This is a genomic window from Streptomyces bambusae (assembly GCF_020532645.1).
Taxonomy (GTDB): Bacteria; Actinomycetota; Actinomycetes; order Streptomycetales; family Streptomycetaceae; genus Streptomyces; species Streptomyces bambusae.
Map to the genome: position 1 here is coordinate 1 of NZ_JAJAUZ010000032.1, position 56,125 is coordinate 56,125.

52 protein-coding genes and 1 tRNA gene (1 of these 53 cut by a window edge) are annotated in these 56,125 nt (G+C 75.2%); 27 read left to right on the top strand and 26 right to left on the bottom strand.

What is annotated here, in order from left to right:
- Positions 1-451: 451 nt before the first annotated feature.
- A complete protein-coding gene (locus LG634_RS21900; protein WP_226735611.1) occupies positions 452-919 on the top strand; it encodes a universal stress protein in 468 nt (155 codons plus the stop codon).
- A 93-nt stretch (positions 920-1,012) separates the two neighbouring features.
- On the opposite strand, the gene LG634_RS21905 is transcribed toward LG634_RS21900, so the two are convergent.
- Positions 1,013-3,130 carry an amidohydrolase family protein gene (locus LG634_RS21905; protein WP_226735612.1) on the bottom strand — a complete coding sequence of 706 codons (2,118 nt, stop codon included), beginning with the start codon at positions 3,128-3,130 and terminating at the stop codon, positions 1,013-1,015.
- Between the two features lie 197 nt (positions 3,131-3,327).
- Entirely contained in the window at positions 3,328-3,864 is a 537-nt protein-coding gene (locus LG634_RS21910; RefSeq protein WP_226735613.1) for an AAA family ATPase, read from the bottom strand.
- Between the two features lie 223 nt (positions 3,865-4,087).
- On the opposite strand from LG634_RS21910, the gene LG634_RS21915 reads away from it, so the two are divergent.
- Together LG634_RS21915 and LG634_RS21920 are read left to right on the top strand one after the other, a co-directional pair.
- The gene (locus LG634_RS21915) at positions 4,088-4,342 is read left to right on the top strand and encodes a hypothetical protein (protein ID WP_226735614.1); all 255 of its coding nucleotides are present in this window, start codon (positions 4,088-4,090) and stop codon (positions 4,340-4,342) included.
- Positions 4,343-4,622: 280 nt separating this feature from the next.
- Entirely contained in the window at positions 4,623-4,832 is a 210-nt protein-coding gene (locus LG634_RS21920) for a DUF5999 family protein (protein WP_226735615.1), read from the top strand.
- A 607-nt stretch (positions 4,833-5,439) separates the two neighbouring features.
- Here LG634_RS21920 and LG634_RS21925 read toward each other — a convergent pair.
- Complete coding sequence (locus LG634_RS21925; RefSeq protein WP_226735616.1) at positions 5,440-7,011, bottom strand: S1C family serine protease; 1,572 nt, start codon at positions 7,009-7,011, stop codon at positions 5,440-5,442.
- 365 nt (positions 7,012-7,376) lie between these two features.
- Here LG634_RS21925 and LG634_RS21930 point away from each other — a divergent pair.
- Positions 7,377-7,449: transfer RNA gene (locus LG634_RS21930), tRNA-Arg, on the top strand.
- A 205-nt stretch (positions 7,450-7,654) separates the two neighbouring features.
- On the top strand, positions 7,655-8,884 hold the full coding sequence (locus LG634_RS21935) for a L,D-transpeptidase (protein WP_226735617.1): 1,230 nt from the start codon (positions 7,655-7,657) through the stop codon (positions 8,882-8,884).
- 51 nt (positions 8,885-8,935) lie between these two features.
- Here the strand turns inward: LG634_RS21935 and LG634_RS21940 are convergent, their stop codons facing one another.
- From LG634_RS21940 to LG634_RS21965, 6 genes are all read right to left on the bottom strand, one after another.
- Positions 8,936-9,457, bottom strand: a complete 522-nt coding sequence (locus tag LG634_RS21940) for a hypothetical protein (RefSeq protein ID WP_226735618.1) — start codon at positions 9,455-9,457, stop codon at positions 8,936-8,938.
- 140 nt (positions 9,458-9,597) lie between these two features.
- Entirely contained in the window at positions 9,598-10,767 is a 1,170-nt protein-coding gene (locus tag LG634_RS21945; RefSeq protein WP_226735619.1) for a carboxylate-amine ligase, read from the bottom strand.
- A 260-nt stretch (positions 10,768-11,027) separates the two neighbouring features.
- Positions 11,028-11,786 carry a signal peptidase I gene (gene lepB, locus LG634_RS21950; protein ID WP_308072635.1) on the bottom strand — a complete coding sequence of 253 codons (759 nt, stop codon included), beginning with the start codon at positions 11,784-11,786 and terminating at the stop codon, positions 11,028-11,030.
- 7 nt (positions 11,787-11,793) lie between these two features.
- Complete coding sequence (locus LG634_RS21955; protein ID WP_226735620.1) at positions 11,794-13,149, bottom strand: sensor histidine kinase; 1,356 nt, start codon at positions 13,147-13,149, stop codon at positions 11,794-11,796.
- Between the two features lie 130 nt (positions 13,150-13,279).
- On the bottom strand, positions 13,280-13,930 hold the full coding sequence (locus LG634_RS21960) for a response regulator (protein ID WP_226735621.1): 651 nt from the start codon (positions 13,928-13,930) through the stop codon (positions 13,280-13,282).
- Positions 13,931-14,110: 180 nt separating this feature from the next.
- Positions 14,111-15,475 carry a D-alanyl-D-alanine carboxypeptidase family protein gene (locus LG634_RS21965; protein WP_226735622.1) on the bottom strand — a complete coding sequence of 455 codons (1,365 nt, stop codon included), beginning with the start codon at positions 15,473-15,475 and terminating at the stop codon, positions 14,111-14,113.
- A gap of 1,221 nt (positions 15,476-16,696) precedes the next feature.
- On the opposite strand from LG634_RS21965, the gene LG634_RS21970 reads away from it, so the two are divergent.
- Positions 16,697-17,611, top strand: a complete 915-nt coding sequence (locus tag LG634_RS21970) for a hypothetical protein (protein WP_226735623.1) — start codon at positions 16,697-16,699, stop codon at positions 17,609-17,611.
- Between the two features lie 72 nt (positions 17,612-17,683).
- Here the strand turns inward: LG634_RS21970 and LG634_RS21975 are convergent, their stop codons facing one another.
- The gene (locus LG634_RS21975) at positions 17,684-18,067 is read right to left on the bottom strand and encodes a hypothetical protein (RefSeq protein ID WP_226735624.1); all 384 of its coding nucleotides are present in this window, start codon (positions 18,065-18,067) and stop codon (positions 17,684-17,686) included.
- A 401-nt stretch (positions 18,068-18,468) separates the two neighbouring features.
- On the opposite strand from LG634_RS21975, the gene LG634_RS21980 reads away from it, so the two are divergent.
- The 3 genes from LG634_RS21980 (at position 18,469) to LG634_RS21990 (ending at position 20,814) form a co-directional block, all read left to right on the top strand.
- The gene (locus LG634_RS21980; RefSeq protein ID WP_226735625.1) at positions 18,469-19,041 is read left to right on the top strand and encodes a GNAT family N-acetyltransferase; all 573 of its coding nucleotides are present in this window, start codon (positions 18,469-18,471) and stop codon (positions 19,039-19,041) included.
- A gap of 166 nt (positions 19,042-19,207) precedes the next feature.
- Positions 19,208-19,369: a hypothetical protein gene (locus LG634_RS21985; RefSeq protein WP_226735626.1), complete on the top strand. Its 162-nt coding sequence runs from the start codon at positions 19,208-19,210 to the stop codon at positions 19,367-19,369.
- Positions 19,366-20,814: an LCP family protein gene (locus LG634_RS21990; protein ID WP_226735627.1), complete on the top strand. Its 1,449-nt coding sequence runs from the start codon at positions 19,366-19,368 to the stop codon at positions 20,812-20,814. Before LG634_RS21985 ends, LG634_RS21990 begins: the two co-directional genes overlap by 4 nt.
- A 115-nt stretch (positions 20,815-20,929) precedes the next feature.
- Here LG634_RS21990 and LG634_RS21995 read toward each other — a convergent pair whose 3' ends face one another.
- Both LG634_RS21995 and LG634_RS22000 read right to left on the bottom strand, forming a co-directional pair.
- Positions 20,930-21,163, bottom strand: a complete 234-nt coding sequence (locus LG634_RS21995) for a cold shock domain-containing protein (RefSeq protein ID WP_226735628.1) — start codon at positions 21,161-21,163, stop codon at positions 20,930-20,932.
- A gap of 141 nt (positions 21,164-21,304) precedes the next feature.
- Positions 21,305-22,264, bottom strand: a complete 960-nt coding sequence (locus LG634_RS22000) for a serine hydrolase (protein WP_226735629.1) — start codon at positions 22,262-22,264, stop codon at positions 21,305-21,307.
- A gap of 278 nt (positions 22,265-22,542) precedes the next feature.
- Between LG634_RS22000 and LG634_RS22005 the strand changes: the two genes are divergently transcribed.
- Positions 22,543-23,355 carry an alpha/beta fold hydrolase gene (locus LG634_RS22005; protein WP_308072639.1) on the top strand — a complete coding sequence of 271 codons (813 nt, stop codon included), beginning with the start codon at positions 22,543-22,545 and terminating at the stop codon, positions 23,353-23,355.
- 40 nt (positions 23,356-23,395) lie between these two features.
- On the opposite strand, the gene LG634_RS22010 is transcribed toward LG634_RS22005, so the two are convergent.
- From LG634_RS22010 to LG634_RS22025, 4 genes are all read right to left on the bottom strand, one after another.
- Complete coding sequence (locus LG634_RS22010; protein WP_226735630.1) at positions 23,396-24,337, bottom strand: EAL domain-containing protein; 942 nt, start codon at positions 24,335-24,337, stop codon at positions 23,396-23,398.
- A 202-nt stretch (positions 24,338-24,539) separates the two neighbouring features.
- A complete protein-coding gene (locus LG634_RS22015) occupies positions 24,540-25,277 on the bottom strand; it encodes a hypothetical protein (RefSeq protein WP_226735631.1) in 738 nt (245 codons plus the stop codon).
- Positions 25,261-25,455, bottom strand: a complete 195-nt coding sequence (locus LG634_RS22020) for a hypothetical protein (protein WP_226735632.1) — start codon at positions 25,453-25,455, stop codon at positions 25,261-25,263. The genes LG634_RS22015 and LG634_RS22020 overlap by 17 nt, the downstream gene beginning before the upstream one ends.
- A 176-nt stretch (positions 25,456-25,631) precedes the next feature.
- Complete coding sequence (locus LG634_RS22025; protein ID WP_226735633.1) at positions 25,632-26,897, bottom strand: DUF3533 domain-containing protein; 1,266 nt, start codon at positions 26,895-26,897, stop codon at positions 25,632-25,634.
- 223 nt (positions 26,898-27,120) lie between these two features.
- Here LG634_RS22025 and LG634_RS22030 point away from each other — a divergent pair, with 223 nt between their 5' ends.
- The 3 genes from LG634_RS22030 to LG634_RS22040 are packed head-to-tail and all read left to right on the top strand — an operon-like array spanning position 27,121 to position 28,774.
- Complete coding sequence (locus tag LG634_RS22030; protein WP_226735634.1) at positions 27,121-28,038, top strand: pirin family protein; 918 nt, start codon at positions 27,121-27,123, stop codon at positions 28,036-28,038.
- 41 nt (positions 28,039-28,079) lie between these two features.
- A complete protein-coding gene (locus LG634_RS22035) occupies positions 28,080-28,424 on the top strand; it encodes a GNAT family N-acetyltransferase (RefSeq protein ID WP_226735635.1) in 345 nt (114 codons plus the stop codon).
- 47 nt (positions 28,425-28,471) lie between these two features.
- Positions 28,472-28,774, top strand: coding sequence for a hypothetical protein (locus tag LG634_RS22040; RefSeq protein WP_226735636.1), 303 nt, complete (start codon positions 28,472-28,474; stop codon positions 28,772-28,774).
- Between the two features lie 36 nt (positions 28,775-28,810).
- Here the strand turns inward: LG634_RS22040 and LG634_RS22045 are convergent, their stop codons facing one another.
- Positions 28,811-29,728, bottom strand: a complete 918-nt coding sequence (locus LG634_RS22045; RefSeq protein WP_226735637.1) for a Vgb family protein — start codon at positions 29,726-29,728, stop codon at positions 28,811-28,813.
- Between the two features lie 84 nt (positions 29,729-29,812).
- Entirely contained in the window at positions 29,813-31,465 is a 1,653-nt protein-coding gene (abc-f, locus tag LG634_RS22050; RefSeq protein ID WP_226735638.1) for a ribosomal protection-like ABC-F family protein, read from the bottom strand.
- A 114-nt stretch (positions 31,466-31,579) separates the two neighbouring features.
- On the opposite strand from abc-f, the gene LG634_RS22055 reads away from it, so the two are divergent.
- Complete coding sequence (locus LG634_RS22055; RefSeq protein ID WP_226735639.1) at positions 31,580-32,248, top strand: TetR/AcrR family transcriptional regulator; 669 nt, start codon at positions 31,580-31,582, stop codon at positions 32,246-32,248.
- 71 nt (positions 32,249-32,319) lie between these two features.
- Here LG634_RS22055 and LG634_RS22060 read toward each other — a convergent pair whose 3' ends face one another.
- Positions 32,320-32,973: a CE1759 family FMN reductase gene (locus LG634_RS22060; RefSeq protein ID WP_226735640.1), complete on the bottom strand. Its 654-nt coding sequence runs from the start codon at positions 32,971-32,973 to the stop codon at positions 32,320-32,322.
- Positions 32,970-34,085, bottom strand: a complete 1,116-nt coding sequence (locus LG634_RS22065; protein ID WP_226735641.1) for an LLM class flavin-dependent oxidoreductase — start codon at positions 34,083-34,085, stop codon at positions 32,970-32,972. The genes LG634_RS22060 and LG634_RS22065 overlap by 4 nt, the downstream gene beginning before the upstream one ends.
- Positions 34,086-34,252: 167 nt before the next feature.
- Here LG634_RS22065 and LG634_RS22070 point away from each other — a divergent pair, with 167 nt between their 5' ends.
- On the top strand, positions 34,253-37,252 hold the full coding sequence (locus LG634_RS22070; protein ID WP_226735642.1) for a S1 family peptidase: 3,000 nt from the start codon (positions 34,253-34,255) through the stop codon (positions 37,250-37,252).
- A gap of 43 nt (positions 37,253-37,295) precedes the next feature.
- Positions 37,296-37,907, top strand: coding sequence for an NUDIX domain-containing protein (locus tag LG634_RS22075; RefSeq protein ID WP_226735643.1), 612 nt, complete (start codon positions 37,296-37,298; stop codon positions 37,905-37,907).
- A 21-nt stretch (positions 37,908-37,928) separates the two neighbouring features.
- On the opposite strand, the gene LG634_RS22080 is transcribed toward LG634_RS22075, so the two are convergent.
- The gene (locus LG634_RS22080; protein WP_226735644.1) at positions 37,929-39,143 is read right to left on the bottom strand and encodes a hypothetical protein; all 1,215 of its coding nucleotides are present in this window, start codon (positions 39,141-39,143) and stop codon (positions 37,929-37,931) included.
- Between the two features lie 44 nt (positions 39,144-39,187).
- Between LG634_RS22080 and LG634_RS22085 the strand changes: the two genes are divergently transcribed.
- Together LG634_RS22085 and LG634_RS22090 are read left to right on the top strand one after the other, a co-directional pair.
- Positions 39,188-39,586, top strand: coding sequence for a CU044_2847 family protein (locus LG634_RS22085; protein ID WP_226735645.1), 399 nt, complete (start codon positions 39,188-39,190; stop codon positions 39,584-39,586).
- 91 nt (positions 39,587-39,677) lie between these two features.
- On the top strand, positions 39,678-40,910 hold the full coding sequence (locus LG634_RS22090) for a hypothetical protein (protein ID WP_226735646.1): 1,233 nt from the start codon (positions 39,678-39,680) through the stop codon (positions 40,908-40,910).
- 9 nt (positions 40,911-40,919) lie between these two features.
- Here LG634_RS22090 and LG634_RS22095 read toward each other — a convergent pair whose 3' ends face one another.
- The 3 genes from LG634_RS22095 to LG634_RS22105 form a co-directional block, all read right to left on the bottom strand.
- Positions 40,920-41,426: a hypothetical protein gene (locus LG634_RS22095; RefSeq protein ID WP_226735647.1), complete on the bottom strand. Its 507-nt coding sequence runs from the start codon at positions 41,424-41,426 to the stop codon at positions 40,920-40,922.
- The gene (locus tag LG634_RS22100; RefSeq protein ID WP_226735648.1) at positions 41,378-42,547 is read right to left on the bottom strand and encodes a glycoside hydrolase family 26 protein; all 1,170 of its coding nucleotides are present in this window, start codon (positions 42,545-42,547) and stop codon (positions 41,378-41,380) included. The genes LG634_RS22095 and LG634_RS22100 overlap by 49 nt, the downstream gene beginning before the upstream one ends.
- A 234-nt stretch (positions 42,548-42,781) precedes the next feature.
- A complete protein-coding gene (locus LG634_RS22105; RefSeq protein ID WP_226735649.1) occupies positions 42,782-43,396 on the bottom strand; it encodes a hypothetical protein in 615 nt (204 codons plus the stop codon).
- Positions 43,397-43,705: 309 nt separating this feature from the next.
- On the opposite strand from LG634_RS22105, the gene LG634_RS22110 reads away from it, so the two are divergent.
- Genes LG634_RS22110 through LG634_RS22120 form a run of 3 tightly spaced genes read left to right on the top strand, consistent with a single transcriptional unit; the run spans position 43,706 to position 47,028 of the window.
- The gene (locus LG634_RS22110; protein ID WP_226735650.1) at positions 43,706-44,998 is read left to right on the top strand and encodes a flavin-dependent oxidoreductase; all 1,293 of its coding nucleotides are present in this window, start codon (positions 43,706-43,708) and stop codon (positions 44,996-44,998) included.
- On the top strand, positions 44,995-45,960 hold the full coding sequence (locus tag LG634_RS22115) for a hypothetical protein (RefSeq protein ID WP_226735651.1): 966 nt from the start codon (positions 44,995-44,997) through the stop codon (positions 45,958-45,960). The genes LG634_RS22110 and LG634_RS22115 overlap by 4 nt, the downstream gene beginning before the upstream one ends.
- A gap of 51 nt (positions 45,961-46,011) precedes the next feature.
- Positions 46,012-47,028 carry a quinone oxidoreductase family protein gene (locus tag LG634_RS22120; protein WP_226735652.1) on the top strand — a complete coding sequence of 339 codons (1,017 nt, stop codon included), beginning with the start codon at positions 46,012-46,014 and terminating at the stop codon, positions 47,026-47,028.
- A 99-nt stretch (positions 47,029-47,127) separates the two neighbouring features.
- Here LG634_RS22120 and LG634_RS22125 read toward each other — a convergent pair whose 3' ends face one another.
- On the bottom strand, positions 47,128-48,024 hold the full coding sequence (locus LG634_RS22125; protein WP_226735653.1) for a calcium-binding protein: 897 nt from the start codon (positions 48,022-48,024) through the stop codon (positions 47,128-47,130).
- Positions 48,025-48,233: 209 nt separating this feature from the next.
- Here LG634_RS22125 and LG634_RS22130 point away from each other — a divergent pair, with 209 nt between their 5' ends.
- Positions 48,234-49,631 carry a serine/threonine-protein kinase gene (locus LG634_RS22130; protein WP_226735654.1) on the top strand — a complete coding sequence of 466 codons (1,398 nt, stop codon included), beginning with the start codon at positions 48,234-48,236 and terminating at the stop codon, positions 49,629-49,631.
- Positions 49,628-52,303 (top strand): DUF6493 family protein, encoded by a 2,676-nt coding sequence (locus tag LG634_RS22135; protein ID WP_226735655.1) that lies wholly within the window; start codon positions 49,628-49,630, stop codon positions 52,301-52,303. Before LG634_RS22130 ends, LG634_RS22135 begins: the two co-directional genes overlap by 4 nt.
- A gap of 27 nt (positions 52,304-52,330) precedes the next feature.
- Here LG634_RS22135 and LG634_RS22140 read toward each other — a convergent pair whose 3' ends face one another.
- Entirely contained in the window at positions 52,331-52,900 is a 570-nt protein-coding gene (locus LG634_RS22140; protein WP_226735656.1) for a helix-turn-helix domain-containing protein, read from the bottom strand.
- Between the two features lie 149 nt (positions 52,901-53,049).
- Between LG634_RS22140 and LG634_RS22145 the strand changes: the two genes are divergently transcribed.
- From LG634_RS22145 to LG634_RS22160, 4 genes are all read left to right on the top strand, one after another.
- Positions 53,050-53,832 (top strand): ABC transporter permease, encoded by a 783-nt coding sequence (locus LG634_RS22145; protein WP_226735657.1) that lies wholly within the window; start codon positions 53,050-53,052, stop codon positions 53,830-53,832.
- Complete coding sequence (locus LG634_RS22150) at positions 53,829-54,563, top strand: ABC transporter ATP-binding protein (protein ID WP_226735658.1); 735 nt, start codon at positions 53,829-53,831, stop codon at positions 54,561-54,563. The genes LG634_RS22145 and LG634_RS22150 overlap by 4 nt, the downstream gene beginning before the upstream one ends.
- Before the next feature lie 95 nt (positions 54,564-54,658).
- Entirely contained in the window at positions 54,659-55,675 is a 1,017-nt protein-coding gene (locus tag LG634_RS22155; protein ID WP_226735659.1) for an ABC transporter substrate-binding protein, read from the top strand.
- A 54-nt stretch (positions 55,676-55,729) separates the two neighbouring features.
- Positions 55,730-56,125, top strand: partial view of an aryl-sulfate sulfotransferase gene (locus LG634_RS22160; protein WP_226735660.1) — the 5' end (the start) only. It continues 723 nt past the right edge of the window; the window shows 396 of its 1,119 coding nt (coding positions 1-396); the start codon lies at positions 55,730-55,732; the stop codon falls past the right edge of the window.

Consider the following 56,125-nt stretch of genomic DNA (forward strand, 5'->3'; position numbering starts at 1 on the left):
GTACGGGTGGAGGTCCTCCGAAAGGACCTCCGAAAGCAGGGGGCTGCGGCATGCGGGCTGCTGCCAGGGTGGAGCCGCGCCGGACGGAGACGCCGGCAGTGCACGGGCTGACCTGTTTCACCCTCCTCCCCGGGGTGGGTCCGCCCGAGGCCCCTGGTCCGGGGCGGGCAACGGCACATCCTCGCCCCGGGATGTGCCCGCCCCGGGCCGCCTTCCCCGCCGGGTGCGGCCGGCACGGGCCGCACCCGGCGGGGAAGGCCCGTCCGCGGGTGCCCGGCTGCGGCCGCCGGGCACCCGCGGACGGGCCGGGTGCGGTGCCGGCGGCAGCCACGGACGGACCGGCGAGAGGCCCTTCCCCCGGCGTACGGGGCTGATCGGGGGATCACCGGGCAGGGTGCGCCTCCGTAGCGTGCGAAGGGTCAGCCTGACGGACTAGCGGAAGGGTCTGGCCGTGACACAGGACCTCCCCCGACGGATCATCGTGGGTCTCAGCGGATCCCTGGAGAGCTTCACCGCCCTGCACCGCGCGGTGGCCGAGGCGCGGCGCTGCGGCGCCGAGGTGCTGGCCGTGCTGGCGGTCCCGCCGACCGCGCACACGCCCGAGCAGGTCGTGGCGGAGCGGCAACTGGGCGAGCGACTGCTCAGCAGCCTGCTGGAGGACGCGTTCGGCGCGGCGGCACCGCCGGGAGTGCGGTTCTCCGCCGTGTCCCTGCTCGGCGGGGCCGGCCCGGTCCTCACCGGCGTCGCCGACCGGGAGGGCGACCTCCTCGTCGTCGGCGCCCCGCGCCGGAGGCTGCGCTTCCCCGGCACGTCGACGGCCCGGCACTGCGCGGCGCGGGCGACCTGCCCGGTGCTCGTCGTGCCGCTGCCGTTCGCCGCGGCGGTGCCCGCCGGCCCGCAGACCACCGCCACCCTGTGATGCCGGGACGCCGGGACGGACCCGCACGGCCCGACCGGTGGGGCCCGCGGTCGCGGCCGCAGGCCCCGGGACGCCGGACGCAGACCGCCGGGCTCAGGCGGCCGGCGGCATGACGTAACCCAGTACGCCCTCCCTGGTGTACGGGCCCTCGCAGTCGGGCCTGCCGGTGACGAAGTGGTCGAAGACGGACGGGATGTAGCACCGGTGGAGCGGTACGGAACCCGGGACCTGCCGGGTGTACACGTAGCCGACCGGGCCGAGGTGCTGCTGTCCCTCGCATCCCGGGTCGCGCGTCAGCAGGGAGTGGCGTGCGACCTGGCATTCGTAGAGCCGTACCGTGTCGGGGGCCGGTTCGCGGAGCACCTTCCAGACCGCCTCGTGGCTGAAGCCGGCGGGGAGGGGGCGCGAGGACGCCAGGTGCCCGTGGTGCGGCCGGTAGCCGCGCACCAGCGGCGCGAACGGCGTCCGGTGGGCGTGGCTGCCGCCCCACGTGCGCAGGTACCCCTCGGCGCCCTGCATGAGTTCGTCGACCACGTCCTGGCCGCCGGAGACCCGGATGTCCTCGATCCAGTCCGGGACGAGGCCGTAATGGGTGCCGCCGCCGTCGGCGTTGACGTCCCACACGCGGTTGCCGGTCACCTGCCGGTCCAGGACGGAGCCTCCGTCGGGGCTGCGGAACGGGTAGCGGACCGGGTTGCCGTTGGCAGCCCGGGGGCCGGGGAGCCACGCGAAGCCGTTCATGTCCGTGCCGATGCCGAAGCCCGCACCGTACGCGGCGCGCAGGGCGGCGTGCTTGCGGGTTTCGGCGATGAACGCCGGGGCCTCGTACATGTGGCCGGTGATGAAGCCGCCGAGGCGGTAGACCCGCTCGGTCCAGCCCTCGTCCATCCAGCCGTGGGTGGAGAGCACCCCGGGGTAGTGCTCGGCTTCCAGGATGCGCAGGGCCCGGTCGGCCGCCTTGACGCTCATGTGGTCGATTTCGAGCATCATGGAGCGCTTCATCATGCCGAGGACGGCGTACTCGCCGAGTGCGGTCAGGCCGCGGCGGTTGCACTGGGCCTGGAGGGCGGCGCCGTAGTCCGGCATGTCCGTGCCTTCGGGCAGGGCGGCGAGGATCCGGGCGCGGGCGGCCGCGTCGGGGCCGGTGTCGGTGTCGGCGCCGCCGTCCCCCGTGGACCCGGATGCGGCATGCGCCCCGGCCGGGGCGAGCCCCCAGCCGATCGGATTGTCGTGCTGCGCGCCGGGGCAGGGTTCGGTCTTCCAGAAGGTTCCGGTGGACAGGAACTGGCCGACGTTGATGGCCATCCCCTGGGTTCCGGAGTCGAACCTGACGCCGCACAGGGCGTTGTCGAACTTGTGGCACAGGAACATGCTGCGCACGCCGAGGCGGTGCAGTTCGTCGAGGCCCCGGTCGATGTCCTCCATGGTGCAGCGCGGCGCGTCGAGGACCTGTTTGCAGCCGAACGGCTCGGAGGTCTCGACGCCGAGCACGACGGCGAGCTTGCCCTCCTCGATGACCCGGCGGGCCTGGGCGGGTTCGGTGACGACCCGGAACCAGCCCTTGCCGGGACCGCCGTACATGCGGTCCACGTGGTCCTGGAGTTCGTAGGTCTTCTTGATCTGGAGCCGGATGGCGGTCATCTCGTCGCAGCTGCGGTCCTTGAAGAAGTACAGCGAGCAGATGACGCCGTTGGTCACCATGTCGTTGACCAGGATCCGCTGGCCGCCGCGCCAGGCGCGCTCCACCCAGGCGTAGTACGTCTGCTGGTGGGTGGCGGAGTCGTGGGCGGGCCAGTCCCGGAAGCTGGGCCAGCCGTTCGGGTCGTGGCGGCCGTCGCCGCCCTTGGTGATCATGTCGAAGAGGGCGAGGACGCCGTCGGGGTAGTGCTCGGGGCAGTCCTTGAGGGCGTCCGCCGCGCCGCCGGGCGAGAAGGCCTTGCCGCAGACCAGGCGGCCGCCGAAGCCCTCGTCCGACATCAGGTGGACGTGTGCGTCGACGTATCCGCGGACCCGGCCGCGGGCGTCGGTGCCGGTGAACGGCTCGCCCGTGACGTTGACCTGCGAGTCCGGCGCCGGCCGGGCCACCGGCTCCCACCAGGCCGGTCCCGCCGAGGCTCCGGCGGTCGCGGGGCCGAGCAGCAGGGCCAGGAGTGCGATGACTGTGCCCGATAACAGGAGTCGGCTCCTGCCGGAGGCTCTTCGCCGTTTCATTTTCCCCTCCTTCACGTCGTGTGCATGACATCGAGGAATGTGGAGAGGCGTACTCCAGATGTCAACGGCGGCGGTTGCCGACGGACCGGCAGGGGACCGGTTCGCGCCACCCGGCGCCACTCCGAAGGTCTGCACCTACGGCCGGCGCGAGCGGGAACGGCACCGCTGACGCGCCGGGCCCGGGCCCGGGGCCCCGCCTACGGGAGCCCCGCGGCCACCCTCACCACGGCCTCGGCCCGGCCGGCGGGCGGACCGGCCAGCTCCAGAACGGGCAGGTCGGGCCACGCGTCCAGCGGGTCCTCGCGGACGATCTCCAGCAGCGCGGCGTCCACGGCGGCGCGCAGCCGGGGCAGGTCGGCCGCCGGCAGGTCCCGTTCGGTCGCCGCCGTCACCGGCAGCACCACCAGGAGGTCGAGGCCCGACATGGCCGGTTCCAGCGCCTCCGCTGTCACCACGTCCTCGACGTCACGGCCGTGCGCCGCCAGGTAGGCGAGGAAGTCCACCGGCGTGCGGTCGAAGACGACGTCGCCCGCCGAGGACCGCAGGAGGCGCAGCGAGGTCTCCAGCTGCACCCGGTAGTCCTCCACGGAGGGCGGGTCTGCGAAGTCGTATCCGTCCTCCGCCAGCAGCAGGTACGGCTCCTCCACGGCCTCGTGCCCCGGCAGCAGCGCGCACAGCTCGTGCACCAGCGTGGTCTTGCCGGTGCCGTGGGTCCCGGACACTCCGATGCGCATGCGGCTCCTTCGGCCCGGAAGCGTCCGCCGCCCCGGCGGGGCCGCCGGGCGGTCCCGCCCCCGCGGGGCGAGGGTAGCCGCTCGCGGGGCGCGGGCGGCGCCTCCCGGCCGGTGCCGGGCGCGCCCGCGGGACGTTCGTCCCCCCAACGGCCGGTACGGGGTCCCCTCGAAGAGCGGTCGATCGGCCGGGTCGGATGCCGGTCCCGCGTCGTAGGGTCCGGGTATGACGCACAGCTCCCTCGACGACGTGGCGGACCGGGCCGTGTTCGCCCTGCTCTGGTTCGACCACGCCCGCGGGGAGCGCGACTGCGACGCGATGCGGCGGGCGCTCGACAGCCTGGCCGGCTGCATGCAGGACATGGGGGACGCCGCCTCGGCCGATGAGCTGCGGGCCCTGGCCGAGCGGCACCGCCGGCACGGCGGCGGCCCGTCGGCCGGGCAGGCCCTGCACCCGCGGCGGCGCCCCCGGGCACGCTGACCGGCGGACCTTCCGGGCAGCCTACGGCCCTCCCCCGGCCGCCGCGACGGAACGACCGTCGCGGCGGCCGTACGCATGCCGGGACGGTCCACGCCCCCCTTACCGAGATTGTCCACACCCCCCTCGCCGGGCCTGCCCGAAGGCTTGCACCGCGCGCCGCTGCGCCCGTCCCGTGCGGTCGGGAGACTCCGTGACCGAAGACGGGCGGGACCCGCGTCCACGCGGCACCGCCGACGCGGACCTCCGGCGCCACGGCCTGCCCCTGCGAGAAGGAAGCACGATGTGCACACATGAACCGACCTGCCCGTCGGCGCTCTCCCCGGACCGGGAGGCCGCCGTGGTCGTGGTCCGCCATCCGGAACAGGGCTGGAGCCGGCTCTGCAACGGGGTGACGCTCTTCGAGGACACCGGAGAGCTGCTCCCCGACGGCTGCCAGGTCGCTCCGTGCCGCGGGGCGGACCGCAACGCGGAGTGCAGCCATGTCGGCTGAGGCGCAGGCGGCGTTCTGCCGGGAGCTCTTCCGGTTCGAGGAGGTCGCGCGCGAGTTCACGGCCGACAACCTCCACCTGGAGCGGATCGTCCTGCGCACGAAGGGGTCGGACGGCTCCGTCGAGAACACCTTCAGCGCCCCGGAGGCCACCTTGGGCCGCGGCGAGGTGTGGCGGGTGAAGTTCCTGCTCCTCGACATCGCCTACGGGGAGCCGACCTGCGCCGTCACCCGCATCAGCACCGACCTCACCGGTGAGCGGGGGCGGCTGCACCCGGCGTGGCGGCTGGCGCTCCACGCCCGTGAGTCCGGCTTCCGTGAGCCGCTGCCGCTCGGCGCCGTCGACGGGGCCCATGCGGCGGTCGTCGCGTACGGCCTGGAGTGCTTCCGGCCGAACCTGGCGAAGTGCCGCGCCCTGTGGGGCAGCCTCCCCGCGTCCGAACGCGCGCTGCTGTCCGCCGATGTCGCCGAGGTGATGACGGCGGTCTGCGAGCGGCTGAACGCACTGGAGGGGGCGTTCTCCGCCGTGGAGCACGCCTCGTGGGTGCTGCAGACCGCGGAGCACTCGGCCCGGATGCGTACGGCGATCGTGATCGTACGGGTGCCTGCGTCAGGCCTGCGTCATGCGCGCGCCCAGGACGACCATGACGGTGTGGGTGCGGCCCTCGCGCACGTACTGGACGACGGCCTTCTCGTGGGGGCGGTGCGACCAGACCGCACTCATCAGGGCGGGTGCGTTGGCGACCGTGCGGCCGTCGATCGCGGTGATCACGTCACCGGGGCGCAGGCCCGCCCGGTCGGCCGCGCCGCCCGCCACGACGTCCGGGCCGCCGTCCTTCGCGTCCGAGATCTGCACACCGGTGCCCGTGTAGTGCGGGTTCACCCGGAAGCCGAGCTGTGCGTATTCGGCCGCGCCGTGTTCGATGATGCCCTCGGCGACCCACTTGGCCTGGTTGATGGGAATGGCGAAGCCCAGCCCGACGCTGCCGGCGGGGCCGCCGTCGGGCGACGTCACGCCGGTGATCGCGGAGTTGACGCCGAGCACATGGCCGGCCTCGTCGATCAGCGGCCCGCCGGAGTTGCCGGGGTTGATCGGGGCATCGGTCTGGAGGGCGTTGAGGTACGCGGTCGCCGAGCCGTTCTGGGTGGTCACCGGCCGGTTGAGCGCACTGAGGATGCCGGAGGTGACGGTCCCCGGCAGGTCGAACGGGGCACCGGCCGCGACCACCGGCTCGCCGATGACCGCCCGGTCCGAATTGCCGAGGGTGAGCGGCGGCGGGGTGCGGTGCTTCCCGTCGAGCCTGATGACTGCGATGTCGTAGCCCTTGGCTGCTCCGACCACCGAGGCACGGCAGGTCCGGCCGTCGGAGAAGGTCACGGTGAGCTTGGTCGCCGGCCGGCCTTCGGGGTCGACCACGTGGGCGTTGGTGAGGATGTGACCGGAGTGGTCGAAGAAGAAGCCGGTGCCCACCGCCTGTACGCCCGGGCGGTCCGACTGGATCGTCACGGTGCTCCGCAGGGCCTCGGCTGCCACGTGCGGCACCGGTCCGGCGCCCTGGGGCCCCGCATCGCCCGCGAAGGCGGTGGAGCGCAGGCCGATGGTGGCCTCGACCCCGGAGGCCAGGGAGCCGGCCACGCCGCCGACGACACCGGCGAGCAGGGCGGCGCCCGCACAGGCGGCGACCAGGTGGCGGGTCCGGAACGTCCGGCCCGGCCGGGGTGCGGGCTCCGGAGCAGGAACGTTCCCCGTGCTCCCCGCGTACCAGGCGGCGGCCTGCGGGCTCGTGTACCAGACGGCACCGGGTCCGGCGGGGGGCTCCGACGGGGCCGCCGCCTCGGGGGCGGGCTGGTCCGTCGGCTGCCCCTCGGGGGCGGCCGGTTCCGATGCCCGGCTCTCGGCGGCGGGCCGCTGCGGTGCGGCCGGGGCCTGCTCGGGGGTGGGGGCCGGGGCAGATGCCTCCTCGGGGGCCGGGGCAGGGGTCTGGTCCGCGGCAGGGGCCGCGGACCCGTCCTTGGCCTCGGCCGCCTCCTCGGCGGCTGCCTCCACCGGGTGCCCTGCCTCGCCAGCCGGGGCGGGGCCGGCGGCCTGCGCCCGGTTTTCGGTGCCCGGGGCCGGCTCCGGCGTGGTCGGCGCCTGCGTCTCAGGGGACTGCGGCGCCTGCTTGTCTTCGGACGTGCTCACCGGGACCTGCCTTCCTCGGCCCGCGGGGCGGGCACGGCGGTGGGGATACGTCCTCAGCGTGCGGCGGAGGCGTTGCCCTTTCGTTCCCCCGGCCGGTGGACCGGACCGGTGGAGCGGGCACTCCCCCGGCGTCGGACGCAACGACGGTCCGGCGGCACTGAGGCGGGTACGCCCATGCCCGGGGAGACCGACGACGCACAGCGCCGCCGGGCCCGCGGAACCGCACGCCGCGCCGCCGCCCGGCCGTTCACCGCCGCCGGCGGCGGCCGCGGCAGCGGTCCACACCCGGACGGACGGGCGCCGCCCGGTCGGTAGCCTGGCGCGGTGCCGGGATCCGCCTCCGCAGCAGGGGCATCCGCCGGCCCGCCCCCGTAGCTCAGTGGACAGAGCAGGTGCCTTCTAAGCACTTGGCCGCAGGTTCGAGTCCTGCCGGGGGCACGGAGGTGCGGGCGCTCCCTTCCGGGGTGCCCGCACATCCTTGCGGGCGCGACGGCTTCGGGTGCCGGCACCGGTTCGGTCCTCCGATCGGGGGAGCCTGCGGAGACCGGCAGCGGGGCCGGCGGTACGAGGTTCCCGGCGTGCGGCGCGGACACGATGGCGGGGCAGCACGTGGACCCGTATCCCAGAGCCCCGGAGCCGATCGATGAAGAAGCCCTCACGCACCACGACGGTCTGCCTGGTGGCGGGGGTGTGCGCCGCGGCCGCGGCCGGTGCCCTTGCACTGCCGGACTCGGCCGGAGGGGAGGCCGCACCCGTCCCCGCCGTGGCGGCACCCCGGATCTCGTTCGGTCTTCCCGAGGGGACGACCGGGGTGCTGCCGTCGCAGAGCGCGTCCGTGTCCGTGGCCGGCGGAAGGCTCGATGCGGTGACCCTGCGGCCCGCGCCGGACGGTGCCGGGCAGGAGGGCACGCTCTCGCCCGACGGGAAGCACTGGACATCCGGGGGCACGCTCGCCCTGGACACCACGTACACGGTGCACGCCGTGGCCCGGGACGCCGCCGGGGACCGGGTCAGCGAGGACTCCTCGTTCACGACCCTGCCGGCGTCGGACGTCCTGCGGGTCACCACCGTGCCGGCCGCGGCCAAGGGCACGCCGACGGTGGGCGTGGGCATGCCGGTGTCCCTGACCTTCAACAAGCCCGTCCGCGACGAACGGGCCGTCCAGAAGGCGGTCACGGTCACCTCCAGCAGCGGGCAGCAGGCGGTCGGGCACTGGTTCGGCCGCACCCGGCTGGACTTCCGGCCCGAGACGTACTGGGAGCCCGGCGCGAAGGTCCGGGTCCGGCTGGCGCTCGACGGAGTCGAAGCGGCCCCGGACGCCGTCGGCATCCGGGACCGTACGTTCGGCTTCGACGTGGGCCGGTCCCAGATCTCGACCGTCGACGCCGCGGACTCGACGATGACCGTGGTGCGCTCCGGCCGGCTCCTGCGGGAACTGCCGGTGTCGGCCGGATCTCCCGACCACGCCACCTACAACGGCACGATGGTGATCTCGGCGAAGGAGCTCACGACCCGGATGAACGGTTCCACCGTCGGTCTGCTCGACGAGGACGGGAAGCCGGCGTACGACATACCGGACGTGCCGCACGCGATGCGGCTGAGCCGGTCGGGGACCTTCGTCCACGGCAACTACTGGGCCGCGGAGAAGGTGTTCGGCACGGTCAACACCAGTCACGGCTGCATCGGGCTCCAGGACGTGAAGGGCGGCGGGGACCCCGGCGCCCCGGCCGCGTGGTTCTACCGGAACTCGCTCCTCGGCGACGTGGTCGTGGTCAAGGACTCCGTGGGCGGCGGCACGATCAGGCCGGACAACGGGCTGAGCGACTGGAACCTGTCCTGGTCGCAGTGGAAGGAGGGCTCGGCGCTCGGCTGAGCGGTCCGGGGGACCGGCAGCGCCGGGCCTGACGGCCGTGGGACACGGCCGTCAGGCCCGGCGGCGTGCTGCGATCAGCAGGGCGGCTCCGATGCAGAGGGCGCCGGCCGCGCCCAGGGCCAGCCACGGAAGGTGGGCGCCCGAAGGGGGACGGTCCTGATCGGCGTCCGGCCGGTCAGGGGTATCGCCGCCGGGGCCGCTGCCCGGGGCGTCGGAAGCACCGGAAGCGGAGTCGTCGGCGCCGGCCTCCCGGGTGTCGCCGTCGGCGTCGGACCCCTCGCCGGCGCCGGATCCGTCATCGGGATCGTCCGGGGCCGGCCCCGCAGGGCGTCCGCCCGGCGACCCGAGTCCGGCGGGCCACGTGCCCTCAAGAGAGCCGGAGACGACGGTGGAACCGTGGAGGGCGGGCTGCGCCGCGGCCGCGGCATGAACGGTCCGCCCCGCGGCCGGGGGCATGGATCCGGCCTGCGCCGCGTTCGCGTGCTGGAGGGCGAAGGCAGACAGGAGTGCGGCCGTTGCGGCCGCGCCCACCATCGCCCGGTGCCGGGCGTCCTGCTGTCCCCGTCCCGTCATTCTGCTGCGCCCTTTCGCCCCGTACCTCACGGAACACCGCGTTCCGTGAGGTCACTCTGGCGGGGCCGGGCGCCGGTGCCACGAGGCCGGCGGACAGCCGTACGGGCAGTCCGCCGGCGGGGCCGGGAACCGTGCGGTCCTCAGCAGGCCTCGGTTTCGTCGGCGAGGTGGCGCAGGACGTCGGCGGAGGACCAGCGCCGGGCGAAGACGGCGCGCTGGCGGGCGGCGGACGAGCCGTCGCGTACCAGGCGCCTCAGGGTCCGGGCGACGTGGTCGTAGTCGCCCGCCGCCTCCAGTTCGGGGCCGACCAGGTCGACGAGCCGCCAGGCCAGAGTGGCGGAGGGGACGTCGGCGCCGGTGAACGGGTCGATCCCGCAGCCTTCGAGGCCCTCGCGGGCGGCCCGCCAGCGGGCGAGCCCGAGCAGCCGGTCGGAGACGGCGGGCCCGGCGTGCGGCTCCGGGTCCCCGGCGAGGGCGTGCAGCGCGAGCGCTCTGGCCAGGGCCGCCTGGAGGAGGGCGGAGTCGAGGTCGGGCGACATGTCGGGGGCCCGCAGTTCGAGGGTGGGCCAGTTGCTGCTCGGCCGCAGGTCCCAGTAGACCATTCCCCGGTCCAGAGCGGCCCCGGTGTCGAGCAGTTCGCGCACCGCGCGGTCGTACGCGGCCGTCGAGGGGAAGTGCGGCGGCAGTCCCGCCGAGGGCCAGGCGGACCAGTTGACCGTGCGCCAGCTCGCGTGGCCCGTGTCGCGTCCGTTCCAGAAGGGCGAGGCGGCGGCCAGCGCGATGAAGGCGGGGACGTACGGGCGGATCCGGTTGGAGAGCCGGACGGCGTCGTCCTTGGTCACGGCGCCGACGTGCACGTGCCGCCCGCATCCGACGAGGCTGTCGGTGAGGGTGCCGAACAGCGCCTTCCGGGTGCGCCTGCGCTCCTGGTCCAGGTTCAGGTCCATCGGGGACGGCGGGGCGAGCACCGGGGAGGCGGCGGCGACGAGGCGGCACCCGTGGGCGCGTGCGGCCTCCGACAGGAGCCGGCGGGCGCCGGCGAGGCTGCCGCGCAGCCCGGCGAGGGTGTGGTGGACCGGGGTGGCGGTCTCGACCTGGTAGCAGGTGCCCTCGCCGTGCACGGGGTGCCCGGCGGCCGCGACGTCGGCCAGGATCCGGGGCGCGGCCGGGACGAGCTGCCAGGTGCGGGCGTCGACGAGGAGGTACTCCTCCTCGACCCCCAGCGACAGCGTGGGCGGGGCGGGCTCGATGGCCGGGACCGGCAGCGGGGGTGCGAGGGACGCGGGGCGGGGCCGGGACAGGGGGGACACGGGCAGCGTGGTCGCGGTGCCGGTGGCCGGCAAAGACGACAGAGTTCTGGCGTTCAACGCATTCTCGCCAATCGAACGGGCCGGTACGGCACGGCTTGTGGCGTCCGGCCGGCCGATGGACCGGTCTCACGCCGCGACAGGGGGCTCCGGCAGACGGGGCTCCGGGGAGCGGCGTTGCTGCGGGAACACCCCTCCATGCTCCTGCGGGCCGGGGCGGTGGTCGTCCGCCGATCAGCGGACGCGTGCGGGGGACGGGCCGGTCACAGGGACCGCCAGTGCGCAGTGGGCCAGGCGACCGCGAGGGCCGTGCCGACGACGGAGTCCTGCGGAATCGTCCCGCCGTGGCCGTCGTCGAGGTGGACCCGCGAGTCCGCCGAGTTGCCCCGGTTGTCGCCGAGGACGAACAGCCGGCCGGCGGGCACCGTGACGCGGAACGGCCGGTGCGCCCCGGCGGGCCGCTCCGGCGCGCCCTGCGGCGGATCGACGGGCTCGCCACCGACCAGGATCCGCCCGGACGTGTCCCCCTCGACGGTGTCGCCGCCCACCGCGACCACGCGTTTGACCAGCGTCCGGCCGTCGTCCGCGGGGACGAGTCCCAGTGCGGTGAGCCAGCCCTTGCCGGGGAACCCGGACCGCTCGCCGGGCGCCGTCCTTGGCCCCCAGCCGCCGGGGTCGGTGAAGACGACCACGTCGCCACGGGCCGGGGCGTCTCCCGTCCACGGCGAGAAGGTGTCCACCAGGACCCGGTCGCCGATGCGCAGCGTCGGTTCCATGGACGCCGAGGGGATGACGAATGCCTGTACGGCGAAGGTCTTGACCAGCAGGGTGAGCAGAACGCTGCCGGCGAGGGCCCCGGCGATGCGGCGCGGAGCGCGGCCGGCCCGGCGGCGGCGGACGCGGCGGGCCAGCCGGCGCCGCTCGGCACGGCTGCGCGGTGCCGGCGGGTCCGGGCTTGCGGTGGCGGGACCGGGCCCGCCGCGGCGCCGGGTGCCCGTGCCGGACGAGGAGAAGACACGCACGGCGGCCCTACCCGCCGGTCGGGCGCCGGTCGGCGTCGTGGGCCCGGTCGGCCGCTGCGGGGAGTGCGGACGTGCCGGCGGGCCGCGACACGGGCGGGAGGGTGATCGTCACGGTGGTGCCCCCGGTGCCGGAGGTGATCGCCATGGCGCCGCGGACCGCCTCGATCCGCACGCGCTGGGAGGCCAGGCCGATGTGCCCGCTCAGCAGCTTGCTGCGGGGTTCGCCGGGGGCGATGCCGCGGCCGTCGTCCCGGACCTCCAGTCGCCACACGCCCGCGTCGTCGGCGAGCGAGACCCAAAACCGGGTGGCCTCGGCGTGCAGCACCACGTTGTTGAGGAGTTCCCGGGCCGCGGTGAACACGATGGCCTCCCGCGGGTCGGGCGGCCCGGCGACGTGGCCCACGGTGACGTGACATTCGCCTTCCAGTCCGGCGCGCTCGGCCGTGGTCCCCGCGAGCAGGTGCAGGACGTGGCCGATGCCCTTGGCCTCCAGCATCAGGGGGTGGAGTTCGGCGGTCAGGTCGCGCAGCTGCCGGGAGATGTCGAGCAGCCGCACGCGGGCGGTCGCCACGGCATCCGGCCCGGCGAGGCGCTGTGCCGTCCCCAGTTCCAGGCGTACGGCCAGCACCGACTGGAGCGGTCCGTCGTGCAGGAGTTCGGCCAGGGCGGCTCGCTCGCGTTCCTCGGCGCTCATGACCTCGGCGAGCAGCTGTGCGCGCTCGCGGGTGAGGCGGTGGATCCGGTCCAGGCGCTCCTGCTGCTGCCGCGCCACGACCAGGCAGGCGCCGCAGGTCAGCAGCAGGAAGGCCAGGACCGCGACGGCGCTCTCCTCGACGGTGCGCCCGCGGAGCCGGTCGTCCCAGGCGAGCAGGGCGGCGTATCCGGCGAGGCCGGTGGCGGCGAGCGCGGCGGTCTGCCGTACGGGCAGCTGGAAGCCCGCGGACATGGGAACGAGGAACACGGCCAGGGCGAGCGCCGGGGTGCCGTCCGACATCAGGGCGAGACCGACGACCAGGGCGAGGTCGGCCCACAGCATCACGGCCGCGAACCGGGCGGCCGGACGCAGCAGCGGCACGAGCCGGCGGCCGATCGTGGTGGCGGCCAGGGCCAGCAGTCCGTATCCGGCGAGCACGGCGGTCTCGGTGGCCGGGGGCAGGTCCCCGCCGGGGGGCTGCGCCGCGGCCACCGCGAGCACGACGAGGAAGCCGAGCCTCAACCAGGCCGCGATGCGGTGGAGGTCCGCCCGGTACGAGGTCTGGACGTCTGCGAGCTCGCCGACCGGACGGACGGTGCCCGCAGGCTCGGAGGGGGGCGCAGCGCGCGTGCGGGCCGCCGTCGCGGCTCCGTGGGGTGCGGGTTTCACCGGCGTGTCCATGATGTGGGGGACGTCGACGGTCCGTCGGCACACGCGCGCGCGTGCCGGCCGTACGACGCAGGCGGCGCGGGATGGTCGGAGGTGGCGGCCCGCGGTGGGGGGAGCGCCCGGGGCGGCACTAATCGAGGATCCCGCGGCGCATGGCCTCCGCCACCACGGCGGCCCGGCCGGACACCCCCAGCTTGTCGCAGATGTGCTGGATGTGGGTCTTGACCGTCGAGGGCGCCAGGAACACGGTGCGGGCGATGTCCGGGGTGGACATGCCGGAGGCCAGCATCCTGAGGATCTCCGTCTCCCGCTGCGTGAGGTGCGGGTCGCGGGCCTCGGTGCGGGTGCGGATCTCGGAGATCAGCCCGGCGGCCAGACGCGGCGGCAGGACGGGGTCGCCCCGGTGGCAGGCCTTGACCGCGTCGACGATCTCGTCGGGCTCGGCCTCTTTCGTCAGGTAGCCCCAGGCGCCGTCCCTGAGTGCCTGGTAGACGGTCGCGTTCTCGGTGAATGCGGAGAGGATCAGCATCTTGGTGGCCGAACCCGATTCCGTTGCGGTGCGGGCGACCTGGGCGCCGTCGAGGCCGGGGAGCCGGTGATCGAGCACGGCGACATCGGGTTCGACCTCCATGATGGCCGACAGGGCCTCCTTGCCGTCCTGGCAGACCCGGACGACGTCCAGGCCTTCGTCGGCTTCCAGCTCCCGGCACACGCCCTGGCGGTAGACGGGATGGTCGTCGGCGACGAGGACACGGATCGCCGTCCGTGGTGTGCTGGTCATGTGGGGGGCCTCTCTGGGGTGATGAGGTCCCATCCTGTACGCGGGCACCGGGGTCCGGAGGAGGCGGACGGGCACGGTTTGAGGTGATGTGAATGCGGCCTTTAGGGGGATTGACTTCCACCCCAGGGCGGTCTAAATGCGCAGGTCGAGGGCCGGACAGGTCGCGCGCCGCCCCGCCCGTCAGCGCAGCAGGAAGCGGGGCAGCAGGGCCGCCGGGCCGGGGAGGAACACGGGAGGGGTGGGCAGCCGGGGCAGCCGCTCGGCCGTGACGAGACCGACGCCCGCACCGGCTCCGCCCGCCGGACCCCCACCGGTGGCCGCGGTGCCCTCCGGGCCTGCGGGAGCGGGCGGCCCGGCGGCCGCGGCGGAGCCGCCCTCCTCCGGCGCCGGCACGAGCCCGGTGAGGAGGAGCCGGGCGGCCTCGCTGCCGGCGGGCGCCCCGTCGGCGGGGGCGGCCCCGGGCTCGACGGTCAGGTGCACCGTCGAGCCGGGCGGTCCGGTGACCGAGAGCGCGTCCGCGGCGCGCAGGGCGATCCGGTGGCCGGACGGGCCGCGCAGCCAGGCGAGCACCTCGCCCTTGCGGACGACCGGGGCGGTGACCAGTGCGTGGTCGGTCCCGGTGAGCAGCCGGCGGACGGGTGCCGTCAGCGTCGAGGTGCGCGGCTGGCCCAGGACTGCGCCCACCACGAGCCGGTCCCGCCCGGCGATGTCGCGGTGGGCGGCGAACACCAGGTTCCGCCCGGCGGCCCGGGTGGTGCCGGTCTTGCCGGCGAAGACTCCGTAGCGGCCCAGCACGGGATTGGTGTTGGCATGGGCCCGGCCGTGCACGTCCGTGTAAGAGGCCCCGGCGAGGGTGCCGAACTCCGGTGTCTTCAGGGCCGCCACCAGCAGCCTGACCTGGTCGGCCGCGGTGCTGACGGTGGTGGGGGCCAGGCCGCTCGGGTCGGTGTACCGGGTGTGCCGCATGCCCAGCCGATGGGCCGTGCTGTTCATGTCGGCCACGAAGGCGGCCCGGTCCGGGCCGTACCAGCGGGCCATTTCGTCCGCGACGTTGTTCGCCGAGGCCGCGAGCAGCGCGGACAGCGCCTGGCGCTCGGTCAGCCGCTGCCCCTTGAGCAGGGGTACGACCGATTCGGACCGGGCCGCACGGGCGCGGTGGCGGGCGGCCTCCTCGGCGGACACGGTGAACGACGGCCCGGGACGGCCGGGCCGCAGCGGGTACCGGTTCAGGAACACGTACGCCGTCATGAGTTTGGCGGTGCTGGCCGTCGGTACGGGTACCTGGCCCGGGGAGGCGGTCTCGCCGGCGCCGGCGATCCCGAGGGCCGCCTGGCCCGCCGCGGGCCAGGCGGGCTGCACCGGCGCTCCGGGCAGCGTCCGCGTCAGCGGGGCGGCGGCCGAGGGGCGCGCGAACAGCACCAGTGACAGGGCGACTGCGGCGGTGCAGAGCACGGCGATCACTGCGGGCCCGACGGCCAGGAGGCGGCGCCGTCCCGCCGACGGCCGGGGGCCGGGGCGAGGGGGACGGGCGGATTCACTGGGCATACGGGTCTCCTGGGTCGGTCCGCCCCGCCGGGGACACGGCGGGGTCGGGGCGTGCGCGAGTGGCACCGGACGCGCGGGCCGCGGGCGGGGCCGTCGGCGCGGGGTCCGGTGGCGGCGGATCCGCCCGGGCATCGGGCACTGCCACCGTCCGCCGCGTCCCCGGCCGGGCGGGCCCCCCGATCGGAGGACCGAGACGGTGGACCCGGCCCCCGCGCCCCGGGCCGGTGAGTTGCGGCAGACCGGTCTCCGCAGCCGCGCGACGCCCGGCCGACAGGGGGCACGGCCTTGCACCCGGCACCCGGAGCCGGCACCGGCCCGGCGACGCGGCAGGCGAGGCAGGGCCCCGCACGGAGGCCAGGCGGCTGCAGGACGGTGGGGACGAACAGCACGGGCCAGGGGCGTGGTGCCCCCGCCCGAGGCGCGGTCGGCGCGCGGGTGCGGCCGGCGCCACCTCGCCCTGCGCCCCTACGGCGGGCAACGGCCGCCGGACCAGGTTCCGGCACACCGGCCGTGCCGTGGCCGGGTCCCCGCGCGCGGGTGCGGGCGGCCCGGAGCCTGGCCATGAACACGCCGCCTGTCACCGGGTCCCGCGCGGGAACGGGCGTCGATGAAGGCGGCCGGCACCTTGGAGGGCGCAGGCCGGGTCCCCGCGCGGGAGCGGACGCTGCGGGCGTATTCCTCGGGGCCGCGTCCTCGCGGGAGGAGCGGGCGGTCGATGGCGCCGGGCTTCTTCAGCGCCCGGCCGCCGCGTCCCCCCGCACGGGTGCGGGCGGCGCGGCGACGAGAACGACCCCCTCGCCCGGAAGCCGGGTCCCCTGCGCGGGAGCGGGCACTGGAAGAGCCCATGGCCACGGCCGGCCGCGGGCGCTGCGTCGGGGGCCGCATCCCACGCCTCGGGGCATGCCGCGGCGCGCACCCCGGGGCCGGGCGCCGCGGGACCGGTGGCGGGCCTTCCGCGCGACGCCGGGCTGCGAGCGGCGGCTCGACGCACCGGGGGCCTGGCGTCGACCCCCGTCTCCCCTGCCCCACGGAGCGGGCCGGGCCGAGGGCCGCCGCACGCGTGTCCGCGCGGATCGGCCCCGGGCCCTCCACCGGTGGGGCCCGCCGATCGGTGGAGGAGCGGCCCACGGGCCCTGCCTACGGTGTGGAGCACCGGCGCACACGCTGCGCCCGAACCGTCTCCGACCGTCCCACCGGTCACGTTGTGGAAGGGTGAGCCCGTTGTCCAAGTACACGCCCCGGGCCGAGATGACCGCGGAACAGAGTGCGCTCGCGCGGCGCGACGCCAAGCGGCGCAGGTACCTGGCCGAGCGCGGCACGCCCTCCCGCAGCAAGGACATCGACGCCGTCCAGCGCCACGTCCGCCGCCTCTACTACGAGGGCGGGATGACCTCGCACGCCATGGCCGCCCAGAGCGGCGTCGGACGGGACACGATCATGCACCTGGTCAAGGGGTACCGGGTGGTGAACGGGCGGCGGGTCCGCATCGCGTGCCTGTTGCAGACCACGATCGACAAGCTCTGGACGCTCCGCCTCCAACTGCCCCCGGACCAGGGCCGCTCGGGCGCCCACCTCCCGCCGAGCGGCACCCGGCGCCGGCTGCAGGCCCTCAACGCCCTGGGCTACGACTGCGTGTGGATGGCGGACCGGCTGGGGATCTGCGCCGGCAACATCAGCGCGCTCATGCTGGGCCAGCGCGGCCGCAGCTACGTGTACGCGGCGACCGCACAGCGCATCGCCGCCCTCTACGACGAGTACCAGCACACGGACCCCGCCGCAGCGGGCCGCAGCTCGTGGCACATCAGCACGGCCAGAACCCGGGCCCGCAAGAACGGGTACGCCCCTCCCTGGTGCTGGGACGACGAAACCATCGACGACCCGCGGGCCGAGCCGGAGTGGACGGGGGCCTGCGGCACCGCGCAGGGCTACGCGATCCACCGGCGCGAGCAGATCCCGATCTGCCGCGCCTGCCGCGAGGCCCGGCACGGCGAGCCGGAGGCAGCGGCGCCCACTGTGGCTGCCGCGCTGCACCACGGCCGGCCCCACACGCCCGGGCACCCCGTCCTGCTGGGGCGGCCCCGGGTGATCCGGCAGCCGGCGGCGGAGGTGCGCAGCCGCTCGCAGGCGGCCGCCTGAGTCCCGGTGGTTCTCCGGTCCCTCCGGCCCGTCGGGTCCGCCCGACGGGCGGCCCGGCGCCCGGCCGCGCGGTCAGCGGACCGGGTCCGCGTCCTGCGGCTGCGGCCAGCGGGCCAGTTCGTACCGGTCGCCCAGGGTTTCCAGCGGCACCCTGCTGACGATGCCGCAGGGCTCGCGGCAGAAGGCGAAGTGCCCCAGCTCGCTGTTCTCCAGAGACAGGACCAGCAGTTCCGTGGGTTCGGAAGCCGCTTCGTGGCCGTCGTCGGCGCCGTCACGCACCCACACCTGGCCGGCCGCCGCCAGGAGGTGCACGCACCCCGAGGCATAGGCGTGGCAGGCGACTTCGAGTGCGGCCCGCTCGGGCAGGCAGTCCATCTCCGCCAGGCGGGCCCGGTACGCGTTGACCAGCTCCGCAGCCCGCTCTCCTCCGACGACCAGGTCGATCCGTGATGCCATGTGTCCCAACTCCGCAGTGCGTGAACGATTTCCGGTGCACGTCACCGGTGCCGCCGATCACGGCCGCCGGTTTCGTGGGCTGCACATGCTGCGCTGTCGGTCCGCTCCGCCCCCGGTCCTCCGGGGCACCCGTCCGGGCAGCCCTTCGGCCGGTCACCGGCCAGGCTGTTCCCCGCGCTCGCCGCCGTCTCCGCTGGTCCGCCCCTGGCCCCGCCGCTGCCCGAACGGGATTGCCCGCTCCTGCCCGGAGGTGGTCGGCTCGAACCGGGACCCCGCTCGCGGGAGGCCCGGCCGCCACGGGCCGGCGCCCGTGCGCCCGAGGGCGTCGGGCCCCGCCCCACCCCTCGCCGCCCAACGGCGGCCGCCGTCGTTCCACTGTCCCCTCCGCGAAGGTCCGTCTCATGAACGTCCGCACCCTCTCCCCCGCACCGGCCGTCCGGCACTTCGATGTCGCCGCGCTCGCCAGGGACACCCTCCGGGTCCAGGCGCAGGCGCTGGGGATGCCGCCGCGCGCGCTCGACCGCCGGGCCGCGGAGCGCCGGGCACGGGCGTCCCGCGGTCTGACCGCGCTCGGTGCGTTCGCCGGCAGCCGGCTCGTCGGCTTCGCGTACGGCATTCCGGCAGGGCGGTCCTATCCGTGGCGCGATCCGGTGACCGCGCGTCTGCACGCGGCGGGGCGGTCCGTCTGGGCCGAGGACTCCTTCTACCTCTGCGAGCTGCACGTACTGCCGGAGTTCCAGGGACGGGGTCTGGGCACCCGGTTGCTCACCTCGCTGTGCTCGCGCGCGACGGAGCCCCGGGTGATCCTGACGACGCCGCACCGGCCTTCGGCCGCCCGCCGCCTCTACGCCCGCCACGGCTACCACGACCTGGTGACGGCCGGCAGCGACCCCGGAGACGACGACCCGTACGTGGTCATGGGCGCGCAACTCCCCCTGCTGCCGGCCGCGTTCCGCGCCGCGCAGGCCGCCTGACCACCTGCCCCGCCGGGGCCCGGTCCACCACCCCACCGCGTGCGCCCCGGCGGCGCGGTCGGGTTCCGGCAACCGGGCGCTAAGGAACCGGCAAGCCGCGGGCTCCGAGGATGGACTTCCCCGCGGGGCGCCACTGCTCCCCCACCGACCCACCGAGAGGCCCGCCATGCCGCACGCACCCGTCGACCACGCCGCCGCGGCCGGATCCCGCCGGCAGCCCGGCCCGCAGACCGCACACCCGGCGCGGCGGACCTTCTACCGCGTGCGGCAGGGCCTGTGGCAGCTGGTGTCCCCCGGGCCCGCCCCACGCGAACGGTCCCGGCGATGAGGAAGGACCGTCACCGGGAGAGCGGCGGGCCGCCGGGGGCCCCCGCCCCGCCCGAGCGTCCGCTCTCCCGCCAGGAGACCCGCGCGCACACCCGCGCCCGCAGCCGGCGCCGGAACCTGGTCAAGGCCGGGATCGTCACCGCGCTGGTGGTGGCCGTGGGCGGCGGTTCGCTCGCGTACGCCTTCTACTCGAAGCTCGAAGGCAACATCACCACGGCCGACGTGACGTCGTCGCTGGGGAACGACCGCCCGGCACAGTCGCCGCAGGGGGCCGTGAACATCGCCCTGATCGGCTCGGACAGCCGGGCCGGGACGAACGGCGCGTACGGCAAGGGCTACACCGGCCAGCAGTCCGACACGCTGATGGTCCTCCACCTGTCCGCGGACCACGAGCGGGCCACGGTGGTCTCCCTGCCCCGTGACTCGTGGGTCGAGATCCCGAGCTGCGACCTGGGCAACGGCAGCAGTTCCCGCCCGACGACCGGGAAGATCAACAGCGCCTTCGCCACCGGCAGTTCGAGCGGAGGCGTCGCCGGTGGCGCCGCCTGCGCCATCAAGACGGTCGAGCACAACACCGGCCTGCACATCGACCATTTCATGGAGATCGACTTCTCCGGTTTCAAGCACATGGTGAACGCCCTGGGCGGGGTCCGGATGTGCCTGCCGAAGGCGATCAAGGACAAGAAGGCCTCGCTGTCGCTGCCCGCCGGCTGCCAGAAGCTGGGTGGCGAGCAGGCCCTGGGCTTCGCCCGGGCCCGGTACGCGCTCGGCGACGGCAGCGACATCGGCCGCATCGGCCGCCAGCAGGAGCTGCTGGACGCCCTCTTCGCCTCGGTCAAGGCGCGCAAGCTCGACGCACCGGCGATGTACCGGCTGGCGGACGCGGCGACCAAGTCGCTGACGATCGACTCCAAACTCGGCGGGCTCTCCGGACTGCTCGGACTCGCGAAGGACTTCCAGGCCATGCCCGAGGACAAGCTGACGTTCGTGACGGTCCCCAACCAGCCGCGTTCGGTCGTGGTTCCCTCCGACACGGCCAACGTCGTGTGGAAGCCCGCCGCGGACCGGTTGTTCGCCGCACTCCGGGAGGACAAGCCGGTCGACAAGAACGGCGTGCCCCTGGGCAGCACCCCCGTGCAGGAGCCCGCTCCGCTGCCGCGCGCAAAGGTCACGGTGACGGTCCTGAACGGCACCGAGGTGGCGGGGAAGGCGGCCGCCGTCTCCCGGAAGGCGGCCGCGGCCGGCTTCCGCACGGCAGGCACCGGTGACGCACCCGAGCCCCAGCGGGTCACAGTGATCCAGTACGGCCCCCAGGGGCGGGCCGCGGCGCTGGCCCTCGCCGCGGCGTTCGGACTGGACGAGTCTCGGCTGCGACCCCAGGGCGATGCCGGGCCGGCGGCGGTCACCCTGGTCATCGGGGCCGACTACCGGACGGCCGGATTCTGAGGACCCGGGCCCCACAGCGTTCGAAGGCCCGGCCTCCCGCAGCGGGAGACCGGGCCTTCGAGCGGGCGACGGGCGGGCGGCTCCGGCCGGAAGCCGGGTGTGCCCGCAGGCGGAGTCAGGTACGCCGGCGGACGTTGCGCGCCCACGGGCCCGAGGCCCCGGCGCCGAGCTCGTACACGACCGCCTCGCCCTCGACCGGACGGCCGCCCCCGCGGGCGTCCCCGGCCAGGTCCGAACAGTGCACGAACAGGTCGGGGCCGTCCCTGTCGTCCGGTGCGACGAAGGCGAAGCTGCCGCTCGGGGCACACCACAGCAGGGTGCCCGTCGCCTCGCTCGTCGTCTCCGCCATGTCGGCCTCCTGGTCCGTCGTACCGGTTTCTGGTGCCAGCCAACCACCGGCGGCGGTACGGACGGAATGACGGGAGAGACAGCACTTCGTGCAGCGGCGCAAGGCGCGGATGCGGGAGATGTCCGGGGGGCGGGACGGGCCCTACGCGGGCCGGGCGAGGCCGCGGTGCACGGCCACGGCGACGCCCTCGATGGTCGCGATGCCGTAGCGGTAGCCCTCCTCGGCGGGGTGGCCGGGGGTGACACGGTTGTTCTCGGTCAGCACCACCAGGCGGTAGCTGCCCGTGGCGCCGGTGAAGGCCGCCATGCTGTTGATCTTCCAGTCGCCCCGGTCGGCCGGGTTCTCGGCCCCGTCGCTGCGCTGGAGCCAGCCGTTCTTCACGTGCACGCCGGAGCCGGCGGGGGCTCCGGCCGGGGTGCCCCAGCGCTGCTCGCCGTCGACGCCCGCCATCAGCCGCATCGCGTACGCCCGGGAGGCGGGGGTGAGCAGGTCGCCCTTGCCGTCGAACACGCGCAGCAGCCTGATCAGGTCCGGGGCCGTGACACGGGTGAGGCCGAAGGTCGGGCCGGGGCTCGGCCGGGTCGCGTTCATGTGCGCCGCCGTGAGGAACTGCTGCACCTTCACGGGACGGGACGCTCCCCCGTCCGGCCCGGCGGACAGCTCACGCCACAGCGCGGACGCGGCGTCGTTGTCCGACCGGGTGATCATCTCGTCGGACAGCTGCCGCTCCTGGGGGGTGAGGTCACCGTGCCTGGTCCACAGCAGCGCCCCCAGGATGATCGGCTTGACCACACTGGCGGCATCGAACCGCCGGTGCGGTCCGAGGACGCACGAGGTCCCGGTGCGGCCGTCGTCGAGCGCGAGGGACACGGTGCTGCGGCGGTCCCGCAGGGCCTGTGCGATGTCCGATGCCAGCTCCCCGGCCCGGCCGCCGCTCGGAGCGGTACAGCTGACGGTCCCGTCGGCGGTCTCCGCGGTACGGGTCACCGCCGCGGCGGACGGCTTCCCGGCCGCGTGGGCGGGCGTGACCGCGCCCAGGCCGCACGCCAGTGCCAGGACGGCGACGGCCGCCACCGGCGACCTCTTCGGCTTGCTGCTCACGTCCGGGCCTTTCTCGGGATGCACGGACCGCTCCCGTCGGCGCCGGGCCGTGGTGGCGGTACGGGGGAACAGCCCCATGCTGAGCCCGGCGCGGCGCCCGGCCCTCCACCGATCGGGGGGAGGGCCGGGGGGGACCGTCGCCCGTCCGCCGCAAGGTGCCCGGCCGGATGGCGTAGGCCCGCGGCGCAGCTGACTCCGGCTCCGGGCCGCGCCGAGGGGCCGATGGCAGCCCGGCCCGCCCCGCAGAGGATCGAAAGGAACCCGAAAGGATCGGTTACGTGAAAATCAACCGCACCGCTGCCACCCTCACCGCCGCAGCCGTCATCGCGGCGGGAACGGCCGCCCTCGGCACCGGCGCCGCCGCCTCGCCCGCCCCCGCACCGAAACCCACCGTCGTCCTGGTGCACGGCGCCTTCGCGGACTCCTCCGGCTGGAACGACGTCATCCAGCGCCTCCAGGCCCGCGGTCACCGGGTCGTCGCCGCCGCCAATCCGCTGCGCGGACTGGCCTCGGACTCGGCCTACGTCGCAGGGCTCCTCAAGGGCATCACCGGACCGGTGGTGCTCGCGGGCCACTCGTACGGCGGCGAAGTGATCACCAACGCCGCCGCCGGCTCCCCGCAGGTCAAGGCACTCGTCTACATTGCTGCGATCGCCCCGGACAAGGACGAGAGCGCCAACGACGTGCTCGGCCGGTTCCCCGGCAGCCGGCTCCCCGAGTCCCTCGACGCCACGCCCTACAACCGCGCCGACGGCACGGCGGGCACCGAGCTGTCCATCAAGCCGGACAAGTTCCGCGAGTCGTTCGCCGGTGACCTGCCGGCCTGGAAGACGTCCGTCATGGCGGCCACCCAGCGGCCCATCGACGCGGGCGCACTGGGCGACCGGAGCGCCGCGGCCGCCTGGCGGGACCTGCCGTCCTGGTACCTCGTGGCCCGGCAGGACCAGGCCATCCCGGCCGCGGCGCAGCGCTTCATGGCCGAGCGCGCCGGCTCGCACACGGTGGAGGTGGACGCCTCGCACGCCGCCGCCGTCTCGCAGCCGAACGCGGTGAGCGACCTCATCCTGGACGCGGCGCGCAGCGTCCGCTGACCGGCCCGTCCCACCGCTCCGGTGGCGGCGAGCACTGCCGTCACCGGAGCGCTGCCGCCCGCCGCAGCCACGCGGTCGCCGCGGCCGCCGGCAGCGCCCGGGACACCCACCAGCCCTGCACCGCGCCCACCCCCCAGCCGGCGAGCAGGGCGAGCTGCGCCTCGGTCTCCACACCCTCGGCCACCACGTCCAGGCCCAGGCAGCGCGCCAGGTCCACCGAGCAGCGGACGATCGCCGCATCGCGCGGATCGTCGGCGATCCGCGCGACGAACGACCGGTCGATCTTGAGCTCGTCCACGGGCAGCTGCCGCAGCCGGGCGATCGACGAGTACCCCGTCCCGAAGTCGTCGAGGGACACCCGGACCCCTTCGGTACGGAGTTCGTCCAGGGCGGCGGCCAGCGCCGGCACGTCACGCGTGTCCGCGCCCTCCGTCAGCTCGACCGTCAGCATCCGGCCGGGCAGACCGTACCGCCGCAGGCCGTCGCGTACCGCCGCCGGAAACCCCGGCGCCGAGGCGGCGGTCGGCGGCACGTTGACCGCTACCGGCAGGGCGAGTCCCGTCCCGTACCAGGCGGCCGCCCGCGCGAGCGCCGCGTCGAGGACGTACTGCGTCAGGCGCGGCATCAGCCCGGTGCACTCGGCGCGTTCGACCACCGGAACCGGCGACTGCGTGCGGCCGTCCCGGCCGCGGGGGCGCAGCAGCGCTTCCGTGCCGACGGGCCTGCCGGAAGGGGATGCCTGGGGCTGGTAGTGCAGTTCCAGCGAGCCGACGTCCAGTGCAGCCGCCAGGCCCGCCCGATCGTGGGCAGCCGGGCCGTGGGCAGCCGGGTCGTGGTCCGCCCGCCCGCTCGTGCCTCTGCGCAGTCCGGGCGCCCGGCGTGACACCGGCTCCCCCGCCGGCCGGCGGGGGTGCTCCCGGGCCTGCCCGCAGCGCCCCTCGCCCGTGGCCGACGAGGTGGTCGGCCGGGTTGATTCCGGCATGGGCGGCCCTCCGCTGTCTCCCGCTCGCCGGGCCTTCCCGACACCCGGAACGGTAGGTGCCGCCGCGGCACGGCCCGGCGTCCCGCGGCCAGGAGTCCGGGCACGTTCACGCCCGGACGGGCACCGGCGGCCGGCCGTGGCGACCGCCGGCCCCGTGCCCGGTCGAAGCGGCCACACGAGACCCGTCCGGGCGCCGGCCTGCTCACCGCGCGGGTGCGGCGGACACCTCGGTCACCTCGACGCCCGAACGGGGCGCGACGACAAGTTCGCGGAGCCCCGCGGGCAGCTTCAGCCGCTGCCCCGGGGCCAGCGTGACGGGCGGCGCGGTCACCGAGTCCTCGTGCAAGACGGCGGGCCGGTCCCCGGTGGCCGTGACCGTCACGGACCGGCCGGCGAACACCCCGAGCTGCTGGGACGCGACGCACCAGGTGTCCTGGCCGGACGCCTCGCACATCTGACGGGGCCGCACCGCGTCGTCGACCCCCGCGACCTCCGCCACCGCGGGCCTGCCTGGGGCCGCCCCCTTCACGTGCACGGAGCCGCCGCGCGGTACGGCGAGCAGCACGCGCGCGCCCGGCTCCGCAGGGCCGTGCTTCCACCGGACCGGCCCGTGGGCGGACGCAGCGCCGAGCAGCAGTCCGGCCCCGTCGGGCGAGCGGTTCTCCACGGTGACGACCATGGTGCGCGGGACGGTGCCGAGTTCGGGGTGGGCGGGCGCCATGCAGTCGGCTGCCGCGCCGGCCGGCGCGGTGCACCGCTGGCCGGCGGCGATGCTCCCGTACGCGGCCGCTGCCGGGGCGCGGGAGACGTCCGGGGAGTCCGCTGCGTGCACCGCGGGTGCACCGCTCAGGAGGCCTACGTAGCCGGCCAGGCACAGCACGCCGACACCCGTGCAGAGGACGGGACGCAGCCGTCGTCGCAGCTCAGTGCGCCGGAGCACCGGACTGCCCCCGGTCGGTCTGCGCGGCCGGGATGCCGGCCGGCTCAGGCTGCACGGGGCGGGCGCCCGGTGCGCCGGTGGCGGCCGGGACGGCGCCGGCCGGGGTGCGGGAGAGGGCCAGGAGGACGGCGTCGGCTGCGCTGCAGGCGCAGCCGACGGGCAGCTCGTGTGCGTTCATGGGACGTCCTGGAGGGGAGACGGATGATCCCGTCGATCGTCCGCCGCCCCGGCGCCGCCGGTCCCTCCCCCGACCGGCGGATCGGGGGGATGAGCGCGGCCCGCGTCACGGACGGGACGCGGGCCTGGGGGCGGTCCGGCGGACGGGCCGCTCGCGCGTCCGCCGGACCGCCGTCTTCAGCGGGCGACCCGGTGGAGCCCCCGTCGGTCGTAGAACGTGGTCACGGCCAGCCCGAGCAGGAGTGCGGCGGCCAGGCCGGCGCCGGTCATCGCCCAGGCCCGGGAGAGCCCGGCACCGGCCTGGGCGTCGAAGTAGAGGATGGCCCGGACCCCGTCGGTGACCTGGCGCATCGGTTCGAACTCCGCCAGCAGCCGGTACGCGGACGGGACCGCCTGGAGGGGGACCGTGCCGCCCGAGGACGGCAGGGCCAGGGCGATGAAGAGCAGCATGGCGACCGGCTGTCCGAGCCCGCCCAGAGCGGAGGTGAGGGCCTGGGCGCCCACGCCGACCGCGGCGGTGGCGCAGACGGAGTAGAGCCACAGCAGCGGCAGGTGGCCGGCGTCCATGTCGAGGAAGCCGACGGTGACGGCCATCAGCAGGGAGGCGGTCACGGGGGCGAGGGCCACCGTGTAGCCGGTGTTGGCGAGGAAGACCTGGCGCCGGGTGACGGGCACGGCCGGCCGGTGCGTGCGCAGCGGCCCGACGTCGCTCGCGGCGTACCCGAGGCCGATGTCCGTGCCGTTGCTGACGATGCCGGCCGTCAGGAAGCCGATCAGCACCAGCAGCAGCGCGTAGTAGAAGGCGGACAGCCCCATGCCGGTGCGCTCGCCGATGGGGTGGCCCACGGAGACGGTGACCTGCACGGGGTCGGCGAGCAGCAGGCGCGCCGCCGGGCCGGTCGTGCCGGCCGCGGCGGGGCGTGCGAGGAGGTCGGCGCCGAGGGCCGCGGACGCCGTGTGCGCCGCCTGCTGCATGGCGGAGGCGGCCAGTGAGGAGCCCAGGCTTCCGGCGCCGGGGCTGGTCAGGACGTCGATGCGCGGCCGGGCAGCTGCGGGGGCATGCGGGGCGCCGGCGGTGGTGAGTGCCTGCACCCGGGCGGTGAACTCCGGCCGGATCACGAGGATCCCGTACAGCTTGTCGGCCGCCAGTTCGCGATGGGCCTCGGCACTGCCGAGGGGCTTCCACGCGACGTGCCGCTCCGGGTCGGCTGCGCGGATGGAGTCCGCGATGCGCGGGCCGAGCGGGTCCGTGCCCGGCGCGCCCCGGTCTTCGTCGACGAGTCCGATGGGCAGGTTCTTCATGTCCCCGCGCGGGTCGAGGATCCCTCCCATGTAGATCAGCGACAGCAGCAGGGCCAGGACGGCGACCAGCCCGGCGGGTACGGCCCAGAGGGCGGGGCTGAGCAGTGTTCGGCGCAGGGTGCGGTCCGCTTCGCGGGGCATGGGCGGCGGGGGTCCTTCCGGGGTGTCGGCTGGTGGGCCCGCACATCGTGGTCGCACGCCTCGGGCGCCCGCCTCCCCCGGTCGAAGTGCCGGGAGTCCTACGTCCCGCAGTGCTCGGGGACCTCTTTCCGTACCGGTCGACCGGGAACCGGCCGTTCCGGCACCCGTACGGCGTATGATCATTTGAAAGTGCAACCATCCGGGTGGAAAGAGGGGCCGACGCATGGGCGACCAGGAGATCGAGGTCCTCACGGCCCGGGACGTACCCCTGGGCGGAGTCCGGGCGATGACCGTGCGGCGGACGCTGCCGCAGCGGGCGCGGACGCTCATCGGGGCCTGGTGCTTCGCCGACCACTACGGGCCGGACCGGGTCGCGGAGACCGGCGGGATGGACGTGGCACCGCACCCGCACACCGGGCTCCAGACGGTGAGCTGGCTGTTCAGCGGCGAGATCGAGCACCGTGACAGCCTCGGGAGCCATGCGTTCGTCCGGCCGGGCGAGCTGAACCTCATGACGGGCGGCCTCGGCATCAGCCACACGGAGGTCTCCACCCCCGGCACCACCGTGCTGCACGGCGTCCAGCTCTGGGTCGCCCTCCCCGCCGAACACCGGCACGCGCCGCGCGACTTCCAGCACCACGCGCCCGGCAGGCTCCGGATCGACGGGGCCGAGCTGCGCGTGTTCCTCGGCAGCCTCGCCGGGGAGACCTCGCCCGTGCGCACCTTCACGCCGCTGCTCGGCGCCGAGGTCGTCCTCGACGCGGGTGCCGAGGTCACCCTCGACGTCGCGGCGGAGTTCGAGCACGGTCTGCTCGTCGACGAGGGCACCGTCCGCTTCGGCGGCACGTCCCTGCGCCCCGCCGAGCTCGGCTACGCCTCCCCGGGCCGCAGCACGCTCACCCTCGTCAACGAGTCCGGCCGCCCGGCCCGTGCGGTCCTCCTGGGCGGCCCGCCGTTCGACGAGGAGATCGTGATGTGGTGGAACTTCATCGGCCGCAGCCACGAGGACATCGTGGCGGCCCGGGCGGACTGGGAGCGGGCCTCCGACCGCTTCGGCACCGTCGACGGCTACCCCGGCCCCAGGCTGCCGGCCCCCGCCCTGCCGAACGCGGTCCTGACACCGCGCCGCAACCCCCGCTGAACCCTCCCGACCCTCCCGACCCTCCCACCGAAAGGTCCGCCATGAGCCGGCCGGCCAACGCCGCCCCCGTCGTCCGCAACGTCGACGCCCGCCACCGCTACGAGATCCTCGTCGACGGGGAGCGGGCCGGTCTGACCGCCTACCGCGACCGCGGCGACCAGCGGGTGTTCTTCCACACCGAGATCGACGACGCGTACGCCGGCCAGGGGCTCGCCTCGATCCTCGTCGAGCAGGCCCTCACCGACGTGCGCGCCGCGGGCCTGCGGATCGTCCCCGTCTGCCCGTACGTCGCCGGATTCCTCACCCGCCACCAGGAGTTCGCGGACATCACCGACCCGGTGACCGAAGAGATCACCACCTGGCTCGACGCCCGCCTGGGGCGCTGACACCGCCCGGTCGCACGCAGGTCCGGAGTTGCCCTACCCGGGGGTCGGTGCTTGCTTGGACGGGCGACTTCGAGACCGAGCGTGCCGACGAGATGCGGGAGTTGATCCGCCGGTACGAGGAGGCGGCGCGGGCGGCCGGGCGCAAGCTCGGCCCCACCCACCGGACGCTGCTGCGGGACCGGGCCAATCCGAACCGGTACCTGGCCGTGTTCGAGTTCGACTCGTACGAGGACGCCATGGCGAACAGCGACGCGCCGGAGACGACCGAGCTGTCCGGGAAGCTCGCGGCGCTGTCGCTGCGGCCGCCCGTCTTCACCGACTGCGACGTGGCGGAGTCCGAGGCACTGTAGGCCCCCCGGTACGGGTACGCCGTGTCCCGCGGGGGTTCACGGCGTGCCGGTACCGGTGTCCCAGCGGGTGACGGTGCCGTCCTCCTGGGCGACGTAGAGGGTGCCGTCGGGGGCGAAGGCGAGGCCGTGGGGTTCGCAGCCGGGGGTGGGCAGCGGGGTTTCGGTGACCTGGCCGTCCGGGGTGATGCGGCCGAGCCGGCCGGTGGCCCAGGCGGTGTACCAGCAGGTGCCGTCGGGGGCCACCGCCACGGCGTGCGGGCGGCATCCGGGGTCCGGGAGCGGGAATTCGGACAGGTCGCCGTGCGGGGTGCGGCGGCCGATGCGGCCGGCGCCGATCTCGGCGAACCACAGGGTGCCGTCGGGGGCCGCGGTCAGCCCGACGGGCGCGGCGCCGGCGGTGGGCAGGGGGTGGAGTTCGGTCTCGCCGGCGACCGTGATGCGGGCCAGGGCGTGGGCCTGGTTGAGGGTGCACCACAGGGCGCCGTCGGGTGTGGTGGTGAGGAAGGACGGGTACGAGCCCGCACCGCCGGGGAGCGGGTGTTCGGTGAGGTGGCCGTCGGGGGTGAGGCGGCCGACGGTTCCTGCGTTGAGGGTGGCGAACCAGACGGCTCCGTCCGGGCCTGCCGTGATCCCGTACGGGCCGGGGGCGGCGCCCGGCACGGCGTACGAACCGGTGCGTCCGTCGGGGGTGATGCGGCCGATGCGGTGGTCGCGGTTCCGGGTGAACCAGAGGGCTCCGTCGGGGCCGGCGGTGATGAGGCTGGGGCCGCATGCGGGCGAGTCGAGGCGGAATTCGTCGATGCGGCCGTCCGGGGTGAGGCGGGCGATGCGGCCGGCGTGGACGAGCGTGCACCAGACGTTCCCGTCGGGGCCGGCGGTCAGGCCGTAGGGGCCCGCGCCGGGAGTGGGGACGGTGTACGTGTGGATCAGGCGGGCGGGGGTGGCGGCGGTCAAGCGGGGTCCTTTGCTCGGGTGGGGTGGTCGGTGCCCGGCCGGCGGGCGGCCGTGGCGCGAGGGTTCAGCGCTGCCGCGGCCGTTTCAGAGCGCGAAGGCCTGTGCGGCCACGGCCGGTTCGGCGGCCGTGAGGGCGAGGCGCGGGCCCTGCCAGCGGTCGCACAGGATCCGGTCGTGGCTGACGACCACCACGGCGCCGGGGAAGGCGGCGAGCGCGGCCTCCAGTTCCTCGGCCAGGGCGGGTGACAGGTGGTTCGTCGGCTCGTCCAGCAGCAGCACGTCGGCCGGTTCGGTGACCAGGCGGGCCAGGGCCAGCCGCTGCCGCTGCCCGGCGGACAGGGTGCCGACGGCGGCGGTGAGGCGTTCGGGGGCGAAGAGGCCGAGCGACAGCAGCTGCGCGGTGTGCTCCTCCGGGGTGCCGGGGCGGCCGTCGGCGAAGGCGGCGAGGAGCGTGCGGCCGGGCGGGCCGGCCTGGCCGTGCTGGGCCAGCAGTCCGGTGCGGCCGTGCCGTACGACGTTCCCGCGGGTCGGCGTCGTGGTGCCGGCGAGGACGCCGAGGAGGGTGGACTTGCCGGCGCCGTTCGGGCCTGTGACCAGGAGCCGGCCGCCGGCGGGCACGGACACGTCCACGGGGGCGAGCCGGCCCTCGACCGCGACGCCGTCCGCCGCCAGCACCGGGCGTCCGGCCGCCGGCCGGATCGCGGAGGCGGTGCGGGGTACGGCGGTGAACCGCAGCGGGTCGGCCGGTGCGGGCGCCGGGTGGGCGAGCAGGCGGGTCAGGCGTTCCTCGGCGTTGCGGACCCGGCTCGCCAGGGACTGCTGGACCCGGCCGGCCGCCCGGTCGTAGGCCATCTTGTTGCCGTCCTTCATGGCCCGGCCGGGTGCCACCCGGCGGGCGGTGACGGCCGCGGACTCGCGCAGCCGGCCGGTCTCCGCGGTCCAGGCGGCGTGGGCCTGGGCGCGGCGCTGCCGTTCGGCGGCGTGGCCCGCGAGGTAGCCGGCGTACCCGTTGCCGTAGCGGACGGTGTGGTGCCGGTCGGCGTCGACCTCCAGCAGGGCGGTGGTGACGCGTTCGAGGAACCGGCGGTCGTGGGAGACGGCGACGGTGATGCCGCGGCGGCCGCGGAGGTGGTCCTCCAGCCAGGTCAGGGCGGCGTGGTCGAGGTGGTTGGTGGGCTCGTCGAGGAGCAGGATCCCGGGGGCGGACGCCAGCAGGGCGGCGAGCCGCAGCCGGACCTGTTCGCCGCCGGACAGGTCGCCGGCGGTCCGGTCCCGGGGCAGTCCGAGGAGGCCGAGGCCGTGCAGGGCGCGTTCGGTGCGGGCGTCGGCGTCGTAGCCGCCGCGCAGTTCGAAGGCGGTGAGCAGGTCGGCGTACGCGGTGAGGACCTCGCCTGTGGTGTCGCCGGCGGCCATCCGGGTTTCCAGTCGTCGCATCCTGCGCTCCATGGCGTGGAGTGCGGCGAGGGAGCGGTCGATGACCTGCTGGACGGTCAGGTGGGCGGGGAGGGTCTCCTCCTGGGCGAGGTACCCGGTGCTGCCGTCGGCGCGGGCGGTGACCGTGCCGCGGTCGGGGGTTTCGGCGCCGGCGAGGAGCCGGAGCAGGGTGGACTTGCCGGATCCGTTCTCGCCGACGATGCCGAGGCGGGTGCCGTCGGTGACGGAGAGGCCGACGGAGTCGAGGACGGTGCGGCCGTCGTAGGACTTGGTGAGGTCAGTCGCGGTGAGCTGTGCGGTCATGGAGCGGCTCCGGGCGTTCGGGGTGCGTGCGGAGGATGGCGGGGTGGCGGTCGAACGTCATGAGGACCATCGGAGGACTCCTTATTGCGACTGATGTTGCGTTAAGATCGTTGCATGGATGCTGATGCAGAGGCAAGCGAGGAAACCGGCCACGGCGAGGGGCGGGATCCGGCCGCGCCACGGCGCCGTACCGGCGGCCGCAGCGCCCGGGTCCGCGCGCAGGTCCTGGCGGCGGTGGGCGAGCTGCTGGTGGCGGGCGGGTACGACGGGCTGACCGTGGACGCGGTCGCCGAGCGCGCGGGCGTGCACCGCACCACCGTGTACCGGCGCTGGCGGGACGTCGGCGGACTGCTGGCGGACGTGCTCGACGCCGCCTCCGACGACACGTGGCGCCCGCCGGACACCGGTTCGCTGGAGGGCGATCTGACCGCCCTCAACCAGGAGGTCTACGAGGCGCTGGCCGGCGGCCCCGGCCTGACCGCGGCACTGATCGCGGCGGGCTTCCGCTCATCCGAGGCGGCCGGCGCACTGTCCCGCTTCTGGGAGGACCGCCATGCCCGCTGCGCGGTGGTGACGGACCGGGCCGTCGAGCGCGGCGAGCTGCCGGCGGCGTCCGACGCCCGGGCGCTGCTCGTCGCGGCCACCGCCCCGGTGTACCACGAGCTGCTGCTCCTGCGGGCGGCACCGGACCCGGAGCTGCCGCGCCGGGCCGCGGCGGGCGCGGCGGCGGCGGGCCGGGCGGGCGTCTACGCGCCCCTCACCGGACCCTTTCCGTCCGCCTGACGTCCGCGGGCACGGAAAACCGCCCCCGGGCCGTCGTCTCGCGACGGCCCGGGGGCGGTACCCGGACCTGCCTATTCGGCCCGCAGGGCGGCCAGCCGCTGCTCGAAGGGCACCACCCGGAACCCGTCCAGCGGGTCCACCGAGGTGATGGCGCCGGTCAGCGAGCGCGGGGCGATCGCCGCGGCGGTGTCCACGTCCGGCGCGCGGTCCTCGGTGGCGGGCGCCATGAACCGGGCCAGCTCCACGCCCGCCCGGGTGATCCGGCCGGCGAGTCCGTCGTCGCCCCAGTCCTCGGATGCCGCGTAGACGGCGGTGGGCAGCACGAGCGCGCGCAGGTACGTGAACAGCGGGCGCAGGGCGTGCTCGGTGACCAGGGAGTGGCGTGCGGTGCCGCCGGTCGCGCCGATCAGGACCGGCTTGCCGGTGAGGGCGTCCTTGTCGATGAGGTCGAAGAAGGACTTGAACAGGCCGCTGTACGAGCCCGCGAACACCGGGGTCACGGCGATCAGGCCGTCCGCGGCGGCCACCGCGTCGAGCGCGGCGGCCAGCCGGGCCGGCGGGAAGCCGGTGACGAAGTGCCGGGCGATCTCCGTGGCCAGGTCCCGGAGTTCGATCACCTCGGGCTCGGCGTCGACGTGCGCGACGGTCGCGGCCGCGAGCCGGTCGGCGAGCAGCCGGGTCGAGGAGGGCGAACTCAGGCCTGCCGATACGACGACGAGTTTCACGACTGCACCTCTTCCTTTTCCTTGCCCTTGCGGGCCTCCTCGGCCGCCGCCGCGACCCGGGCCGGGTGGGTCGGCGCGTCCGGCACCCCGGCCTTGCGCAGGCTCGCGAACTCCTTGCGCAGGACCGGTACGACTTCCTCGCCGAGCAGGTCGAGCTGCTCCAGCACGGTCTTCAGCGGCAGGCCCGCGTGGTCCATCAGGAACAGCTGGCGCTGGTAGTCGCCGACGTAGTCACGGAAGGACAGGGTCCGTTCGATGACCTGCTGCGGCGAGCCGACGGTCAGCGGGGTCTCGCGGGTGAACTCCTCCAGGGAGGGGCCGTGTCCGTAGACCGGTGCGTTGTCGAAGTACGGGCGGAACTCGCGCACCGCGTCCTGGGAGTTGCGGCGCATGAACACCTGGCCGCCGAGTCCGACGACCGCCTGCTCGGGGGTGCCGTGCCCGTAGTGGGCGTAGCGCTGCCGGTACAGGTTCACCATCTGCTGCGTGTGGGAGGCCGGCCAGAAGATGTTGTTGTGGAAGAAGCCGTCGCCGTAGTAGGCGGCCTGCTCGGCGATCTCCGGGGAGCGGATGGAGCCGTGCCAGACGAAGGGAGCGACGCCGTCCAGCGGGCGCGGGGTCGAGGTGAAGGACTGGAGGGGAGTGCGGAACTTGCCCTTCCAGGTGACGACGTCCTCGTCCCACAGGCGGCGCAGCAGGGCGTAGTTCTCGATGGCGAGGTCGATGCCGTCGCGGATGTCCTTGCCGAACCAGGGGTAGACCGGGCCGGTGTTGCCGCGGCCCATCATGACGTCGACCCGGCCGTCGGCGACGTGCTGGAGCATCGCGAAGTCCTCGGCGATCTTCACCGGGTCGTTCGTGGTGATCAGCGTGGTCGACGTGGACAGGATGAGGTTCTCGGTGCGCGCGGCGATGTAGCCGAGCATCGTCGTCGGCGAGGAGGGCACGAACGGCGGGTTGTGGTGCTCGCCGGTGGCGAACACGTCGAGGCCGACCTCTTCGGCCTTCTGCGCGATGGCGAGCATGGCCTTGATCCGCTCGTGCTCGCTCGGCGCGCGTCCGGTCGTCGGGTCGATCGTGACGTCACCGACGGTGAAGATCCCGAACTGCATGACTCCCCTTCCGAGGTTGTTGATGATTCAACTATACCCTCGAACGGCGGCCTCCACGGAACTATTCCCGGGGCCCTCCGCACCACGGCAAGATCAGCTCATCAGCCCATCGGCTCACCGGCTGATCGGCTGCTGGCAGCGGCGGGGTTCACGACACGGGTGGGGGCATGGGGAGCGACCAGGAGACGGAGCGGCGGCGCGAGCTGATCCGGCTGATCGGCGAGCAGGTGGTCGTGGTCCGCACGTCGGACACCGGCTTCGGCAGCGGGTTCCTCGTGGCCGAGGACACCGTGCTGACCTGCGCACACGTCGTGCACGGGCACACCCGTGCACAGGTACTGACCCCCGGGGGCGCCATCGCGGCGGACGTGGTCGCGACCGCGCCCGAGGACCGCGGCAGCGGACCCGTGTACGCCTATCCCGACCTCGCCTGCTTACGGCTGCAGAGCCCGGTGCCCGGGATCGGGGTCTGGCTCGGCGACGAGACCCCGCCGCCCGGCGACGAAGTCGCCGTGCACGGTTTCAGCCGGCACACCCTCGAACCCGGGGAGCAGCCCGACACCCTGCACCTGGTGGTCGCCGGCCGGAGCGGCCAGTTCGTCCGGCTGCAATGGGACACGGTGTTCCAGGGGTTCAGCGGCGGCCCGGTACTGGACCTGCGCACGGGCCGGGTCTGCGGACTGCTCAAGGCGTCCCGGGACGAGCGCAGCCCGCAGGGCGGCTGGCTGGTGCCGGTGCAGGCCGTCCGGGACCACTTCCCCGACCTCGCCGCCGACAACGACCGGGCCCATGTTCCAGGCACCCCGTGGTGTGACGCCGCCCTCGGCCGGGCCCGCCGGCAGAGCGCCCTCTTCGGCGCCTCCCGCAGTGCCCGGCGCAGCGCCCGCGGCGGCGCCGCGCGGAGCACCCCGGCCCAGATGCTCTCCCAGGGGGTCATGCCGTTCGTGCCGCGACCCGAGCTCGCGGAGCTGCTGGCGTGGTGCGAGGCGGATGCCGAGCACCGGCTCCGGCTGCTGCACGCCCCCGGCGGCGCCGGGAAGACCCGGCTCGCCGCGGAGGTGTGCCGCACGCTCACGGAGCAGGGCTGGGTCGCCGGGTTCGTGGAGAAGGACGCGCCGGTGCGCCGGGAGTGGCTGGAGGAACTGGCCGACGCACTGGACGTGGGCCTGCGCGCGCTCGTCGTCTTCGACTACGCACAGGCCCGCATCGAGGAGATCGTCGCCCTCCTCGACCACGTCGACCGCCACGGGCCGGAACGGATCCACCTGCGGCTCCTCCTCCTCGCCCGGTCGGACGAGCCGCTCTTCGAGGCGCTCCGCAGCCGCGTCGACGACCCGGTGCTCCCCGAGACCAGCGTGGTCGCCCTGCCCCGGACCATTGCGACGGAGGGCAACGCCGCCCTGGCGCGACGGGCGTTCGCCGTGTTCGCCGACCGCCTCGACTGCGGATGGCTCTGCCCTCCCGGAAACCTGGAAGCACGGGCCGACTGGCAGGACTCCCTCCTGGACGTCCTCGCGCTCGCCCTGGACGCCGTCCTCACTCTCAGCCACGGCCAGACCTGGCCCGATCGCGGGGACCCGCTGGAGCGCGTCTGCGACCACGAGCTGCGGGGCTGGCACACGCTGGTCGCCACGGACATGCCGGCAGGGGCGGCCCTGGCCGGCCCACACGGCGAGCGCGTGTCCGACGGCCTGCTCCTCGTCCCCACCCTGGCCCAGGGGCTCGCCGGCCCCGCCCTGACCAAACTCCTCCGTCAGGTCCACAAGGCCGCCTTCCCCGACCGGCCGCAGGTGGACATGACCGGAGTGCACGCACGCCTCCGCGAGCTGTATCCCGCCCCCGACGGCCGGGTCGCGCCGCTTGAGCCGGACCGGATCGGCGAGATCCTCGTCCGCAGGGTGCTGAGCACCCCGGAAAGCTCGGGAAAGGCCGGCGCCTACCTGTCCAGGATCCTGAAAGCCAGCACGTCCGGCGACCCCGCCGTACGGCTCCTGGCAGCCGCCGACACCTTGGAGATCCTGGCCCGGGCCCGGGGCTGCACAGCCGTCGGCCGGATCGAGCACCACCCCGCGCACGCGGCCCTGGACGACGCACTGCGGAAGGCGATCGGAAAGCGGCCGGCCGTACTGCTGCCCGCGCTGACGGTCACCGGCGCCCGTCTACCTCACGCCGAGCCGCTGGCCGCGCTCGCCCTGCCGTTCCTGACGGACGCCGGCCGGGAGCTCCTGGAAACGGTGGACGCCCTGCTGCCGGACCATCCGTCCAGCCTGTCCGGCCTCGCGACCGTGGTCCTCGGCCGCCTGCTGGAGCCGGCGGACGCCGAGTTCACCGAGGACCGGCAGCTGCTGCGGCTGCGCCGGCTCGTCCGGTACAGCCTGCGCAGCGAGGAAACGGGCCGCCGGGACACCGCGCTGGCCGCCGCCCGCGAGGCCGTCGACCTCAGCCGCGACCTCTTCCAGCGGACCGAACGCCATCTCGCCGAGCACGCGGCCGCGTTGAACAACCTGAGCCTGTTCCTGAACCGGTCCGGCGCGACCGCGTCCGCCCTCGCCGAAGGCCGGTCTGCCGTCACCCTGTACGAGCAGCTGCTCGCAGGGGCACCGCCCGGTGCCGACGGGCGTCAGCTGCTCCTGCTGAACACCGCCGCCGCCCTCAGCACGCTCGCCCTGCTGCGGCTGACGGACGGCCAGGTCCACGCGGCCACGGAGGAGGCCCACCGGAGCGTGGTCCTGTGCCTCGAGGCACAGCCGGGCGTGCGGCAGGAGGACATTCTGCTCGACTGCCTCGAAGTGCTCGCCGAGTGCCGGCAGCGCACGGGACTCCTCGACGGGGCGGTACGGACGGGTGGCCAGGCCGTGGCACTCCTGCGGGACCTCACCGAACGCCAGCCCGAGCGCTACGTCGGCCGGCTGCCGACCGCCCTGTACCGGCATGCCCGCGGCCTGATCCGGGCCGGCTCCGACCGCGAGGCGTACCTGGTCCTGAGGGAGGCCGCCATCCTGCTCGGCGGACTCCCCGGCACGGACCCCGTGCACCGCGCCACGCGGCTGAGCGCGCTGCGCATGCTGACCGCACTCAGCACCGAAGTGGCCGGGTTCTCCCACGAACAGCGCCGCTGGCAGACGGCGTTGGAGTCACTGACGCCGACCGGGCACGATGATCCGTGAAGGCTGCCGGTGCCGGACCGGCGCAACGACTCCGAGGAGAGCCATGACCACCGAGCAGACGACGCCCGCCGTGCCGGCACCGATCCGGCGGGAACGCGCCGTCGAGGTCTACGGGAACCGGTTCGGCCGCCTGTACGACGACGAGGTCGCCTTCCCCGGCGGGAGCGGAGGCCGTTACCTCCGCTGGCAGTGGAACCAGCAGGGGGTCGTCGTCGTACCCGTGGGACCGGAGGGGCTGGCCCTGCTGCCGATGTACCGGTATCCGGTCGGAGCAGTGTCGCTGGAGTTCCCGCGCGGCGGCTGCGACGCCGGCGAGGACCCGGCGGCCGCGGCCGCCCGAGAACTGGAGGAGGAGGCGGGCCTGGTCGCCCTGTCGGTGCGGAAGGTCGGAGTGCTGCACGCCGACACCGGCCTCATCGGCACCCAGACGCACGTCTGCCTGGCGGAGGTGGACCCCGGACGCCGGACGGCCGCCCGGCCGGAGGCCTCCGAGTCGGTCGCCCGGCCGGTGTGGGCGGCACCCGGCACGATGGCCGCGTGGCTGCGGGAGGGACGGATCGGCTGCGCGATCACCATCGCCGCCTTCGCCATGGCGACAGCTGCACTGGAGACACCCGTGCCCGTACCCTCCCCCACCTCCCCGGCAACTCCGTAGCCGCCGGGGGCGATCAGGCCGTCAGAGGCTGACCTGCCGGCGCAGCGGATCCAGCTCGTGCAGCGGCCGCCGGGGCCGCGGCACGGTCGGCGGGGCCGCACTGGCCGAGGCGCTGCTCAGCACGTGCAACGAGAGGGCCGCTGCACGGCTGCCGGGGGCGTGCACCAGTTCCAGGCCTGCGCCGAGCCGGCCCGCCGTGGGGTCCTCGTCCACACCGAGCCGCATCAGCCGCTCCTCGCCCTGCAGGTGGTGCCAGGCCCGGCCGCCCTGCGCACGGAACACCCGCGTGCAGGCCTCGGCCGTCCACGCGCTGAACTCCTCGGCCGCGGAGCCGAGCACACCGATGTCGGGCTGCTGTCCCCGGCGGATCCGGGCGAGTTCCCCGACCAGTGCGTTGCGGGAGGGCTGCGCCACTGCATCGAGGAGCACGTCCACCGGCAGCAGGGACAGCAGCAGCCCGTCGAGCAGCGCGGGCGCCAGCCCGCGCAGTTCCAGCAGCGGCCGGCGGCTTGCCTCCGGGAGGGCGTCCACCTCGTCGCGCGGGGCGGCCACGGCTGCGCCAAGGGCCCACGGCAGCGCCTGCCGGTAGGACTCCCCGGCCCACTGGTCCACCCACTGCAGGGCGAGCACGACATCGGCACCTGCCTGCGGCCGGCCGGCCCGGTGGTCGGCAAGCCGGTCACGGATCGCCTTGTACTCCAGGGGCTGTTGTTCCCCGGCCCAGTCGCGGACCGCGCGCAGCGTCGACAACGCCTCGCCGCGGGCGTGTTCCAGCGCCCGGTCGATGCGGTCCAGCACGCCCTGTTTGAAGGCGGCCGAGACCGCCGTGCCGTCGTACGGCACCACGCGGCCGTCCGTCATGGCGTGGAGCCCGTCCACGTAGGCCGGGTCCGGCACGTTGTCGACGTTCCTGGCCGCGTGGTCGCTGCGGATCTCGTGGAGGGTGGACCCGGTACGGAGCGCCACGCGGATCCGCCCCTCCGTCAACAGGGGTGCCAGATCGCACAGTTGCCGCCCGGCCGTCTCGGAACCATCCTCGTCAGTCTTCTGATGATCCGTCACCAATAACCGGAAATAACGGTTGTTGAGGCTCTGCGAGTCCCCGATCAGTAGGCTGTCACAGAAGAGCACGTGCAGCAGGATCCTGGCCCTCAAGTCCGCTGCGCCGTCGATCGGCGCGGCGGAGTGGGGCTCCACATCGGACAGATAGACGTTCTCGACCAGGCGTACGTTCACCGCATCCACCCCCTGCCGGGGACCCTAACGCACCGAGGAGACGCATGTCGGAGATAGTCGAGGTCCAGACGCCGGACGGCGGGACGTTATGGGTGCGGGTGGAGGACGACGGCGCGGGCGGCCCGGTGGACGCCTCGTTCGGCAGCGTCAAGCACCGCCTGGACGACCTGCCGCAGACGCTGGAGGCGGTCGCCGGCACGGTGCGGGCCGGGCTGCGGAAGGCCGCCCCCGACGAGGTGACCGTCGAGTTCGGCATCGAGCTGTCCCTCAAGTCGGGCCTCCTCGTGAGCGTCGTCACCGCTTCCAGCGGCAAGGCGAACCTCAAGGTCTCGGCGACCTGGCGCAAGGACGGGGACGCGGCCGTATCGGTCGCAGCCGCGGAGGAAGCCGAGGAAGAGGCAGGGGCAGAGGCAGAGGCAGGGGACGCCGGCGCCGACCGGTGAGCTCCCGGCGCACGCTCGCACGACGGGCCGGTGGCCGTCTCCGGGGCTGCCACCCGCTCGGACCAAGCCGCTCCGGCGAAGGGGAAACGCCATGCGCTCGGATGTCCCTGACGGTCACGTGGAGAGCATCTACCTCTCCGATGTCGAACCCAACCCGGTCGGACCGCTGGTGCACGCCGCGGACCTGCGCTCCCGGGTGCTGCTGCACGTGCTGCTCGCCGACGCACTGCTCGTGGGCGACTCCCAGAGCCTCAACAACAAGTACTTCCGCAGCCTGATCTCACCGGCCGAAGGCGACGGCGGAGCGGACGCGCCGCAGGCGCACGGCAGCACGGTCCTCGCGGACCTCGCACCCCTCCTGCAGGAGGGCCGCATCCGGGTGGCCCGGCGCGCCGGGAGCACCCTCCTCGGCATCCGGGACGACCATGCGGCCAAGCAGGTCAACAACGTGCCGGACCGCGCGTACGTCGGCCGGCTGGACGCCCTCACCGCCGGGCGTACCGTCCCGTACGACGTGTCGGCGGTCGGCGAGGCCTTCCGCGACGGGGTCCTGGCCCGCATCGACGCCGCCCTGGGCGAGGCTGCGGAGCCGGTGCGGTCCGCGCTGGCCGAGGCCCGGCAGTGGGCGGCGGAGCAGCCGCGGCTGCTGCACATCGAACTCCGCGGGTGGATCGCTTCGTACCGTGCCACCGCGGCCGGCCGGCACACCGGTGTCGTGCTGGCGCTGCAGTCGCTCGACGACTGGGCCATCGACGCGTACCGCACCGCCCTGCCCCGGGTCCTGGGGGCCGGCGTGGCCAGGCCGCGGGAGGCGGGGGACCTGCCGCAGGGCGCGCATCCCCGGCTGCTCGACCAGGGCGCACTGCCCGGTGCGCTGCTCGACCCGTTCCTGCTCTCGCGGCTGCCCGCGGACTTCGTGCTGGAGGCGGTGGCGCAGCCGGCCCGGACCGCGGTGGTGCAGCAGCTGGCGCGGGTGCGCCGGGGGCTGCGGCCGGACGTGCCGGAGCTGGGCGGGGCGGTGGAGGAGTTCAGCCGCCTGCTGCGGGAGGCGTTCGAGCGGGCGTTCCGGCCCGCGGGCGGCCCGGAGTGGGACCACCTGCAGGGCACCACCCGCCTCATGCGTTTCGGACTGCACGAGGATCCGCTCTCGGGCCGGCTCGGCGCGTCCCTCGACGTGGGCTCGGTGGCGGCGGACCGGTACGGGCGGCCGCTCTCGTTCGCCGTCACGGGCGGAGCGGGCGTCCCGGATCCCGCCGCCGCGGACCGGCCGGAGGCGGCGGCGGCGGCGGCGGCAGATCCTTACGACCGGCTGGTGTCCGCGTAACGCTGCAGTTCAGGAGCCGTCGGGGGCGGCCCGGGGTGCCAGCGGTGTGCCGCAGGAGGAGCAGAAGCGGGCGGTGACCTCGATGGCGTGGCGGTGGCACTGGGAGCAGACGAGGTGGAGGGGGCAGCGGGGGGCGGCGGGTTCGCCGGAGGCGGGACGGCCGATGCTCATGCCGCGCCGTCGCCGGTGCACGGTGAGGACGGACAGGCCGTCCGGGCCGGACTCCAGGGCCCGGGACGCCCCGCGGGGCAGCAGGCCGAGGAAGCCGGGGTCGAGCGGGTGCGCGGTGCCGTCGAGTGTGAGGACGCCCGATCCGGCGACGACGACCAGCATCACGTCGAGATCGCCCTCGGTGTGCGCGGCGACCCGGGCACCGGGCAGGTGGCGCACCAGGTTGGCGTCGAGCTGCCGGTCGGCGCCGCGCAGCCGCCACAGTGCGCCGCTGCGGTCCTCCGCCGCCGCGGCCGTCAGGAGCCCGGCGGCTCCGGCGGTCTCCACGGCCCGCCCGTCTCCCATGGCCGTCTCCCTTGCGCGCGCGTTCCGCCCCATGGGGGCATGATCGCGCATTCGCCGCAGCCGCGGGGCACGTTGGCGCCCGCGGCGGAGCGGCCGCGGGCCTTCGCAGGTTTCAGGGAGCTGCGGAAGACCTGGGCGGAGCGCGGATTCTCCGTGCACTGCCAGACGCCGTGCGGGCAGTAGTCGGTGATGCTGTGGTACAGCGGTTTGTGCCGGGCGATCCAGGCCAGCATGCGGCGCATGTACTCGGGGTTGTCGCCGTTGCGGAACAGGCCCCATTCGGGGTACGAGATGCGCTTGCGGTGGGCCTTGGCGAAGTCGACGTGGTGGCGCAGACCGTACGGCTGGGTGATCTGGTCGTCGAAGTTCTCCCCGGGCGGCTGGTCGTACGAGTCCATGCCGAGGATGTCGACGACGTCGTCGCCGGGGTAGCAGCGGGTCCAGGGGACGGCGTCGCTGCCGCGATTGGGGGCGAAGTCGAAGCGGAACCGCTGGCCCTTCGCGGCGCGCATCTGCGTGACGATGCGCCGCCAGTAGCGCTTCCAGTTCTCGGGGTCGGGCCGGCACCGGTGGGTGTAGTTGAAGCCGTTCATCTCCCAGCCGAGCACCAGCACGGTGTCCGGCAGCCCCAGCGCGACCAGGCGTGCCGCCAGCCGGCGGTAGTGCCGGTCGTATGCGCCCTGGGCGCCGGCGCGGATCCGGCGGGCCACCTCGTCGTCGGGGACGCCGGCCTCGTTGTCCGCCTGCATCGGCACGTTCAGGACGAACAGCCGGTCGGGGCGCGCCTTGCGCCAGCGGGCCCAGGTCAGCAGCGAACTGGGGGCGCCCTCGATGTTCTCCCAGGTGTCCCCGGGCAGGTAGGTGTGCCCGGCGCGCAGGTCGGTGCCGCCGAGCCAGCGCGAGAGCTGCTGCATCCGGTCGACGCCGGGTGAGCCGTAGTGCAGGTAGGCGCCCACCGCCGTCCCGGTGCCGGCCGCGGCCGCCGGAGCGGCTGCCGGGACGGCGGCCGGGGCTCCGGGGGCCTGGCGGGACGGCGGGGCGAGGCCGCCGCCGACGGCGAGGACGGCGGCGGCGACCGCGGTGGTGCAGGCGCCGGCCAGGCGGCGGCCTCGATGGGACATGACGTCTCCGCAGGCTTCGCGAACGGACCGAGGTGCGTGCTTGGCTGCGAGATTAGGCGTGCCGTGCGGTGGTCCGCCCGTCCGGCCGCCCCGTTGCTCGGCCGTTCGCGGGATGCGGCGGCGCTGCGGCTGGACCGGGCGGGTGAACGGTGCAGGCGGCGGCTCGTGGCGGCTCCCCGCCTCGGCCGACGGGCGCGCGGAGACGGGGAGCGGTCGGAGGGGGCCGGGCGGCGCTCAGTCCGTGACCGGGACGGGACGGCGTACGGTCGCGGCGCCCGCACTGGCGGCAGCGGCGGCGTCCAGATGGTTCGCCCGGAGCATCGCGTAGGCGGTGCGCAGGTCGTGGGTGCGGACCCGGCGGCGGGCCGCGAAGGCGGTGAGGTCGCCCGCGCACTGGAGTTCCCAGCGGGGGAAGCGGCGGCGGGCCGTGGCCACACGGGCGCTGGGGGCGAAGTACAGCATGGTGGTGTTCTCGTGCGGGTTGTGCGCCGAACCCTCGTAGATCATCTGGCCGGCGGTCTCCAGCCGGTCCGCCAGCCGGGCGAGGCTGCGTTCGTCGGGCCGGTCGATGAACAGCCCCACGTGGTTCTCGAAGCCGTGGACGCGTTCCTCCCGGCCGATGCTCTCGGTGTACGCCGGGCTGCAGCGCGGGAAGAGGAAGACCTCGACCTCGGGGGCCAGGCAGGCGGTGAGGCGCAGCCGGGTCACCCGTATGTCGGTGTCCTCGGGCAGCCAGTGACGCTCCACCAGGCGGCGCTTCACCAGGACGCTCGGTATGGTGGTCGCGGCCGGCCAGCCGTTTTCCTCGAAGTACTCGAGAGCGGACTCCACCGTTTCCGGGAACAGCAACGTCGCACAGTGGGAAACGACGCAGCCGCTCTTTATCTCCCGTTTGAGATCTCCGGGTATCCAGGGCGGCAGGAGGGAATCGAGCGGTTCCCTGGAAGCGTGGAGGGCGTAGTCAACAGCATGCTGGAGGCGCTGTGCGTCGCACGGCTCGAACGTCGCGTGGTGCATGTCGCAGCCTTTCTGTTGCCGACACCCGATTAAAGCCATTTCACCCGTCAGGCGGCACTCGCCCATGGTCCAATCGGGTGACTGGATGTCACTGACCTGCACTGATCGCAAACAGTGGGCTCTTCCCCGGAGGTAGAAGGCATGTCGCCGTACGGTCGAATAGATTCCCCGCGGATCCTGATCGCGGGAGCCGGAATCGGTGGATTGACAACGGCTTTGAGTCTTCATGCCGCCGGATTGCACGACGTACGGATCCTGGAGGCGTGCCCGAATCTCCGGGAGATCGGCGCGGGAATCAACCTCCAGCCCGCCGCCGTACGGGAACTGACCGAACTCGGTCTGGCGGACGCGCTGGACGGCATGGCCGTGGCGTGCGGGCGGCTGGAGTTCCACCACCGGTACGGCGGCCTGATCTGGGGCGAGCCGCGCGGGCGGGGCGCCGGCTACGACTGGCCCCAGTACTCCGTGCACCGGGCCCGCCTCCAGGAACTGCTGCTGACCGCGGTACGCGACCGGCTCGGCCCCGAGGCGGTGGTCACCGGGCGCCGGGTGGTCCGGTACGAGCACGCGGAGGGCGGGCCCGGCGTGCGGGTGCACGTCAGGGACGGCTCCGGCCCGTACTCCTGCGACCTGCTGATCGGCGCGGACGGCATCAACTCGGCGGTGCGCGCCACGATGTTCCCCCAGGAGGGGCCGCCGCTCGGCAACGGGATATGGATGTGGCGCGGGGTGACGGAGGGACCCGCGTTCCTCGATGGGCGCACGATGGTGATCGTGGGCTGCAATGCGCGGGTGAAGGCCGTCGCCTACCCGGTCTCGCGGCCCGGCCGGGACGGCCGCTGCCTGATCAACTGGGTGGTGGAGAGCCGTACCGACGAGGAGCACGGGGACGAGGGGACCCGGGCGGGCGCCGACTGGGACCGGTCGGTTCCGGCGGCGGACGTGCTGGCCCATCTCGACGGCTGGCGCAGCGAGTTCCTCGACCTGCACGCCACCATCTCCGCGGCGCCGCTGATCGGCCGGTACCCGATGATCGACCGGGATCCGCTGCCGACCTGGCGGGACGGCCGGGTGGTCCTCCTCGGCGACGCCGCGCACCCGGTGTACCCGACCGGCTCCAACGGCGCCTCGCAGGCGATCGTCGACGCCCGGGTGCTGGCGTACGAACTCGCCCACCACGGCATCGACGCGGCCCTCGCCCGGTACGAGGAGGCCCGACTGCCTCAGACCACGCGCATCCTGGGCGCGCACCGGCGGCTGGAGCCCGACCCGGTGCTCCGGCAGGTGGAGGCGCTGGCCCCGGACGGCTTCCTCGACATACGCGACGTGCTGCCGGAGGACGGGCTGGAGGACATCAAGTCCTGCACCCGCCAGGTCACGGGCGTGGACGCCGCAGCACTGAACTCGCGGTCCTCCTGGAGCGTGGCGGTATGAGCCGGGCCCGGTGGCGGGTCGGGGCGGTGGTGGGGGCGTCGGTGGCGCTGCTCGCGGCGCTGGGGTCCGCCGCCGGGCTGCCGACGGCGCGGACCGGGGCCGTGGCGCAGGCGCGGGCCTGCTCCGACGGGACCGTGGTGGGCGGTACGGGGGGCTGCGCGCGCTACGGTCCGGCGGCGCGGCTGGGCGGCGGCACGGTGCGGACGTTCAGCACGTACGAGGGCGGGGTGCCGAAGACGCTGGGCGTGTCCCTGACCGCCGGGGCCGTCGCCGGGCTGCCGACGGCGGCGAACGACGGCCGGCACTGCTTCGACGCGGACGCCGACGGTCACACGGACGGCACGCACGAGTGCGTCGGCGGCCACAGCCTGGAGCTGGCGCTGCCCGCGGGCTCGGCCGGACTCCCGTTCCGGTGGGTCCTGCTGAACTGGAACCCGCACGGGCACAATCCGCACGGCCGCTACGACGTCGCCCACTTCGACGTGCACTTCTACCTGGTCCCGCCGGAGGTCCGGGCGGGCATCCGGACCGGCCGGTGCGCCCTGCTCATCGCGTGCGACCAGCTGGCCGAGGCCGCCGAGCCGGTGCCGGCCGCGTACCTGCCCGCGGGCTACCCGGCGAGCAGCCCGCAGACGGCGGAGGGTGCGATGGGGGCGCACCTGGACAGCCGGCCGCCGTCGGACGGCACGCTGCGCGGGCAGACGTTCATCTACGGCGCGTACGGCGGCGGGCTCGTCTTCATGGAGCCGATGGTCACCCGGGACCTGCTGCTGCAGCAGCGGACCGGGGCCGCCCACCGCACCTGCGAGCCGGTCCCCCAGCCGGCCGCCTGGCGCACCCCCGGCTGGTACCCGACGCGGTACTGCACCGCCTACCGGGCGGCCGAGGACGACTACACGGTGTCGCTGACGGACTTCGTCCACTCGGCGGCGGCGCACCGGGGCTGGCCGGCCGGCCGCTGACCGGCCCGGCCCGGCGGACATCTCCCCTTCTCACCCGTTCGGAGGCAGTTCATGTATGCAGCCGTGGTCCACGCGCTGGGGCAGCCGCCCCGGTACGAGTCCGTGCCCGAGCCCGTGCCGGCGGCCGGCGAGGTGGTGGTGGAGGTCCTTGCGGCCGCGCTGTCCCCGCTGGTGCGCTCGTTCGCGTCGGGCGGCCATTACACCGGGGGCTCGGCCCTGCCGCTGGTGCCGGGGTTCGACGGGGTGGGCCGGACCGCGGACGGCGACGTCGTGTACGTGTCCGGGCTGGAGCCGCCGCACGGCACCATGGCCGAGCGGGTCGCCGTGCCGGTGGCGGCGCTGATGCCGGTGCCGGCGGGGCTGGACCCGGTCGCGGTGGCCGCCGTGATGAATCCCGCGTCCTCGGCGTGGATCGCGCTGCGGGAGCGGGCGGTGGTGCGCGCGGGCGCGTCGGTGCTGGTGCTCGGCGCCACGGGCAACGCGGGCCGGGCCGCGGTGCGGCTGGCCGTCGACCAGGGGGCGTCCTCGGTGGTGGCGGCCGGCCGGGACGCCGACGCGCTGGCGGCGGTGGCGGGGCTGGGGGCGGGCCGCACGGTCGTGCTCGCCGGGTCCGACGAGGAGGTGGCGGCGGCGTTCGGTGCGGCCGCGGCCGATGTGGACATCGTGCTGGACTACCTGTGGGGGCGGCCCGCCGAACTGGCTCTGGACGGCATCCTGCGCCACCGGGCGGATCTCGCGCGGCCGCTGCGGTGGGTGCAGGTGGGCTCGGCCGCGGGCCCCGACATGACGCTGCCGTCCGCCTGGCTGCGGAAGGCGGACGTACGGCTGTACGGCAGCGGGCTGGGCTCGATCCCGGGGGTGCGCCGGGCCGCTGCGCTGCGGGAACTGCTGGCGCGGCTGCCGGTGCTGGAGACGGGCGGCGCGGCGGTGGCGGTGCCGCTGGCGGAGGTCGGGGCGGCCTGGTCGGCGCCGGTGCGGTCGGGAGCGCGGCTCGTGTTCGTCCCCGGGGGCGGTGCCGGCGCGGACCGCAGCGGGTGGGAGGCGGCCGGGGAGCGGGAGCCGGTCTGAGCGCGCTCCGGTACGGGTCTTCCGGCACGGGACGTGCGCAGCGGCCGGGCGGGGTGTGACCCGTCCGGCCGCTTGCCCGGCGTGGTGATCGTCCGGCCTTTACGGGGCTGCCGGGGTGGCGGGTGTGCACTGGAGGAGGACGTCGGCGCCGCCCTTGCCGTCGCAGGTGTCGGCGGCCTCGCCGCCGCCGTCCATCACGTCGTTGCCGCCGACGGCCTCGGCGGCGGGGGCCGGGGCGGGCGTGTCGGGTGCGGGCTTGGCCGGTGCGGGCCTGGCGGGCTGGGGCTTGGCGTTGGGGTCGCGGCCGGGCCGGGAGGCCTCGCCGGAGTCACCGCCGTGGGCGATCTTGCCGGAGTTGCTGTCCCCGATGATCGCGTCGGTGCCGGCGCCGCCGACGAGGACGTCGTTGCCGTTGCCGTCGGCCGTGGCCTCGGCGGAGGAGTCGCCGGTCATCTCGTCGTTGCCGGCGCCGCCGTCGAGGATGTCGTTGCCGCCGCCGGAGGCGTTGATGCCGCCGCGGCTGTCGCCGACCATGTGGTCGTCCCCGTCGCCGCCGAAGACGAGGTCGTTGCCGCCGCCGGAGGCGCTGGCGCCGAAGGCGATGCTGTCGCCGCCGACCCGGTCGTCGCCGGCCCCGCCGTAGACGACGTCGTTGCCGCCGCCCTCGACGGCGGCCCGGGTGCCGACCAGGTCGCCGCGGACCAGGTCGTTGCCGTCGCCGCCGTCGACCCGGTCGTTGCCGAGGCCGCCGGCGACGGTGTCGTTGCCGCCCATGCCGCACAGCAGGTCGTCGCCGCCGAGGCCGTCGATGGTGTCGGCGCCGTCCGAGCCGACGATGACGTCCCTGCCTTCGGTGCCGGTGAGCTTGCCGGCGCCGGTGAGGGTGGCCGGCTGGCCGAAGCACGTGGTCTCGCCGTCGCCGACGGCCGAACCGGTGACCCCGAGGGTCAGCAGCGCGGCCACCGCCAGCATGGTGAGGGGTTGTCGGTGTTTCACGCGAACCTCCTGTTGTCGACGTGCCGCGGGCGGCGCCGGCGGCCCGGATCGCGTCGACCGTAGGACGTGAACCCCTCAGGACCTCCCATCCCGTCGCACGGCCCGTCAGATCCCGCTCGATCGGCGCACACGGCCGCGGGAGCGCCCGGCTGTGGACAACTGGCGGTGGCCCCGGAGCGTTGTCAGTGCCGGGTCCTACGTTGACGCCCATGAGCCGTTCCGTTCAGGCACTTGCCTATGCGCGCCCGTCCGCCCTCACCGCCGGCACCGGCCGACGTCTCCTCGGCCTGGAGACGGCCGGCGGGCTGACGCCCGCCGGTCCCGAAGCCCATCCGCAGTTCTTCGCAGGGTTCCTGAGTTCGCCTCAGGCAGCGGCCCGGGGCCTGCTCGCGGTCGCGGACGTCGCCGCCGCGCGCTACCACCAGCGGACCCTGCGGGCCTCACTCGACCCGGTGGTGACGGCCAACGGGGACCGGCTCCGTTTTGAATCGTTCTCGGGGTGCTGCGGGGTGTACGCGCGGCTCGACGTGCTGCCGGAGGGGCTCGACGGCGCCGACACGGGGCACGGCACCACCAACGTGGACGTGAACAATCCGCTGCGGCAGGCCCTTTCGCGGCTGGCCGGCGACGAGCCGCTGCACCTGCGGGTCGGTCCCGACGAGCTGGCCGTCACCACGCTGGAGGGGCCGGTCGTGGAGAAGAAGGTGCCGCTGCCCGACCGCTGGCTGCGCGGGTTCGCCGAATCGCAGGTGGCCACGGCCGGGTTCGACCTGCGGGCCGAGCTGTCCGCGGCCGAGGCGGTGCGCTTCCTGCGGGCGCTCCCCCGCACCCCCGGCACCGGCGCCCCGCTGTGGGTCGTACCGGCCGGCCGGACGCTGCGGCCGACCACCCGGCCCGTGGCCGGCGCCGTCTGCCTGCCCGGACCGGACCGGCTGGCCGCCTTCCAGCGGGTGCTGCGGCACGCCACCGGGCTGCGCGCGTACGGGCCGGCCGGCCACGACGGCGCCGCGACCGCCACCGCCTGGGAGGTCACGCTGCCCGGCATGCGGCTCACCCTGACCCTGTCCCCGGAGCCGGCCCGCGGCTTCTCCGGGGAGGGCGGCGTCCTGGAGGCCCTCGCCACCGACGAGGCCGCCGCCGATGCCGAACTGGTGTCCGTACTGCTGGCGTGGGAGCCGCGCGTCGACGTCGCCGACCTCGCGGACCAGAGCGGGCTGAGCGCAGCGCGGGTGCGGGCCGCCCTGGTCCGGCTGGGCACCGCGGGCCGGGTCGGCTACGACGCCGCCGAGGCCGCGTACTTCCACCGCGAACTCCCCTACGACGCACGGCGGGCCGAGCGGCACAACCCGCGCCTCGTGGCGGCCCGGGCCCTGGTGGCCGACGGGGCCGTCGCCCTGCACGGCGACGGTACGGCCACCGTCCGGTCGGGTGAGCGCAGCTACCAGGTCCGCGAGCAGGCGGGCGGTGTGCTCGGCTGCACGTGCCTGTGGTGGGCCGACCACCGGGGCCGCCGCGGCCCCTGCAAGCACACCCTCGCCGTCCGTACCGCCCGGCGCGCGGCGCAGTCCGCCGCCGGTTCCCCCGCAACCTCCGGAGCAGCCCGATGAACGCCCTTCTCGACGCCGTCCGCGCCGGCCGCCCCGACCTGGTCGGCGGCCTGCTCGACCCGCTTTCCGAGGCCGACCGGCGCGGCCTGCTGCCCGAACTGACGGCTCTGCGGCGGGAAGTCCGCGGCTGGGACTGGAGCCGCCGCTGGGACGAGGGGAACGTGCTGCGCGCCCTGCACCTCGCGGGGGCCGGCTGCCACACCGGTGCGGCGGCCGCCGCGGCCTGGATAGCCGCCCGTGAGCTGCGCGAGGGGCGGCAGGGCCCGGACGCCGGGGCGCTGGCGGCGGTGCTGGCCGGCCGTGCGCCGGCGTGGCGGGCGGACGTCGCCCACCGGCTCGCCGGCCGGGCCACGACCGTCACAGAGGACTACCCGCTGATCCGGGCCCTGCTCGCGGACACAGGTGCGCCCGTCCCGGCGAGCGACGGCTTCGTGCACGCCTGGGTCGGCGCCACTGCCACCGGCGACGGCGGGGCGCGCCGGCGGAGCCGGGACGCGGGCCGGCCCGGGCCGTTGCGGGTGGCGCTGCGCGAGGACCCGTGCGTGCGGGAACTCGTACTCCTGCTGTTCGAGACGGCCGAACCGGCGCCCGGGCTGGGCTGGTACGAGGATCCGGCGGCGCCCGGGCGCTGGCCGGCGGAGCTGGCGCGGCTGGCGGCAGAGGGCGTGGTGGAGCGCGGCCGGCTCGTGGACGGCAGTGTGGCCAGGCTGCTGCGCGGGGGCCGGGCCGGACAGCTGCGCTTCTACGCGGATCTGCTGGACGTCCTGGAGCTGACCGTGGACGAGCAGGCGGAGCGGACCTCCGACTGGATCGCGCTGGCCGCCGACGCGGAATCGCCGCTGGCGGGGCGGGCGCAGCGGATCCTGTCGGGGCTGTCCGAGGCGGGCAGGCTGCCGGCGGGGCGGCTGGCGGAGATGTCCTCGGCGGTGCTGTTCCGGCCGGAGAAGAAGCTCGTGCGCGCCCAGCTGGTGCTGCTGGGCAAGGCGCTGCGGCGGGGGCGGGACGACCGGTCCGTGCTGCTGCCGGCGGTCGCGGCGGCGTTCGGGCATGCGGATGCCGCGCTCCAGGAGCGGGCGCTGAAGCTGGTGGCGGCGCATCTGCGGCCCGAGGACGGGGCGTTGCGGGAGGAGCTGGCGTGCGAGGCGGAGCAGCTGGGGCCGGGGCTGCGGCGGGCGGCCTGCGAACTGCTGGGCGGGGACGTGCCTGTCGGGCCGGCGGACGGGTACGAGGAGACGCTGCCGGCACCGCCGGGGCACCGCCGGCTGGGCGTGGGCGGGTCGGTGGCGGAGACCGTCGAGCTGGTCGCCGCCCTGCTGCACTCCTCGTCGCCGGACGTCGTCGAGACGGAATCGGCGCTCGATCTGCTGGTGCGGCACGCCCATCGGGACCGGGCCGCGCTGGCGGCCGCGCTGCAGCCGGCGGTGGCCGACCGGTACTGGGCGCGGGAGGGCATGGGGCGGACGCACCCGGACCATCTGGCGGGGCTGGAGCTCGTCGCGGCCGCGGTGCTGGACCGGTTGGACGTGCGGGGCCTGCGGGCGGGCGGGAAGTCCTGGCCGGCGGGTTCCGGGCAGGACTGCGTCCACGAGGCGCTGGACCGGGTGGAGGGGGCCCGGGCGCACGAGGTGGCGCTGCGGATGCCGGCCGAGCCGCTGCCGTTCCTGCTGGCCACGCCGAGCTGGGACTCCGGGTCGCTGGAGCCGCTGGACCTCGTCGAGCGGCTGGCGGAGTACCGGCGGCTCGGGGTGCGCCCGGCTCCGGTCGACTTCGCGCAGGCGCTGCTGCGGCTCCGGCACGAGCCGGAGGCGGCTCCGGCGGCGGCCGGGCTCGGCACGCCGTGGGGCGATCGGCTGGCGCAGTGGCTCGGTGACGGTGGCAGCAGCGCGGGTCCCGAGCGGCTCTTCCGCCGGGTCGAGCAGGCGGGTTCCACGGCCCGGTACGAGGGGGGATGGCGGCAGGAGACGGTGGGCCGGGTCGTCGTGGAGGCCGCGGAGCGCCCGGCGTTCCAGGCGTTGCCTCCGGTGTTCCACCGGCTGGGCCGCCCGTTCTCGACGCACACGGTGCGCTGCTGGCACTGGGTCGGCGGGCGCCGTCCGTACCACATGGTGCTGCCGGAGGACCGCGAGACGCAGGCGCTGTGGCTGCTGCCGGACCTGACCGCGGGTGCGACGCTGGGGGAACGCCGGGCCGGGGCGGTGCTGTCCGCGCTGGCGGAACTGGGCGGGCCGGCGGGCCCGGTGCTGCACCTCGCGGTGGCGACCGGGCTGGGTGCCCGGCATGCGGAGGACCGGCTGGCGGCGGTCGACGCCCTGCTGGTCCTCGCGGCGCGCGGCGAGCTGGACGCCGTCCGGCTGGGCCGGGACCTGGCCGAGCTGCTGGAGCTCGGCACGGTGAAGCCGAACCGGCTGGCGGACGCGGCGCGGACGGCCGCCGCGACGGGCGCTTTCGCGACCACGTGGGCCGTCCTGTCCACCGCCCTCCCCGCCGTCCTGACCGCCGGCCCGCCCCGTGGCGCCGGCGACGTCCTGGCCGTCGCCGCCGACTGCGCGGAGCGCTGCGCGGCAGCCGGTCCGATGCCGGACGGGCTCGCCGCCGCTGCGGCCCGCAAGGGCACTTCGCAGCTGGTGACCCAGGCCCGCAGGCTGCGGGACGCGCTGGGCGCGGCCTGCTGACGGGGCGCCGGCGGCCGGCGCTGCGGGTCAGCCGCCGGCGGTGACGAGGAGGGTGCGGGCCGGTTCGTCGCCGAAGAGGCGGCAGCGGTGCGGGAGGTCGCCGCGGTGGTGGGCGCTCCGGCCTGCGGTCAGGGTCAGCGGTTCCTCGCCCTCCACTTCCAGCACGACGGCGCCGGACAGCACGTAGAGGAAGTCCTCGCCCGGGTGCCGGAACCAGCCGCGCTCGCCGAGTCCGGGCTCGAAGTGGTGCTCGTAGGCCTCCATCAGTGCGCTGCTGCCCCCCGGGATGAGGACCCGGGCGATCTGCCCGGCGGCCTCGCTGACGCGGATGACCTGGGGGTCGCGCTCGTGGCTGACGGTGCCGGGCTCGCCGGGGGCGCGCAGGAAGGTGCCGGGCGCCACGTCCAGGGCTTCGGCGATCCGGTAGATGGAGGTGAGGCTGGGCGTGGCCAGGCCGCGTTCGAGCTGGCTGAGGAAGGGCTGGGACAGGCCGGAGCGGGTGGCGAGCGCGGCCATGGTGACCCCGCGCTGCTTGCGGCAGGCGCGGATCACCCGGCCGACCTCGATCGCTTCGGGGGTGGGTTCGGGGCGCGTCACGATCGTGAACGTACCTCATGGGACACGGGGGTCCGGGGCTGCCGGGAAGGTCTGGCGGCGCTCTGGTGGAACGTTTCGTACTGCTGAAACAGCCCGTTCATAGACCTCGTCAATTATTGACCTCACTTATCCGTATGTGAGGAGGCCCCGTGCACGCCACCCCAACCCCACCGGGTCCCGCGGCCCTCGGCCGCCTCGGGCCCGCCCTGGCCGCAGCCGGGGCCGCACTCGGACTCTGGTACGCCCTGGCCCGCTCGGGTGCGGTGGCCCCGGGGCTGCTGCCCACACCCGGCCAGACCGTGGCGGCCCTGGCCGACGGCGCCCGGGACGGCACCCTGGCCGGTGACCTCGCGGCCAGTCTGGCCCGCGCCGGGCAGGGCTTCGCGCTGGGAGCCCTGCTCGGCTCCGCGCTGGGCTTCGCCACCGGCCACCTGCCGTGGCTCTCGGCGGCGGTCACCCCCCTGGTCTCGTTCCTGCGGCCGATCCCGGCCATCGCCCTGGTGCCGCTGGCCACCGCCTGGTTCGGGATCGGCGAGACCGCGAAGCGGCTGCTGATCGCCTACGCCGTGCTGCTCGCGGTGTGGCTGTACGTGCACGACGGGGTGTCACGGGTTCCGGTGACGCACCTGCGGGCCGCGCGGAGCCTCGGGGCCCCGCTGCACCGGAGGTTCGCCGAGGTGCTGCTGCCCGCGGCCGCGCCGGCGCTGCTGGCGGCGCTGCGGTACGGGGCGTCGGTGGCCCTGCTGGCACTGGTGGCCGCGGAACTCGGCGGTGCGGAGGCCGGGTTGGCGTACCGGCTGCAGGTGGACGGGCAGTTCCTCCGGGTGGACCGGATGTTCGCCGGGCTGCTGGTCCTGGGCGTCCTCGGGGTGGCCGTGGACCTGCTGCTGGCCGCGGCCGGCCGCCGGTTCGCGCACTGGGGGCCGTCGTGAGCCGCCCGGTGCGCATCGAAGGCCTGGCGGTCGGCTACGGCGGATCCCGGCGGCGGCCTGCCGCACCGGTGCTGGAGCGCACGGACCTGGACCTGCCAGCAGGTTCGTTCACGGCCCTGCTGGGGCCGAGCGGCTGCGGCAAGTCGACCGTGCTGGGTGCGGTCGCGGGCTTCGTCCGGCCGACGGCGGGGCGGATCACGGTCGCGGGCGTCCCCGTGACGGGGCCGGGTCCGGACCGCGGGCTGGTGTTCCAGCAGTACGCGCTGTTCCCGTGGCGCACGGCCCGCGGCAACGTCGAGTTCGCCCTCAAGCGCCTCGGGCTGCGCCGGGCAGAGCGGCGGACCCGCGCGCTGGCCGCACTGGCCGAGGTCGGCCTGGCCGAGGGGGCGGAGAAGTATCCCGCGCAGCTGTCCGGCGGCATGCAGCAGCGGGTGGCGCTGGCCCGGGCACTCGCCGCGGAGCCCGACGTCCTGCTGCTGGACGAGCCGTTCGGTGCGCTGGACGCACTGACCCGGTCCCGCATGCAGGAGTTGCTGCGCGGTCTGTGGCAACGGACCGGGCTGACCGTGCTGTTCGTCACCCACGACATCGACGAGGCCCTGGCGCTCGCCGAACGGGTCGTGGTGCTCGGCGGCTCGCCCGGGCGGGTGCTGGCCGACCATGCGGTGCCGCCCGGGCCGCCGGATCCCGGCCTGCGGGAACTGGTCGCCGCCCACCTCGCCGCCGGCTGACCCGGCGCCCGTCCCCGCTCCGACCCTCCCCCGCTCCGCGCCTTCCCTGCTCGGCGCCCCTCCCTCTTCGTGTTCCCTCCTCCGAAAGGTTCCGTGTGTCCAGATTCCGTATCCCGGCCGCCACCCTGATCGGCGTCGTCGCCGTCCTGACCGCCGTCACGTCCGGCTGCTCCGCCGGTACCACAGGTGCCGCCTCCGAGGCGGATGCCGCCGGCCGTACCGCCGTCACCCTCGCCGGCAGCGACCACCTCGGCGGGGCACCCGTACACATCGCGCAGGCGCGGAAGTTGTGGGCGGCCGAGAGGGTCGATGCCCGGATCGTCATGCTGTCCACCGGGCGGGACGCGCTCAACGCGGTGCTGGGAGGTCAGGCCCAGCTGGGTGTGGTGGGCGACCTGCCCGCCGTCACCGCCGCGCTCGGTGGCCGTGACGTGCGGATCGTCGCCGAGCTGTCGAGGTTCTCCGACTGGCGGCTGCTGACCCGCTCCGACCGTGCGATCACCGGCTTCCCCGCGCTGAAGGGCCGCCGGGTCGGCGTGCCGCAGGGCACCAACGTGGAGTACGCGCTGTCACGGATGCTCGGCTCGGCCGGGCTCACGGCGGCCGACGTCACGGTGGTCAACCTCGCCCCGAACCAGGTTCCCCCGGCGCTCGCCCGCGGCGACATCGACGCCGGCGTGACCTTCCCCGGCTTCTACGACGCGGCCCGCACCGCCTTGGGCGGGCGCTACGCCGAGGTCCGGTTCACCGGGTACACGGCGCGGACGCTGCTGGTCGCCGGCCCGACCGCCCGGGACACGGCCACCACGGCGGTGCTGCGCACCCTGGTCCGGGCCGGGCGCGCACAGGCCGCCGACCCGGCACGGGCGCAACGCGACGTGGTGGCGCAGTCCAACGGCGCCGTCCAGTCGGCCTACGCAGCCGCCTTCCAGCCCAAGTACGCGTACGGCACGACCCTTTCGGCCGGGCTGCTGGACCAGCTGGCGGCCGAGGCCGCCTGGGCCAAGTCCACGCAGGGGCTGCCCGGCCCGGCCGACCGGCGGGCGCTGCGGGCCCGTGTGCACCCGGCGCCGCTCACGTCCGTCGACCCGGCAGCCGTCACGCTCCCCTGACCGGGGCCTCCCCACTTCCCCCTTTCCTTCAACTCACCGACAGGAGCCCTCCCCATGACCGTCGACCAGAACACCCTGCGCCGCCGCGGACTCGGGCTGCGCGCCCACGACCCCGAGCGCAGCCACGGCGGCTACACCCTCTACACCCCGATCGCCGGCCCGGGCGAAGTCCGGCTCGTCGACATCGAGGGGGCGGTCGTCCACACCTGGACCTCGCCCCACCCGCCGGGCCGGCACGGCCGGCTGCTGCCGAACGGAAACCTCTTCTACCAGGGCAAGGACACCTCCGGCCCGTCCCTCTTCCCCATCTGGGACGTCTACCACGGCGGCATCCTCCAGGAGATCGCCCCCGACGGCACGGTCGTCCGCGAGGTCCGTCACCCGTTCCACCACCACGACGCGTCGGTCCTGGCCAACGGGAACCTCGCCGTGCTCGCGGTGGAGCCGCTC

Excerpts from the sequence above, each read along its gene's own strand:
- LG634_RS21905 (WP_226735612.1), bottom strand. The coding sequence starts at position 3,130 with ATGAAACGGCGAAGAGCCTCCGGCAGGAGCCGACTCCTGTTATCGGGC.
- LG634_RS21910 (WP_226735613.1), bottom strand. The coding sequence starts at position 3,864 with ATGCGCATCGGAGTGTCCGGGACCCACGGCACCGGCAAGACCACGCTG.
- LG634_RS21915 (WP_226735614.1), top strand. The coding sequence starts at position 4,088 with ATGACGCACAGCTCCCTCGACGACGTGGCGGACCGGGCCGTGTTCGCC.
- LG634_RS21920 (WP_226735615.1), top strand. The coding sequence starts at position 4,623 with ATGTGCACACATGAACCGACCTGCCCGTCGGCGCTCTCCCCGGACCGG.
- LG634_RS21935 (WP_226735617.1), top strand. The coding sequence starts at position 7,655 with ATGAAGAAGCCCTCACGCACCACGACGGTCTGCCTGGTGGCGGGGGTG.
- LG634_RS21940 (WP_226735618.1), bottom strand. The coding sequence starts at position 9,457 with ATGACGGGACGGGGACAGCAGGACGCCCGGCACCGGGCGATGGTGGGC.
- LG634_RS21960 (WP_226735621.1), bottom strand. The coding sequence starts at position 13,930 with ATGACCAGCACACCACGGACGGCGATCCGTGTCCTCGTCGCCGACGAC.
- LG634_RS21965 (WP_226735622.1), bottom strand. The coding sequence starts at position 15,475 with ATGCCCAGTGAATCCGCCCGTCCCCCTCGCCCCGGCCCCCGGCCGTCG.
- LG634_RS21975 (WP_226735624.1), bottom strand. The coding sequence starts at position 18,067 with ATGGCATCACGGATCGACCTGGTCGTCGGAGGAGAGCGGGCTGCGGAG.
- LG634_RS21980 (WP_226735625.1), top strand. The coding sequence starts at position 18,469 with ATGAACGTCCGCACCCTCTCCCCCGCACCGGCCGTCCGGCACTTCGAT.
- LG634_RS21985 (WP_226735626.1), top strand. The coding sequence starts at position 19,208 with ATGCCGCACGCACCCGTCGACCACGCCGCCGCGGCCGGATCCCGCCGG.
- LG634_RS21990 (WP_226735627.1), top strand. The coding sequence starts at position 19,366 with ATGAGGAAGGACCGTCACCGGGAGAGCGGCGGGCCGCCGGGGGCCCCC.
- LG634_RS21995 (WP_226735628.1), bottom strand. The coding sequence starts at position 21,163 with ATGGCGGAGACGACGAGCGAGGCGACGGGCACCCTGCTGTGGTGTGCC.
- LG634_RS22010 (WP_226735630.1), bottom strand. The coding sequence starts at position 24,337 with ATGCCGGAATCAACCCGGCCGACCACCTCGTCGGCCACGGGCGAGGGG.
- LG634_RS22020 (WP_226735632.1), bottom strand. The coding sequence starts at position 25,455 with ATGAACGCACACGAGCTGCCCGTCGGCTGCGCCTGCAGCGCAGCCGAC.
- LG634_RS22025 (WP_226735633.1), bottom strand. The coding sequence starts at position 26,897 with ATGCCCCGCGAAGCGGACCGCACCCTGCGCCGAACACTGCTCAGCCCC.
- LG634_RS22030 (WP_226735634.1), top strand. The coding sequence starts at position 27,121 with ATGGGCGACCAGGAGATCGAGGTCCTCACGGCCCGGGACGTACCCCTG.
- LG634_RS22035 (WP_226735635.1), top strand. The coding sequence starts at position 28,080 with ATGAGCCGGCCGGCCAACGCCGCCCCCGTCGTCCGCAACGTCGACGCC.
- abc-f (WP_226735638.1), bottom strand. The coding sequence starts at position 31,465 with ATGACCGCACAGCTCACCGCGACTGACCTCACCAAGTCCTACGACGGC.
- LG634_RS22055 (WP_226735639.1), top strand. The coding sequence starts at position 31,580 with ATGGATGCTGATGCAGAGGCAAGCGAGGAAACCGGCCACGGCGAGGGG.
- LG634_RS22065 (WP_226735641.1), bottom strand. The coding sequence starts at position 34,085 with ATGCAGTTCGGGATCTTCACCGTCGGTGACGTCACGATCGACCCGACG.
- LG634_RS22070 (WP_226735642.1), top strand. The coding sequence starts at position 34,253 with ATGGGGAGCGACCAGGAGACGGAGCGGCGGCGCGAGCTGATCCGGCTG.
- LG634_RS22075 (WP_226735643.1), top strand. The coding sequence starts at position 37,296 with ATGACCACCGAGCAGACGACGCCCGCCGTGCCGGCACCGATCCGGCGG.
- LG634_RS22085 (WP_226735645.1), top strand. The coding sequence starts at position 39,188 with ATGTCGGAGATAGTCGAGGTCCAGACGCCGGACGGCGGGACGTTATGG.
- LG634_RS22090 (WP_226735646.1), top strand. The coding sequence starts at position 39,678 with ATGCGCTCGGATGTCCCTGACGGTCACGTGGAGAGCATCTACCTCTCC.
- LG634_RS22095 (WP_226735647.1), bottom strand. The coding sequence starts at position 41,426 with ATGGGAGACGGGCGGGCCGTGGAGACCGCCGGAGCCGCCGGGCTCCTG.
- LG634_RS22100 (WP_226735648.1), bottom strand. The coding sequence starts at position 42,547 with ATGTCCCATCGAGGCCGCCGCCTGGCCGGCGCCTGCACCACCGCGGTC.
- LG634_RS22110 (WP_226735650.1), top strand. The coding sequence starts at position 43,706 with ATGTCGCCGTACGGTCGAATAGATTCCCCGCGGATCCTGATCGCGGGA.
- LG634_RS22115 (WP_226735651.1), top strand. The coding sequence starts at position 44,995 with ATGAGCCGGGCCCGGTGGCGGGTCGGGGCGGTGGTGGGGGCGTCGGTG.
- LG634_RS22120 (WP_226735652.1), top strand. The coding sequence starts at position 46,012 with ATGTATGCAGCCGTGGTCCACGCGCTGGGGCAGCCGCCCCGGTACGAG.
- LG634_RS22130 (WP_226735654.1), top strand. The coding sequence starts at position 48,234 with ATGAGCCGTTCCGTTCAGGCACTTGCCTATGCGCGCCCGTCCGCCCTC.
- LG634_RS22135 (WP_226735655.1), top strand. The coding sequence starts at position 49,628 with ATGAACGCCCTTCTCGACGCCGTCCGCGCCGGCCGCCCCGACCTGGTC.